This window comes from Neoaquamicrobium sediminum, from assembly GCF_040970315.1.
Classification (GTDB): Bacteria; Pseudomonadota; Alphaproteobacteria; order Rhizobiales; family Rhizobiaceae; genus Aerobium; species Aerobium sediminum.
Genome location: NZ_JAZHFV010000006.1, coordinates 536,533 through 593,433 on the forward strand (window position 1 = coordinate 536,533; position 56,901 = coordinate 593,433).

Annotated in this window: 53 protein-coding genes and 1 other RNA gene (2 of these 54 cut by a window edge); 41 read left to right on the forward strand and 13 right to left on the reverse strand. The window is 64.2% G+C overall.

Going from position 1 to position 56,901, the window contains the following annotated elements; all coding sequences use genetic code 11:
* Positions 1–602 carry the 5' portion of a DMT family transporter gene (locus V1479_RS19310; protein ID WP_368804381.1) on the reverse strand. 322 nt of this gene lie to the left of the window's left edge, so only the first 602 of its 924 coding nucleotides appear in the window; its start codon is at positions 600–602; its stop codon lies off the left edge, out of view.
* Between the two features lie 172 nt (positions 603–774).
* Here V1479_RS19310 and V1479_RS19315 point away from each other — a divergent pair, with 172 nt between their 5' ends.
* Complete coding sequence (locus tag V1479_RS19315) at positions 775–1,995, forward strand: alanine racemase (RefSeq protein ID WP_368804382.1); 1,221 nt, start codon at positions 775–777, stop codon at positions 1,993–1,995.
* 37 nt (positions 1,996–2,032) lie between these two features.
* On the opposite strand, the gene V1479_RS19320 is transcribed toward V1479_RS19315, so the two are convergent.
* Entirely contained in the window at positions 2,033–3,205 is a 1,173-nt protein-coding gene (locus V1479_RS19320) for a lytic murein transglycosylase (protein ID WP_368804383.1), read from the reverse strand.
* A 70-nt stretch (positions 3,206–3,275) separates the two neighbouring features.
* Positions 3,276–4,127, reverse strand: coding sequence for a glycoside hydrolase family 25 protein (locus tag V1479_RS19325; RefSeq protein WP_368804384.1), 852 nt, complete (start codon positions 4,125–4,127; stop codon positions 3,276–3,278).
* Positions 4,128–4,316: 189 nt separating this feature from the next.
* Between V1479_RS19325 and V1479_RS19330 the strand changes: the two genes are divergently transcribed.
* The 4 genes from V1479_RS19330 (at position 4,317) to V1479_RS19345 (ending at position 7,084) form a co-directional block, all read left to right on the forward strand.
* Positions 4,317–5,690 carry a serine hydrolase domain-containing protein gene (locus V1479_RS19330; protein ID WP_368804385.1) on the forward strand — a complete coding sequence of 458 codons (1,374 nt, stop codon included), beginning with the start codon at positions 4,317–4,319 and terminating at the stop codon, positions 5,688–5,690.
* A gap of 121 nt (positions 5,691–5,811) precedes the next feature.
* Positions 5,812–6,150: an ArsR/SmtB family transcription factor gene (locus tag V1479_RS19335; protein WP_368804386.1), complete on the forward strand. Its 339-nt coding sequence runs from the start codon at positions 5,812–5,814 to the stop codon at positions 6,148–6,150.
* Positions 6,147–6,632, forward strand: a complete 486-nt coding sequence (locus tag V1479_RS19340) for an SRPBCC domain-containing protein (protein ID WP_368804387.1) — start codon at positions 6,147–6,149, stop codon at positions 6,630–6,632. The genes V1479_RS19335 and V1479_RS19340 overlap by 4 nt, the downstream gene beginning before the upstream one ends.
* A gap of 62 nt (positions 6,633–6,694) precedes the next feature.
* Positions 6,695–7,084, forward strand: coding sequence for a cupin domain-containing protein (locus V1479_RS19345; protein ID WP_368804388.1), 390 nt, complete (start codon positions 6,695–6,697; stop codon positions 7,082–7,084).
* A 10-nt stretch (positions 7,085–7,094) separates the two neighbouring features.
* Here the strand turns inward: V1479_RS19345 and V1479_RS19350 are convergent, their stop codons facing one another.
* On the reverse strand, positions 7,095–10,730 hold the full coding sequence (locus V1479_RS19350) for a hydantoinase B/oxoprolinase family protein (RefSeq protein ID WP_368804389.1): 3,636 nt from the start codon (positions 10,728–10,730) through the stop codon (positions 7,095–7,097).
* Between the two features lie 110 nt (positions 10,731–10,840).
* Between V1479_RS19350 and V1479_RS19355 the strand changes: the two genes are divergently transcribed.
* The 10 genes from V1479_RS19355 to rnpB all read left to right on the forward strand — a co-directional run bounded on the left by V1479_RS19355 (position 10,841) and on the right by rnpB (position 18,361).
* Positions 10,841–11,869 (forward strand): TRAP transporter substrate-binding protein, encoded by a 1,029-nt coding sequence (locus V1479_RS19355; protein WP_368804390.1) that lies wholly within the window; start codon positions 10,841–10,843, stop codon positions 11,867–11,869.
* 75 nt (positions 11,870–11,944) lie between these two features.
* Positions 11,945–12,478 (forward strand): TRAP transporter small permease, encoded by a 534-nt coding sequence (locus tag V1479_RS19360; RefSeq protein WP_368804391.1) that lies wholly within the window; start codon positions 11,945–11,947, stop codon positions 12,476–12,478.
* 3 nt (positions 12,479–12,481) lie between these two features.
* Positions 12,482–13,786: a TRAP transporter large permease gene (locus tag V1479_RS19365; protein WP_368804392.1), complete on the forward strand. Its 1,305-nt coding sequence runs from the start codon at positions 12,482–12,484 to the stop codon at positions 13,784–13,786.
* A 23-nt stretch (positions 13,787–13,809) separates the two neighbouring features.
* Entirely contained in the window at positions 13,810–14,328 is a 519-nt protein-coding gene (locus V1479_RS19370) for a winged helix DNA-binding protein (protein ID WP_368804393.1), read from the forward strand.
* A 13-nt stretch (positions 14,329–14,341) separates the two neighbouring features.
* Positions 14,342–15,265 carry a hypothetical protein gene (locus V1479_RS19375; protein ID WP_368804394.1) on the forward strand — a complete coding sequence of 308 codons (924 nt, stop codon included), beginning with the start codon at positions 14,342–14,344 and terminating at the stop codon, positions 15,263–15,265.
* 114 nt (positions 15,266–15,379) lie between these two features.
* Complete coding sequence (locus V1479_RS19380) at positions 15,380–15,550, forward strand: hypothetical protein (protein ID WP_368804395.1); 171 nt, start codon at positions 15,380–15,382, stop codon at positions 15,548–15,550.
* Positions 15,551–15,671: 121 nt separating this feature from the next.
* Positions 15,672–16,382 carry a TerB family tellurite resistance protein gene (locus V1479_RS19385; protein WP_368804396.1) on the forward strand — a complete coding sequence of 237 codons (711 nt, stop codon included), beginning with the start codon at positions 15,672–15,674 and terminating at the stop codon, positions 16,380–16,382.
* Entirely contained in the window at positions 16,379–17,143 is a 765-nt protein-coding gene (locus V1479_RS19390; protein ID WP_368804397.1) for an N-acetylmuramoyl-L-alanine amidase, read from the forward strand. Before V1479_RS19385 ends, V1479_RS19390 begins: the two co-directional genes overlap by 4 nt.
* A 184-nt stretch (positions 17,144–17,327) precedes the next feature.
* Positions 17,328–17,906, forward strand: coding sequence for a lytic transglycosylase domain-containing protein (locus V1479_RS19395; protein ID WP_368804398.1), 579 nt, complete (start codon positions 17,328–17,330; stop codon positions 17,904–17,906).
* Between the two features lie 59 nt (positions 17,907–17,965).
* An RNA gene (gene rnpB / locus V1479_RS19400) (RNase P RNA component class A) lies at positions 17,966–18,361 on the forward strand.
* A gap of 54 nt (positions 18,362–18,415) precedes the next feature.
* On the opposite strand, the gene V1479_RS19405 is transcribed toward rnpB, so the two are convergent.
* On the reverse strand, positions 18,416–19,522 hold the full coding sequence (locus V1479_RS19405; RefSeq protein WP_368804399.1) for a cystathionine gamma-lyase: 1,107 nt from the start codon (positions 19,520–19,522) through the stop codon (positions 18,416–18,418).
* 399 nt (positions 19,523–19,921) lie between these two features.
* On the opposite strand from V1479_RS19405, the gene mraZ reads away from it, so the two are divergent.
* The 22 genes from mraZ to V1479_RS19515 all read left to right on the forward strand — a co-directional run bounded on the left by mraZ (position 19,922) and on the right by V1479_RS19515 (position 46,252).
* On the forward strand, positions 19,922–20,389 hold the full coding sequence (gene mraZ, locus V1479_RS19410) for a division/cell wall cluster transcriptional repressor MraZ (protein WP_368804400.1): 468 nt from the start codon (positions 19,922–19,924) through the stop codon (positions 20,387–20,389).
* Positions 20,386–21,402: a 16S rRNA (cytosine(1402)-N(4))-methyltransferase RsmH gene (gene rsmH, locus V1479_RS19415; RefSeq protein ID WP_368804401.1), complete on the forward strand. Its 1,017-nt coding sequence runs from the start codon at positions 20,386–20,388 to the stop codon at positions 21,400–21,402. The genes mraZ and rsmH overlap by 4 nt, the downstream gene beginning before the upstream one ends.
* A gap of 5 nt (positions 21,403–21,407) precedes the next feature.
* A complete protein-coding gene (ftsL, locus tag V1479_RS19420) occupies positions 21,408–21,782 on the forward strand; it encodes a cell division protein FtsL (RefSeq protein ID WP_368804402.1) in 375 nt (124 codons plus the stop codon).
* Positions 21,779–23,497: a peptidoglycan D,D-transpeptidase FtsI family protein gene (locus tag V1479_RS19425; protein ID WP_173192179.1), complete on the forward strand. Its 1,719-nt coding sequence runs from the start codon at positions 21,779–21,781 to the stop codon at positions 23,495–23,497. The genes ftsL and V1479_RS19425 overlap by 4 nt, the downstream gene beginning before the upstream one ends.
* 48 nt (positions 23,498–23,545) lie before the next feature.
* On the forward strand, positions 23,546–24,997 hold the full coding sequence (locus V1479_RS19430; RefSeq protein ID WP_368804403.1) for a UDP-N-acetylmuramoyl-L-alanyl-D-glutamate--2,6-diaminopimelate ligase: 1,452 nt from the start codon (positions 23,546–23,548) through the stop codon (positions 24,995–24,997).
* Positions 24,994–26,439, forward strand: a complete 1,446-nt coding sequence (locus V1479_RS19435) for a UDP-N-acetylmuramoylalanyl-D-glutamyl-2,6-diaminopimelate--D-alanyl-D-alanine ligase (protein WP_368804404.1) — start codon at positions 24,994–24,996, stop codon at positions 26,437–26,439. The genes V1479_RS19430 and V1479_RS19435 overlap by 4 nt, the downstream gene beginning before the upstream one ends.
* A gap of 22 nt (positions 26,440–26,461) precedes the next feature.
* Positions 26,462–27,544 (forward strand): phospho-N-acetylmuramoyl-pentapeptide-transferase, encoded by a 1,083-nt coding sequence (gene mraY / locus V1479_RS19440; RefSeq protein WP_368804405.1) that lies wholly within the window; start codon positions 26,462–26,464, stop codon positions 27,542–27,544.
* A 3-nt stretch (positions 27,545–27,547) separates the two neighbouring features.
* Entirely contained in the window at positions 27,548–28,948 is a 1,401-nt protein-coding gene (murD, locus tag V1479_RS19445; RefSeq protein ID WP_368804406.1) for a UDP-N-acetylmuramoyl-L-alanine--D-glutamate ligase, read from the forward strand.
* Positions 28,948–30,102, forward strand: coding sequence for a putative lipid II flippase FtsW (ftsW, locus tag V1479_RS19450; protein ID WP_368804407.1), 1,155 nt, complete (start codon positions 28,948–28,950; stop codon positions 30,100–30,102). The genes murD and ftsW overlap by 1 nt, the downstream gene beginning before the upstream one ends.
* Positions 30,103–31,227: an undecaprenyldiphospho-muramoylpentapeptide beta-N-acetylglucosaminyltransferase gene (murG, locus tag V1479_RS19455; protein WP_368804408.1), complete on the forward strand. Its 1,125-nt coding sequence runs from the start codon at positions 30,103–30,105 to the stop codon at positions 31,225–31,227.
* A complete protein-coding gene (murC, locus tag V1479_RS19460; RefSeq protein WP_173192170.1) occupies positions 31,224–32,627 on the forward strand; it encodes a UDP-N-acetylmuramate--L-alanine ligase in 1,404 nt (467 codons plus the stop codon). Before murG ends, murC begins: the two co-directional genes overlap by 4 nt.
* A complete protein-coding gene (gene murB, locus V1479_RS19465) occupies positions 32,624–33,589 on the forward strand; it encodes a UDP-N-acetylmuramate dehydrogenase (RefSeq protein WP_173192168.1) in 966 nt (321 codons plus the stop codon). The genes murC and murB overlap by 4 nt, the downstream gene beginning before the upstream one ends.
* 224 nt (positions 33,590–33,813) lie before the next feature.
* Positions 33,814–34,740, forward strand: coding sequence for a D-alanine--D-alanine ligase (locus tag V1479_RS19470; RefSeq protein WP_368804584.1), 927 nt, complete (start codon positions 33,814–33,816; stop codon positions 34,738–34,740).
* Complete coding sequence (locus tag V1479_RS19475; protein ID WP_368804409.1) at positions 34,728–35,663, forward strand: cell division protein FtsQ/DivIB; 936 nt, start codon at positions 34,728–34,730, stop codon at positions 35,661–35,663. The genes V1479_RS19470 and V1479_RS19475 overlap by 13 nt, the downstream gene beginning before the upstream one ends.
* Positions 35,660–36,973, forward strand: a complete 1,314-nt coding sequence (gene ftsA / locus V1479_RS19480; RefSeq protein WP_368804410.1) for a cell division protein FtsA — start codon at positions 35,660–35,662, stop codon at positions 36,971–36,973. Before V1479_RS19475 ends, ftsA begins: the two co-directional genes overlap by 4 nt.
* A 65-nt stretch (positions 36,974–37,038) precedes the next feature.
* Positions 37,039–38,706 (forward strand): cell division protein FtsZ, encoded by a 1,668-nt coding sequence (gene ftsZ, locus V1479_RS19485; RefSeq protein WP_173192166.1) that lies wholly within the window; start codon positions 37,039–37,041, stop codon positions 38,704–38,706.
* Positions 38,707–39,022: 316 nt separating this feature from the next.
* The gene (gene lpxC, locus V1479_RS19490; RefSeq protein WP_173192164.1) at positions 39,023–39,973 is read left to right on the forward strand and encodes a UDP-3-O-acyl-N-acetylglucosamine deacetylase; all 951 of its coding nucleotides are present in this window, start codon (positions 39,023–39,025) and stop codon (positions 39,971–39,973) included.
* A 260-nt stretch (positions 39,974–40,233) separates the two neighbouring features.
* Positions 40,234–41,067 (forward strand): outer membrane protein assembly factor BamD, encoded by an 834-nt coding sequence (locus V1479_RS19495; protein ID WP_173192162.1) that lies wholly within the window; start codon positions 40,234–40,236, stop codon positions 41,065–41,067.
* A gap of 22 nt (positions 41,068–41,089) precedes the next feature.
* Complete coding sequence (recN, locus tag V1479_RS19500) at positions 41,090–42,763, forward strand: DNA repair protein RecN (protein WP_368804411.1); 1,674 nt, start codon at positions 41,090–41,092, stop codon at positions 42,761–42,763.
* 68 nt (positions 42,764–42,831) lie between these two features.
* Positions 42,832–44,985 carry an NAD-dependent DNA ligase LigA gene (gene ligA / locus V1479_RS19505; protein WP_368804412.1) on the forward strand — a complete coding sequence of 718 codons (2,154 nt, stop codon included), beginning with the start codon at positions 42,832–42,834 and terminating at the stop codon, positions 44,983–44,985.
* A gap of 251 nt (positions 44,986–45,236) precedes the next feature.
* Positions 45,237–45,962: an AzlC family ABC transporter permease gene (locus tag V1479_RS19510; protein ID WP_368804413.1), complete on the forward strand. Its 726-nt coding sequence runs from the start codon at positions 45,237–45,239 to the stop codon at positions 45,960–45,962.
* Positions 45,959–46,252 carry an AzlD family protein gene (locus V1479_RS19515; RefSeq protein WP_173192156.1) on the forward strand — a complete coding sequence of 98 codons (294 nt, stop codon included), beginning with the start codon at positions 45,959–45,961 and terminating at the stop codon, positions 46,250–46,252. The genes V1479_RS19510 and V1479_RS19515 overlap by 4 nt, the downstream gene beginning before the upstream one ends.
* Here V1479_RS19515 and V1479_RS19520 read toward each other — a convergent pair.
* Positions 46,247–48,073 (reverse strand): aminopeptidase P family protein, encoded by a 1,827-nt coding sequence (locus V1479_RS19520; protein ID WP_368804414.1) that lies wholly within the window; start codon positions 48,071–48,073, stop codon positions 46,247–46,249. The genes V1479_RS19515 and V1479_RS19520 overlap by 6 nt on opposite strands.
* A gap of 225 nt (positions 48,074–48,298) precedes the next feature.
* Here V1479_RS19520 and V1479_RS19525 point away from each other — a divergent pair, with 225 nt between their 5' ends.
* Positions 48,299–48,487 (forward strand): hypothetical protein, encoded by a 189-nt coding sequence (locus tag V1479_RS19525; RefSeq protein WP_368804415.1) that lies wholly within the window; start codon positions 48,299–48,301, stop codon positions 48,485–48,487.
* Positions 48,488–48,557: 70 nt separating this feature from the next.
* Here the strand turns inward: V1479_RS19525 and V1479_RS19530 are convergent, their stop codons facing one another.
* Genes V1479_RS19530 through V1479_RS19540 form a run of 3 tightly spaced genes read right to left on the reverse strand, consistent with a single transcriptional unit; the run spans position 48,558 to position 50,221 of the window.
* A complete protein-coding gene (locus V1479_RS19530) occupies positions 48,558–49,433 on the reverse strand; it encodes a 50S ribosomal protein L11 methyltransferase (RefSeq protein ID WP_368804416.1) in 876 nt (291 codons plus the stop codon).
* An 11-nt stretch (positions 49,434–49,444) separates the two neighbouring features.
* Positions 49,445–50,020 (reverse strand): SCO family protein, encoded by a 576-nt coding sequence (locus V1479_RS19535; protein WP_368804417.1) that lies wholly within the window; start codon positions 50,018–50,020, stop codon positions 49,445–49,447.
* Positions 50,021–50,062: 42 nt separating this feature from the next.
* Positions 50,063–50,221, reverse strand: coding sequence for a hypothetical protein (locus tag V1479_RS19540; RefSeq protein ID WP_368804418.1), 159 nt, complete (start codon positions 50,219–50,221; stop codon positions 50,063–50,065).
* A 141-nt stretch (positions 50,222–50,362) separates the two neighbouring features.
* Between V1479_RS19540 and V1479_RS19545 the strand changes: the two genes are divergently transcribed.
* Together V1479_RS19545 and V1479_RS19550 are read left to right on the forward strand one after the other, a co-directional pair.
* Positions 50,363–50,986, forward strand: a complete 624-nt coding sequence (locus tag V1479_RS19545) for a DapH/DapD/GlmU-related protein (protein WP_368804419.1) — start codon at positions 50,363–50,365, stop codon at positions 50,984–50,986.
* A 198-nt stretch (positions 50,987–51,184) separates the two neighbouring features.
* Positions 51,185–51,481, forward strand: a complete 297-nt coding sequence (locus tag V1479_RS19550; RefSeq protein ID WP_368804420.1) for a hypothetical protein — start codon at positions 51,185–51,187, stop codon at positions 51,479–51,481.
* Positions 51,482–51,538: 57 nt separating this feature from the next.
* Here V1479_RS19550 and V1479_RS19555 read toward each other — a convergent pair whose 3' ends face one another.
* Both V1479_RS19555 and V1479_RS19560 read right to left on the reverse strand, forming a co-directional pair.
* The gene (locus tag V1479_RS19555; RefSeq protein ID WP_368804421.1) at positions 51,539–52,711 is read right to left on the reverse strand and encodes a hypothetical protein; all 1,173 of its coding nucleotides are present in this window, start codon (positions 52,709–52,711) and stop codon (positions 51,539–51,541) included.
* Positions 52,712–52,907: 196 nt separating this feature from the next.
* Positions 52,908–55,532, reverse strand: coding sequence for an ATP-dependent helicase (locus V1479_RS19560; protein ID WP_368804422.1), 2,625 nt, complete (start codon positions 55,530–55,532; stop codon positions 52,908–52,910).
* A gap of 256 nt (positions 55,533–55,788) precedes the next feature.
* Between V1479_RS19560 and V1479_RS19565 the strand changes: the two genes are divergently transcribed.
* Entirely contained in the window at positions 55,789–56,331 is a 543-nt protein-coding gene (locus V1479_RS19565; RefSeq protein WP_368804423.1) for a glyoxalase superfamily protein, read from the forward strand.
* A gap of 46 nt (positions 56,332–56,377) precedes the next feature.
* Here the strand turns inward: V1479_RS19565 and V1479_RS19570 are convergent, their stop codons facing one another.
* Together V1479_RS19570 and V1479_RS19575 are read right to left on the reverse strand one after the other, a co-directional pair.
* Positions 56,378–56,608: a hypothetical protein gene (locus V1479_RS19570; protein ID WP_368804424.1), complete on the reverse strand. Its 231-nt coding sequence runs from the start codon at positions 56,606–56,608 to the stop codon at positions 56,378–56,380.
* 170 nt (positions 56,609–56,778) lie between these two features.
* Positions 56,779–56,901, reverse strand: the final stretch of a protein-coding gene (locus V1479_RS19575; protein ID WP_368804425.1) for a thioesterase family protein. The gene runs 363 nt beyond the window's last position; 123 of the gene's 486 nt are visible here — the last part of the coding sequence; the start codon falls outside the window, past its right edge; the stop codon is at positions 56,779–56,781.

Genomic DNA, 56,901 nt, shown 5'->3' on the forward strand with positions numbered 1-56,901 from the left:
GTCAACTGACCGGTTGCGACCACCTGCGGCGGCAGGGCGCGGAACCGGCGCGCATAGATGACGGCCAGCGCGTAGGAGAGCGCCATGCCCACGAGCGCAAGCTTGGCCCAGACGGGCGCGCCGGCATCTGTGATCACGCCCGGACCGATCATGACCGCGGTGCCTGCCATGCCGAAGCCGATGCCAATAACCTTGTTCCAGGACAGTTTCTCGTCAGCGGTGAGCATGTTGGCGAGGATCATCGTCCAGAACGGCGTGGTCGCGTTGAGGATCGAGGCCGCACCCGCGCCGAGTTCCGTCTGGCCCGCGAACATCAGCGTGAAGGGTATGATATTGTTGAGGATTGCAAGCAGAAAGAAGCTGGCAGCCATCGGGAAGGCGAGCCGGAACGACGGTCCGGCAACGGCGAGATAAAGATGGAGCGCCAGAGCGGCGATGCCGACGCGAAACACCACCAGGGTGAGCGGCGGAATCTCGGTGACGGCGATGCGCGCGAAGAAAAACGAACCGCCCCAGATCGCGCCGAGCAGCACGAGCATGCCCCAGTCCCGGCCGCTCATCGCGCGGCGGGAAGGTAGGGACACGGCGGCGGCTTCACTCATGTCGGCAGGCTCCTCGGTGTTCGGCGGACAATAGGGCTTGCGCAGAGCGTTTCACCACCCGTTTCGTGATTTGGTCCATATGTTGGCGCGAGGTGGCCGGCATCGATAGACATCGTCTTTTTTGCGGCATCGCAGCCTGTTAGGCTCGCCCCAAATATCGAGGAGGCCGCCCTTGCAGCGATTCGACAATGCCCGCGAAGCAGCGCTCGCGCTTCGTCCCGACGATCCCGTCTATTGCTTTCGCCCCGAGGTGCTGAAGCAGGATTGCCGGGAATTCATGTCGATGTTTCCCGGCAAGACGGCTTACGCGGTCAAGACCAACGGCGAGAAGATGGTGCTCAAGGCGCTGGCGGAAGCGGGCGTGACGGCTTTCGACGTCGCCTCGCCGCAGGAGATCGCCGACGTTCGCGCGATCGCGCCGCAGGCCGAGATGCTCTATATGCACCCGATCAAGGCACAGTCGCACATCCGCCTGGCGCTTGAGGAATACGGCATCCGCGTGATCGCGATCGATCACGAGGACGAGGTCGTGAAGCTGACGCGTGTCGTCAAGGCGCTCGACATCGATCCGGCCAGCATCACTGTATTCGTGCGCATCCAGACCAAGGGCAGCGCCGCCTACGAGCTTTCGAAAAAGTTTGGGGCAGGTCCCGCGACCGCCGTCGAGCTCGCTGACCGGCTGGCGCGCGGCGGCTTCAAGGTCGGTTTGTGCTTTCACGTCGGCAGCCAGATCGAGGATCCGGATACCTATGAGCGCGCACTCGCCTCGGCCGACTGGGTGCGCAACCGTGCGGAAGCCGAGATCGTGGCGCTGGATGTCGGCGGCGGCTTTCCGGCCGAATATGGCCATGATCCCAACCGCAAGAAGCCGGAAATGCCCTCGCTCGGGCAGATCATGTCGCGGCTGCGTGGCGACATCACGGAATGGGGGTTCGGCGAGACACCGCTGGTCGCCGAGCCCGGCCGGGTGATCGTCGCGCGCGCCTTCTCGCTGATCGTACGAGTGCTGCTGCGCAAGGGCAGGCGGCTCTACATCAATGACGGCATCTGGGCGTCGCTGTCGGATTCATGGACCGGCAAGATCACGCTGCCGGCCCGCTTCATTCCGGACCCTGCGATCCGGCATCGCAACGGCGACAAGCAGAAGGTCGTGCCGTTCCGGGTTTGCGGGGCGACTTGCGATTCCGTAGACATTCTTTCGCGGCCGTTCTGGCTGCCGGAAACTGTCGACACGGGCGACTGGATAGAGATCGGCCATATCGGAGCCTATTCGCTATCGCTGCGCACGCGCTTCAACGGCTTCTATCCCGACACCTTCGTCGAGATCGCGACGCCGTTCGATGCCGGCGCGGCGCCGGAAGGCTTTGCCAGCCTGGAAACGATGGCGGATTAAGGGAGTAGGGCAGCAGGGTGCCTTACTTCCTTCACCCTCACAGGTTCGTCAGCAGTGCCGGCGTTGGCCAGCCGTCGACCGGCAGGCCGAGGCGCTGCTGCTCCACGCGCACCGCCTCGCGGGTCATTGCACCGAGAATGCCATCAATACCGCCCACGTCGTGGCCACGATCGAGCAGCTTCTGCTGTAGGAGCTTCATGGCGTCGCCGGTGAGGCCCTGCTCGGGGCTGCGCGCGTCCAAACGCGGTGCGCCGGCCAGCCGGGTCGCCAGATTGGCGGCGGTCAGCGTGTAGGTGAACGACTGGTTCCACTCGAGGTAGACGTCGAAGTTCGGGTAGACGAGAAAGGCGGGGCCCTTGTGGCCCATCGGCAAAGCAAGGCCTGCGTCCGGTGCGCCTGCATCGAGCGGGCTGCCGTCGCGCTTTGTAACGCCCCATGCCGTCCACTGCGAAATGGGCAGGCGATTGACGCGGCCGGTTTCGGCCCACGGCAGGGTGTCGGGAACCTGCACCTCCTGCATCCATGGCTCGCCGGCGCGCCAGCCGCGCGACTGGATCTTGCGGCCGGTGGTCAGGATCACGTCGGGTACGCTCCTGCGCATGTCGACCACGCCGTCGCCATCACCGTCGACGCCGAGCTTGAGGATGTCGGAGGGCAGCATCTGGGTCTGGCCGATCTCGCCTGCCCAGGCACCCTGGCTGTCGGCCGGCAGCGTGCCGTTGTCGATCAGGGTCAGCATCGGCACGAGCTGCGGGCGGAAAAGTTCCGGGCGGCGGCAGTCGTGGGCCAGCGTGACCAGCGCGTTCAGCGTGTTGAAATCGCCCTGTACGGCGCCGAAGTCGGTTTCAAGTGCCCAGAAGGCGGCAATCACTGGCCCCGGCACCCCGTAGTCGCGCTCTGCCTTGGCGAACAGGTCCGCGTGGCGGCGCAGCAGGCTGGCGCCCTGTTCCAGCCGGTAGCTGTTGATCATCCGGCCGGCAAACTCTGTGAAGGTCTGCGTGAAAACGCCCTGCGCCCGGTCGCGGCTGAGAACGCGTTCGTCGAGCCGCGCATTGTCGAGCGCTGCGAGCCCCCGCTGGCCGACGCCTGCCGCCTGCGCCTCTTGCGCGACGCCGGCACGCCAGGCGGAAAAGTCGCCGCCGCATTGCTGCGCCAGCGCTGGCCCGGCTGTCGCGAGCGTCAAGGTGAGGGCGGCCAGCGTCGTTTTCATCTGTAGGTCTCCGGGAGGCAGGGCTTCGAGTCCTAGCCTTCAAACGCCCGAACACGGCGTAAATTCGGCGTTACCGGGCATTTTTCTGCAACCAGGCATACCATTGCGCCTCGCTGCCGTTGAAGACGTTGATGTCGGCGTCGCCGCTCATGCCCGGAACTTCGCCGGTGCCGGTATATTGCCAGAACAGGAAGCGCTCGCGGTTGTAGCGCTCGTCGGGGTGGGCTGAGACCGAACGCAGCCAGAAATCATAGCCTTCGAAGCCCTCGAGCTTGTTGTCGTGGTAGAAATCGACAGAGGTGTAGATGATCGGCCGCTTGCCATAATGCCGTTCCAGCATGTCGAGGAACACGCGCATCTCGCGCTGTACGGTTGCCGCTGGCGGGCGCAGGCGGCAGGTCGGCGACAGGTGGTTCCATTCCATGTCGAGCACGTGGGGCAGCGTGCCCGCCTCACGCGGCACGTTGCGGATGAACCAGGCGGCCTGTTCGCGCGCCGGCCGGCAGAAATAGTAGAAATGGTAGGCTGAGCGGGGAATGCCGGCGGCTTTCGTGCCGCGCCAATGTTCGTGAAAATAGTCGTCGAGCCGGTCACCACCCTCGGTCGCCTTTATGAAAGCGAAGGAAATGCCAGCGGCCCTGGCGGCCTTCCAGTCGACCGGGCCCTGATATTTGGACGCGTCGGTGCCGTGGACGGCATAAGTCCAGGGCGCGCGATCCGCCCAGGGATGCGGCTTGCGGTCTCCGAAACGCGGATTGCGCACGGCCACACGAAAGGCCGATGCGTTGCGTGCACCGGAAGCGAGCGGCGCCGATGCACGGGTCGCGCCTGACGATTCGGGCGCAAGGTCGCCGAAGTCGTAGCTGACGCTGGTGCAGGCGGCGACAAAAGCGGTCAATACAAGGGCCGCGATCCGCAGCATCAAATCCCCCTGAGGTCCATTGCGGCAGCGTTCGAATCGCCTGCGCACCAAGGTCAGCAATAATCGATGCCTGCCGGTCCGTCATCCGCGCCGCCGGCGCGCGCTGCTGCCTCATCACCGAAAGCATTGATTTTCCGTCGCTTCCTGCCAAGAGTTCACGACAAAGTCATGAGGGCGAGCGGGGGAAAGATGCGAATCGTTGGCAAGATACTGAAGGGGCTGCTGCTTCTCGTCGTACTCTTGGTGGTGGGAGCCGCGGGCTGGCTCTACTTCGCGCCGCCTGCGCTGATCCGGGTGGGGACCGCCTATTCTGCGAAGATCGTGTGTTCCAACCATTTCCTGGCCGGGCGCGACGCTCAGGCCGTGCTGGCGCTCGACGTGCAGGCGCCTGGGCACCCGCTGCTCAAATACATCTACGTCGATGTGGACGAGGCGGCCGGCAGCGTTTCGGCCAAGCTGCTCGGGCTGTTCGGGGAAGGGCGTGCCGTTTACCGCGAGGGTGCGGGCTGTGCGACCCTGCCGGCCGGCGCGGAACTTGCGGCGTTGGGGCCGATTCCGGCAGCCGGGACGCCGAACCCGAATGCACTGTGGCCGTTCGGCGAGCGTGTCGAGGTATCGCAGGACCCCGCGCTTGCCGCCGTGCTGGACGATGCGGCGTTGACCGGTCCCGGCATGCGCGCCGTCGTCGTGGTTCACAATGGGCGCATCGTCGGCGAACGCTACGGCGACGGCTCGGGGCCGGACACGCCGCTGCTGGGCTGGTCGATGACCAAGAGCGTGACCGCCGCCATCATCGGCACGCTGGTCGGCGAGGGCAGGCTGTCGCTCGACCAGGACGGGCTGTTCGAGGAATGGGACGTCGACGAGCGCGGAACGATCACCATCGCCGACCTTATGGCGATGTCGAGCGGTCTGGAGTTCAACGAGGACTATGGCGACGTCACCGATGTGACCCGCATGCTCTACCTGCAGCCGGACATGGCGACATTCGCGGCCGACAAGCCGCTGGCAGGGCCGATCGGCGAGACCTTCAGCTATTCCAGCGGCACGACCGTTCTCCTTTCGCGCATCTGGCAGAATGCCTTCGAGGACCCGGCCGAAGCGTTCGCCTTTCCGCGCGAAGCGCTCTTTGCGCCCATCGGCATGACCAGCGCGGTGCTGGAGCCCGATGCGAGCGGCACCTTCGTCGGCTCGTCCTACCTCTACGCGACCGGGCGCGATTGGGCCCGGTTCGGGCAGTTCCTGCTCGAGGAAGGCGAGTGGCGAGGGCAGCAGGTTCTTCCGGAAGGGTTTGTCTCATGGATGCGCGAGGAAGCGCCTGCCTCCGCCGGCAAATACGGGCGCGGGCAAGTCTGGCTGGAAGGATCGGACGCCGGAGCCTCGGCGCCGGGGCTTCTCGAAGATACGTTCTGGCTGCGCGGGCATGACGGGCAGACCGTGGCCGTCGTGCCTTCGCAAAGGCTGGTGGTGGTCAGGCTCGGCCTGACGCCGTCGAAGCTCGGCCATCGGCCGGAGCCGCTTGTCGCCGCGCTCGCGGCGTTGCTGCCTGCCGAAAACGACTAGGCGAAGGCTTCCGATTTTCTGACGACAGGGATGCGCCGGGCGGTCGGCGCATGCAAACGGATTTTTCCCATTGACATAACTTATGTGTTATATAACATTGAAGTTATATGAGTGATTGGAGATGAACACTCTCGATGCCGCGTTTGCGGCTTTGTCGGACCCGACCCGGCGCGCGATCCTTTCAAGGCTCGCAACCGGCGAGGCGACGGTGATGGAACTGGCGGAGCCGTTCGCGATGTCGCAGCCCGCAATCTCCCGGCATCTCAAGGTGCTGGAAGGTGCGGGGCTGATCACGCGGAGGGTTGAGGGCGCAAAACGGCCATGCCGTCTCGCGCCGCAGGCGATCAAGGAAATCGACCGCTGGCTCGACTGGCTGAGGAAGGCGATGGAAGCCAATTACGACCGGCTCGACGCAGTCCTTGCAGAACTGGAACAGAACGAAGGAAAGGAAGACCAATGAGCAAGCTGAAGCTCGTCACCGAGGGCGAAACCCATGTCGTCGTCACCCGCCATTTCGCAGCGCGGCCCGAGACCGTCTACCGCGCCCATACCGAGCCGGAGCTGATCCGCAAGTGGATGCTAGGCCCGGACGGCTGGACAATGACCGAATGCATAAACGAGGCGAAGCCGGGTGGTAATGTCCGCTACGCATGGTCGGACGGCAACGGCAACGGGTTCCATCTTACCGGCGAATATATCGCGCTGGAGCCTTTCAGCCGGATCGAGCATGTCGAGCGCATGCACCTGCCCGACCCCACGCCGGACAATCATATCGAGACGCGTTTCGCGGCGGACGGCGACGGCACGCTGATGACCATGCGCATGACGCTGCCCGACAGCGCGACGCGCGAGGCGATGCTTGCCACCGGTATGGACCAGGGCATGGAGGCGAGCTACGCGCGGATGGAAGAGCTCATCGCGGCGGGCAAGCTCGCGGCCTGAGGCCCCATCTTGCCTCCAGGCATCGCGTCGATCATCCTCCACGTTCCATTCGAGGAGGCCACATGACACGACGCGACTTCGACCCTGCGACCGTCACACCCGACGGTCGCCCAGCCGCCAAGGCGCGGCTTTTCGATGCCACGATTGACGGGCCATACCGTGGCTCGATCAACGGCGAGACCCTTGCAACGCAGATTACGGTGCTGACCTACGGCAACGACGAGCCGGGGGTCGGGCCGGTGCTGCATATCCATCCTTACGACGAGGTGTTCGTCGTCCAGAAAGGCCGCGCGCGCTTCTTTGTGGGCGACCATACGATCGACGCCGAGGCGGGCGACACGGTGATGGCCCCCGCCGCGGTGCCGCACAAGTTCATCAACCTCGGTCCCGGACGCCTCCAGACGCTCGACATTCACCTGTCACCGCGCTGGATCCAGACCAATCTGGAATAGGGGGCGCGGCTCAGCCGCGCCCGAAGCCTCCCGCCGTCGGCGTGGTGAGGATGACGGCCTCGCCAGCCTCCAGCATCGTCTGGTCGCAGGCCTTGAGCAACTCGACCGAGCCGTCGAGCCGGCGCACCTCGGTGGAGCCGGTCTCGCCATCGCCGCCGCCGGCCACGCCGCGCGGCGGATGCTGTCGGTGCGACGACAGGATCGCGCATTCCATCCGCTCCAGGAAGCGGATCGAGCGCATGGTGCCGTCGCCCGCATTCCACTTGCCCTTGCCACCCGATCCTTCCCGGATGTGGAAATCCTCGAGAAGCACGGGGAAGCGCAGTTCCAGGATTTCCGGATCGGTCAGCCGTGAATTAGTCATGTGGACGTGGACGCCCGACGTTCCCGCAAACCCCTTGCCGTCATTGGTCTGGCCGGCCGGGGAGCCGGAGCAGATCGTCTCGTAGTACTGGTACGTCTGGTTGCCGAAGGTGAGGTTGTTCATCGTGCCTTGCGAGTTGGCGATGGCACCCATCGCGCCGAAGATCGCGTTGGTGACGTGCTGCGAGGTCTCGACATTGCCGGCCACCACGGCGGCCGGATAGGACGGCCGCAGCATGCAGCCTTCGGGAATGACGATGTTGATCGGCCGTAGGCAGCCGGCATTCATCGGGATGTTGTTTTCGACCATCACCCGGAACGCGTAGAGCACCGCCGCGCGCGCGACCGGCTCGGGCGCGTTGAAGTTGTTCTTCTGCACCGGAGACGTGCCGGTGAAATCGACGGTGGCCTCACGCTTTGAGCGGTCGACCGTGATCTTCACCTTGATGACCTGCCCGGTGTCGGTCGGGTATTCGTATTCCGAGCTGTCCGGCAGCCGCTCCAGCACCCGGCGCACGCTTTCAGCGGCGTTGTCCTGCACATGGCTCATATAGGCCTGCACCGTCTCCAGCCCGAAATGCGTGACCATCTTGCGCAACTCCGCCACGCCCTTCTCGTTGGCGGCGATCTGCGCCTTCAGGTCGGCGATGTTCTGGTGCGGGTTGCGCGCGGGGTAGGGATGGTCGGTCAGAAGCGTGTGAAGCTCAGCCTCGCGGAAGCGCCCGCGCTCGACAAGGTGGAAATTGTCGAACAGCACGCCTTCCTCGTCCACGGTGGTCGCGAGCGGCGTCATCGAGCCGGGCGCGGTGCCGCCCACGTCGGCGTGGTGGCCGCGCGATGCAGCATAGAACAGGATTTCCTTGCCCGCGTCGTCGAAGACGGGCGTGACCACGGTGATGTCGGGCAGGTGGGTGCCGCCATTGTAAGGCGCGTTGAGCGCGAAGACGTCGCCCGGATGAATGTCGCCCTCGTTGAGGCGGATGATCGTTTCCACCGACCGGTCCATGGAGCCCAGATGCACAGGCATGTGCGGGGCGTTGGCGACCAGTGCTCCGGTGCGGTCGAAGACGGCGCAGGAGAAGTCCAGCCGTTCCTTGATGTTGACGGAGTAGGCTGTGTTCTGCAGCGTGACGCCCATCTGCTCGGCGATCGACATGAAAAGGTTGTTGAACACCTCGAGCATGACCGGATCGGCGGCCGTGCCAAGGGCTGCCGAACGGCGCTTCTTTTCGACACGGCGCAGCAGCACATGGTTCTTGGCCGTCACTTCCGCCTGCCAGCCCGGTTCGATCACGATGGTCTGGTGACTTTCGATCAGCAAAGCTGGACCGGCGAGGCGGTTGCCCGGCTTGAGGTTTTCCCGCCGGTGGACGGCGGTGTCGTGCCATTCGCCTTCGAAGAAGACCCTGCGCGTGTCGCCGGCTTTCAGGTCGATGTCGCGGGTTTCGGCGTCGCGCTCGTCGCGGCCGGTGCCGCGGGTATCCACCCCTTCGAGGCTCACCGATTCAACAACCGCCGGCTTGTCGTCGTAGATGAAGCCGAACTGGGCCTTGTGGGCGGCCTCGAATGCCGCGCGGGCATCGGCGATCGAACCGCTGTCGAAGGTGACGGGCAGGGCGGTGTCAGTGCCGTCGTAGCGCACCTGCAACACCGGCTTCCAGCCGATGCGATCGGCCGGCACGCCCTGCGCGGAAAGCTCCTCGGCCACGGCCTCGCGCAGATGGGCGATGGTCGCCTCGATTTCCGTAAGTGAACTGTCTGCCAGCGGCGCCAGCAAGGCCTGCTGGCGCGAGGCAAAGATGGCCGAGAGACCGATGCCATAGGCCGAGAGCAGGCCGGAAAACGGGTGGATCAGCACGCCTTCCATGCCGAGTGCGTCGGCGACGAGGCAGGCGTGCTGGCCGCCCGCGCCGCCGAAGCAGTTGAGCAGATATTCGGTGACGTCGTAGCCGCGCTGCACGGAGATTTTCTTGATGGCGTTGGCCATATTCTCGACGGCGATCGTCACGAAGCCTTCGGCAACCGCTTCCGGCGCGCGGCCATCGCCTATTTCGGCTGCCATCGCTGCGAATTTCGCGCGCACGGTCTCGGTGTCCAGCGGCTGGTCCTGTTCGGGGCCGAAAATCGCCGGGAAGAAATCGGGCTGGAGCTTGCCAAGCATGACGTTGGCGTCGGTGACGGCCAGCGGGCCGCCGCGCCGGTAGCATGCCGGTCCGGGATTGGCGCCCGCCGAATCCGGACCCGTCTGAAAGCGCCCCGCCTCGTAATGCAGCACCGAGCCGCCGCCGGCGGCCACGGTGTGGATGCGCATCATCGGCGCGCGGACGCGCACGCCCGCCACTTCCGTGTCGAACGCGCGCTCATATTCGCCATCATAGTGGGCAACGTCGGTCGAGGTTCCGCCCATGTCGAAGCCGATGACCTTGCCGAAGCCGGCAAGGCGCGCGGTTTCCACCATGCCGACGACGCCGCCGGCCGGTCCCGACAGCAGCGCATCCTTGCCCTGGAACATGTCTGCGGCGGTCAGGCCGCCAGACGACATCATGAACATGAGGCGAGGGGAGGCTGTGCCGGTCTTATTGCTGGAGATGCCCAGTTCGCCAGCGACCTGCCGAACGTAGCGCGACAGGATCGGCGAGAGATAGGCATCTACTACGGCAGTGTCGCCACGGCCGACCAGCTTGACCAGCGGCGAGACGCGGTTGGAGACCGAGATTTGCGAGAAACCGGATTCTTCGCAGAGGCTTGCCGCCATTTCCTCATGCTGTGGATATTTCCATGCATGCATGAAGACGATGGCAACCGCATCGATGCCGTCGGCCTTGGCTTTGCTCACCGCATCGCGGATATGCTCGGCATCGAACGCCATTTCGACTGTGCCGTCGGCGCGCACGCGCTCATCGACCTCCACCACGCGCTCGTAGAGCTGCTCGGGAAGGATGATTTCCTTGGCAAAGATGTCCGGGCGGGCCTGGTAGGCGATGCGCAGCGCATCTCGGAATCCCTTGGTGATAAGCAGCAGCACACGATCGCCCTTGCGCTCCAGGAGCGCGTTGGTGGCCACCGTCGTGCCCATCTTGATGTCGCCGATCGCATCGGAGGGAACCGGCGCATCGGCTGCGACACCAAGCAGCCTCCGGATGCCGGCGATTGCGGCGTCCTTGTAGGCTTCGGGGTTTTCCGAGAGGAGTTTAAGCGGATGGAGCTCGCCTTCGGGGTCCCTGCCGATGATGTCGGTGAAGGTGCCGCCGCGGTCGATCCAGAAGTCCCATTTGCCGGCCATTTTTCTTGTCTCCCTCTGGCGGGGTCCGACGTCCGGATACCCCAACGTCAAAACTTATTGACGATTTCTCGATAAACTGTCAACGTTGGCATCTGCCGGAGAAACGCGGCATGCTCCGGACACAGAAGTCGAAGCATTACGATGAAAAGGGGAACGACATGAAATACCGTGCACCGCTCGCGGCTGGCCTTCTCGCCGGCGGCCTCTTCGTCACCAGCGCGGCCTTCGCGCAGACCGCCTGGGATCTGCCGACGCCTTATCCTGACGGCAATTTCCATACCCGCAACGTCATGCAGTTTGCAGAAGACGTTGGCGAAAAGACCGGCGGCGAACTCAAGATCACCGTTCATTCGAACCAGTCACTGATCGCCCATCCGGAGATCAAGACCTCAGTTCGCGACGGCATCGTGCCTGCCGGTGAACTGCTGGTATCGCGCCTTGAAAACGAAAGCCCGATTTTCGGCGTCGACTCCGTACCGTTCCTCGCGTCGAGCTACGAACTGTCGAAGAAGCTCTATGACGCGCAGCGGCCATACCTCGAAAAGCTGCTCGGCGAGCAGGGCCTGCAGCTCCTGTTCTCGGTGCCGTGGCCGCCGCAGGGCATCTTTGCCAAGAAGGAAGTGACGTCGCTGTCCGAGCTCGAGGGGCTGAAGTTCCGCGCCTACAATCTCGGGACCGAGCGCGTCGCCGAACTCGCCGGCATGGTGCCGACGCAGATCGAGGCCTCCGACATTCCGACCGCGTTTGCTACCGGCCGTGTTGAAGCGATGATCACGTCGCCGTCCACTGGCGTCGATTCCAAGGCCTGGGACTTCCTGACCCACTACCACGACACGCAGGCATGGCTGCCGCGTAACATGGTGATCGTCAACAAGGCGGCCTTCGATGCGCTGGGCGACGACGTCAAGAGCGCGGTGCTCGAGGCTGCGGCGGAAGCCGAGACGCGCGGCTGGGAGATGTCGCAGACGGAAACCCAGGAAAAGACGAAGGCGCTCGCCGACAACGGTGTCACCGTCGTCAATCCCTCCGACGAGCTGAAGGCCGATTTCGCCAAGATTGGCGAGACCATCACCGAGGAGTGGAAAGAGCGGGCTGGCGCCGACGGCGAAGCTCTGTTGCAGACCTACCGCGGCAACTAAGCGCTGCAATGCGGACAGCCGTCCGGGTGACGACGACCGTCGCCCGGACACCCGCCTCTCTCAAGGGAAAGTCCCATGCGGCGTTTTCTCGACGCACTCTATCGCGTCGCCGGCTGGGCGGCCGCGATTGCGATCTTCATAATCTTCGCCCTGGTGGCGATCCAGGTATCCGCGCGACTGCTTGATGTCGGCTTGCGACTTGTGGGCCTGCAGCCGCTGGGGATCAGGGTCCCGTCCATTGCGGAAATCTGTGGCTTCCTGCTCGGCGCCGCGAGCTTTCTGGCGTTGGCCCATACGCTCGTGACCGGAGGTCATATCCGCGTCGGCGTGCTGGTCAACCGGCTGGGCGGCGGTGCCCGCCACGTGGTCGAGACCTTGCTCGGCATGGCGGGGGCCGCGTTGTCGCTCTACGCGACCGTGGCGCTGGCACGGCTGACGATCAGAAGCTGGAACTTTAATGACGTGTCCTATGGCATCGTGCCGGTGCCGCTGGCGCTGCCGCAGGGCCTGATGACGGTTGGCCTTGCCGTGCTCACGATTGCGCTCGTCGATGTGACGGTGCAGGCATGGACCCGCAGGGTCTACATCCAGAGCCGGACGGAGGCCTGAGCGATGGGCGTTTTCGAACTGTCGCTGCTGCTCATCGTCATGATGTTCGCGGCGCTGGCGCTCGGTCTGTGGATCGCGTTTTCACTGTCGCTCGTAGCCCTGGTGGCGCTGGCCTCAAAGCCTGCCATCCCGGCAGCGCAGGTAATGGCGACCTCCTTGTGGAGTTCGTCCATATCCTGGGACCTGACGGCGCTGCCGATGTTTATCTGGATGGGCGAAATATTGTTCCGCTCGCGCCTCTCGGAGAACATGTTCGCCGGCATTTCACCCTTCGTGCGCCGCATTCCCGGCAGGCTGGCACATGTCAACGTGCTTGGCTGCGCGGTGTTCGCGGCCGTATCGGGCTCGTCGGCGGCGACCACCGCCACCGTCGGCAAGATCTCGCTGCCGGAGCTGCAGAAGCGGGGGTACGACGACCGTCTGGCCATCGGCAGTCTTGCCGGCTCCGGTACGCTGGGGCTGCTGATCCCGCCGTCGATCATCCTGATCGTCTATGGCGCGGCAGTCGAGGAATCGATTGCACGGCTGTTCGTCGCCGGCGTCATACCGGGCCTGGTGCTAGCAACGCTGTTCATGGGTTATGTCGCTCTATGGGCGCTTCTCAACCCTAGCAAGATGCCGCCGCCGGACGAGCGGACCTCTTGGTCGCACAAGCTTTCGGCGGTGCGCGAGCTGCTGCCCGTGGCGATGCTCATCCTCGGAGTGATCGGCTCCATCTATGGCGGGATCGCATCGCCGACCGAGGCTGCGGTTGTCGGCGTGGCGCTCAGCCTGGTGCTGGCGCGCGCGCAGGGCGCTCTCGACTGGACGCGCTTCAAGGACGGCCTGATGGCGGCGACCGTCACCTCCTGCATGATCGCGTTCATTCTGGCTGGGGCCGACATTCTGACGACCGCGATGGGCTTTACCGGCCTGCCGCGACAGCTTGCGACCTGGATCGGGGAACTCGGCCTTTCGCCGATGATGCTGCTGGCCGCGCTGACGCTGCTGTTCATCATGCTGGGCTGTTTCCTAGACGGCATCTCCATGGTTGTGCTGACCACCGCCGTCATCATGCCGCTGGTTTCGGCGGCAGGCTTCGACCTTGTGTGGTTCGGCATCTACCTCGTCATCGTCGTCGAGATGGCGCAGATCACCCCGCCGGTCGGCTTCAACCTGTTCGTGATACAGGGGCTGACGGGCAGGGACCTGTTCGAGATCGCCCGGGCGACGCTGCCGTTCTTCCTGCTGATGGCGATCATGGTGATCATTCTCGCCATCTTCCCGGACGTGGCGCTGTGGTTGCCAAGGACCATGTTCGCAGGCTGATTCATAATGGTTGGAGGAGAGCCATGACGGAGAAAACCGATTTCGGACCGATCGTCTCGTCGGCACATCTCGCCGATGGGGCGCTGCCGGCGCTCTCCGAACTCGAATTCGGCATGACGCTGGCGGGCAACGCCTTCGAGCGCTGGATGGTGCGCTGTATGACGGCGGCGGGCGAGCCGGGCCTGACCTCGATAGACGTTCAGGTGCTGCATTCGGCCAACCATCGCGGCCGGCCGAAGCGGCTCTCCGACCTCTGCATCATGCTCGGCATCGAAGACACGCACGTCGTCATCTACGCCATCAAGAAGCTGGAAAAACGCGGACTGGTCAAAAGCACGCGCTCGGGCAAGGAAAAGCTTGTCGGCGCCACGGCCAAGGGCGTGGAAGCCTGCATTCGCTATCGCTCCGTGCGGGAGGCGTTGCTGGTCGAATCCGTCAAGGGCCTGGGCCTCGATCCCAAGGCGATCTCGAACGTGGCCGCCACGCTGCGCGCGCTTTCGGGCCACTACGATCAGGCGGCGCGTACCGCCGCATCGCTTTGAGAGTGTAGCGGCCGTGCACGCATTTCTTGCCGCCGCGGCGCGTCACGGCCGGCTGGTGCTGGTGCTGGGTCTGGCAGCCGGCATTGCCTTACCCGACCTTGCGCTTGCAATGCGGCCATGGATCGCCGGCATGATTGCCAGCCTGCTGTTTCTGGCGGCGCTGCGTGTCGGGCATCGGCAGGCGGTCGGGGCGCTGGGCGATCTCGGTGCCTCGGTCGGACTTGCAACCGTGCTTCAGGTGGTATTGCCCATCTCGGCAATTCTGCTTTTTGCAGTTCTCGGCCTGTCGGGCGCTGCGCTGGCTACATTTTTCGTTCTGATGCTGGCGGCTGCGCCGGTGACCGGCAGTCCGAACCTCGCGATCATGACCGGAAACGATCCGGCGCCGGCGCTGCGCCAGATCGTGGTGGGTACTGCCCTTCTGCCGCTCACCGTGCTTCCAGTCTTCTGGCTGTCGCCGGCCTTCGGAGAGGCGCGCGCCGTGCTGACGGCTGCAGGCGGCCTGATGGCGCTGATCGTCGCGGCCACCGGCTCAGCGTTCCTGCTTCGCGCGTACTGGCTGCGCAACCCAAGCGAGAGAACCATACAGTCCATCGACGGGTTGTCGGCGATCGCGATGGCCGTGGTGGTGATCGGTCTGATGTCGGCGGTCGGGCCGGCGATCCGCCAGACGCCGCTAACCTTCGCGGGCGTCCTCGCGCTGGTGTGTGCGGTGAACTTTCTGCTGCAGGTCATTGCGGCCACCCTGGCGCGTCGCGCGGGTTTCGCAAGTCGCGCAGCGGCCATCGGAATCGTGGCGGGCAACCGCAACGTCGCGTTGTTCCTGACGGTGCTGCCGCAGGAGACGATCGATCCGATCCTGCTTTTCATCGGCTGCTATCAGATACCGATGTATCTGACGCCCGCCATTCTCGGCCGCTTCTACCGCCGCCAATAGCCTTACAGAGAGTCACACAACGTTACGAAACCGGACGGCGGCTCACGCATTTTTGTGTCGAGTGCCCGGTCTGATTTGAGAGGGGCGAGCGCTCGATGAAGAAGGAGATTTGAAATGAAAAAGCTGATCCTCGCTTCCGCTTCCGCCATCGCTCTGATGGGTCTTGCTGCCTGCAGCGACACGGACAACACCACCACGCAGGGCCTGCCCGAGCAGGAACAGGCGCCGATGGCGCAGCCTGAGCAGCCGGCAGAACCCGCTCCCGCGCCGGCTCCCACCGAATAAGTCGAAGCGCGCAGTCTCGAAGAAGGCCGGTTTCCAGACCGGCCTTTTTCTTGTCCAACCGGTCCAACTTCGACCACCTGCCATCTCGTCAACGGCGGCGATTCACCTTAAGAAGGCCCGGATGTCGATCTGGGCCAGGATAAGCGAATTTCTCTCGACCGTTCCGGCGAACGCGCTGTCGAACTTGATCGAGGCCGTACGGACCGTCTTCGAGGGCGATCCCGAACTGCGCCGGCGTGTGGCCTTTTCGATCGCGATGATCGCGCTTTCGGCGAAGATGGCCAAGGCCGACGGCGTTGTCACGCAGGCCGAAGTCCGTGCTTTCCAGCAGATTTTTGAAGTGCCGCGGGAACAGGCGCGCAACGTGGCGCGGCTCTTCGACCTTGCCAAGCAGGATGTGGCCGGCTTCGAACTCTATGCGGAGCGGATGGCGCGCTTGTGCGGGTCCGGCCAGCCCAATTGCGCGATGCTAGAGGACATACTCGACGGTCTCTTCCACATCGCCAAGGCTGATGGGTTCGTCCATGAGCGCGAGGTGGCGTTTCTTCAGCGCGTGGCGGAAATTTTCGAGATCGACGAGCAGCATTTCGAGCGCATCCTGTCGCGGCACGCGATCCTCGGGGAAAAGGATCCGTGGCTCGTGCTGGGACTGGAGCGCGGGGCGCCTTTCGAGGAGGTGCGCGCCAGATATCGGCGCATGGTGGCGGACAACCATCCCGACAGGCTGATCGCGCGCGGGGTTCCTGAGGAATTTTTGGCAATCGCCAACAGCCGGCTTGCGGCAATCAACGGCGCCTACGAGACGATAGAGCGGAGCATGCAGCGCACATGAGCGGCTTCGCACCCGACCATGCCGGTTCCGAGGTGCGGGTTTCGCCCAATTTCGGGCCGCGTGCTGAAGGGCGCAAGCCGGACTGCATCATCATGCACTATACTGGCATGGCGACAGGGCCCGCCGCCGAAGCATGGCTTTGCGCGCCGGAAAGCGAGGTCTCGTCGCACTATCTCGTCCACGAAGACGGGCGGGTCGTGCAGATGGTGCGGGAGGCGGACCGCGCCTGGCATGCCGGCAAGGGCTCTTGGCGCGGCGTGTCGGATGTGAACTCGTTTTCCATCGGGATCGAGATCGTCAATCCAGGCCCGCTGGAGGGGTTTCCGCCGTTTCCTGACGCTCAGGTTGAGGCGGTTGCAGCGCTCGCCCGCGACATTTGCGCGCGATGGTCGGTTCCTCCCGAACGAATTCTGGCACATTCGGACGTTGCGCCGGGCCGCAAAATCGACCCCGGCGAGCGGTTCCCCTGGGCGTGGCTCGCTGAGAGCGGGATCGGCCATTACGTCCAGCCGTCGCCCGTGCGCGGCGGGCGGTTTCTGGCGATGGGCGATTCCGGAGAGCCGGTCGAGGCCTTCCAGTCGATGCTGTCGCTCTACGGTTATGGCTTGGAAATCAACGGTTTGTTCGACGAGCAGACGCGACTCGCCGTCGAAGCGTTTCAGCGCCACTTTCGTCCCGCGCGGGTAGACGGCGTCGCAGATCAGTCGACCATCGAGACGCTGCACAGGCTGCTGAAGGCGCTGCCGGCCAGCCCGATCTGACGCAGGGTAATTAAGACTTTGCTGTAACATACTGTCACGCAAAGTGAATCGTGCGGCCATTTTTGACTCGAAGTTGGCCTGCAAATCCCCGGCTCTCCCCCGCGGCCGGTGGCGCTCGATCCCGGCCGTTGATTGTAAACAGCCGCGAGCGCCCAGAAGCGGCATTTCGGAAGAACTGGAACGTATGAAGAAGATGATCTTTGCGGCGGCTGCGCTTGCAGCCGGCCTTACGACTATTGCCGCGCATGCGGAAAACCGCGACACATATCAGGAAATCATGAAGCGCGAGCAGGCGATCCGCAACGTCGACAAGACAACGACTGCTTCGATCCCCGCAGACAAGGCCCCGCGCAGCACCAAGGCCACGGTGGCGGCGAAAGCCGGGAAGGGTGGCAGCTATTCAGCGATCATCTCGAAATATGCGTCACAGCATGGCGTGCCGGTGGCGCTTGCCAATGCGGTGGTCCGCATCGAGAGCAACTATCGCCCGAACGCCCGCGGTCGCGCTGGCGAAATCGGCCTGATGCAGATAAAGCCCGCGACGGCCCGCATGATGGGCTATTCGGGCAGCGCCAAGGGTCTCTACGATCCCGAGACCAATATCCGCTACGGCATGAAGTATCTGGCCAAGGCCCATCAGCTCGGCGGCGGCGACACCTGCGGCACCATCCTGCGCTACAATGCCGGCCATGGCGCCAAGCGCATGAACAAGATTTCCGCAGCCTATTGCGCCAAGGTCAAGCGGCAGCTCGGCGGCGCGTAATCGAACCGGCCACGCCTTTCGGCTTGCGTTTTGGGCAGCGGCACCTTTTATACGCTCTGCCAGCCGGCCGGGCGGCCGCACCGGCAGGGACCGAAAGGTCGCAGGTGAGGAAAGTCCGGGCTCCAGGGAAACACGGTGCCGGCTAACGGCCGGCGGGGGCGACCCCAGGGAAAGTGCCACAGAAAGCAAACCGCCCCGCTCGCGGGGTAAGGGTGAAAGGGTGGGGTAAGAGCCCACCGCGCGACTGGCAACAGGAGCGGCACGGTAAACCCCACCGGGAGCAAGACCGAATAGGGACGACGCGAAGGGCAACCTTCGGGCAGTTTCCGGCCCAGTCGTCCGGGTAGGTTGCATGAGGCGGGCGGCAACGTCCGCCCAAGACGAATGGTCGCCACGTCGCGGCGCCCTCGGGCGGCGCGGCCATACAGAACCCGGCTTACAGGCCGGCTGGCATTTCACTTCGACGCTTCGCCCTACCGGGCGGGGCGTCGAGTTGCTTCAGGTAGTCGCTATTCGGCGAGCGCGGCATCGATCGCCGCCCAGAGATCTTCCGTCGGCTCGCAGCCGATGGACAACCGGACGAAGCCCGGCTCGACCGCATCGCCCCAGCGCGCACGGCGTTCGGCAGAGGTGTGAACGCCGCCGAACGAGGTCGCGGGCTGGATCAGGGCGCATCCGTCGATAAAGCGTTCCGCCTGCCCCTGCGATCCCAGCGTCAGCCCGATCAGGAAACCGAAACGCTCCATCTGCGCGCGGGCCAGATTATGTGTGGGGTCGTCGGCAAGGCCGGGGAAGCGGACAGCCTTTACGGCCTTGTGATCCAAAAGACGGGAGGCGACCGCCTCCGCAGTGTTGCACATGCGCTCGAAACGCACATGCAGCGTTTCAAGGCCGCGATGCACCAGCCAGGCCTCGAACGGGCCGGGTATGCCTCCAGCAAGTTTTCTCCAGTCGGAAATGGCCGCCATGATATCGGCATCGCGGCTCGCCACATGCCCGAACAGCACGTCCGAATGGCCATTGGGCGCCTTTGTGTCGGCGGCCACGATTATATCTGCGCCGAGTTCCAGCGGGCGTTGGCCGTATGGCGTCATCGTCGTGTTGTCCGCCACCACCAGCGCGCCGGCTGCATGAGCGGCTTTCGCAACGGCCGCTATGTCGCAGATATCGAGGCTGGGATTGGCGGGCGTTTCCACGAACACCAGCCGGTAGCCCTCGAACCCGCCATCGAGGAATGTCGCGGTGGGTCGTGTGTCGTAGGTGACGCCGAGCCGTGTGAGGAAACGCTCGGTCAGAACGCGCGTCGTGTAGTAGCCGTCGGAAGGCAGAAGGATCCGATCGCCGCTTTGCAGGAGCGCGAAGAAGACTGCTGCGTTGGCCGCCATGCCGGAGGGAAAGCCGAGCGCGGGCGCGTCTTCCAGGTGAGACAGCATTTTTTCGACCGCATCCCACGTCGGGTTGGAGAAGCGGCCGTACTGCGCGAAGCCGGCCGGATCGCCCGGCAGGTGAAACATGCTCGCCATGGTCAATGGAAGTGCGACGGGATCGCCCTTTGCCAGTTCGGCACGGCGAAGATGGGCGAGCTGCGCGGCGCGCGCGGAGGAGCTGTCGTTCATGTCAAAGGTTTCCAGCGGCGAGATAGGCGACCACGCTAGAGACGCGCGATGCATGACGCAAGCCACCGAAAGCCGGCGGCGAAAAGGCTCCTAACCGTTCGTTAAGCCTAACAGAGCATAAATGGCAGGTCGCATCTGCATGACTGCCGGTACATGCCCGAAAGGTGGTTTGTGCAGGCTGTTCCCGTTGACGCCCATATTGGCCCATGGTATCCCTTAAGCATAATCACGACTTCGGTTCAGTTCCGGGTGAAGTGTCCCCCAAACCGGCAGCCAGTGCGGCCCGCCGGGGTGGTTCGGCATTGCCCGGAATTGGTGGCGGGATGGGGTCAGGGAAAGCAATTCAGCGCATGCGCGAGGATACGCAGGCGGGCGCGGCAGGGACGGTAGTTTCGGGTCATGGACCGTTTTCTTTCCAGTGCCGTAAACAGGATCGACGCCAAGGGGCGGGTATCGGTGCCGGCGCACTTTCGCGCCGTGGTGCAGCGCCGCGGGTACCAGGAACTCTACGCGCTGAAGGCGCTGGATCGCCCGGCGCTGGATGTGGGCGGGCTCGATCTGCTCGATCGCTACGAGGAACGTATCGCGATGGAGGATCCGTTTCTCCAGACGGCGGACGACATGTCCTACTTCGTGCATGGCGACAGCGATTTCCTGAAGCTCGATCAGGATGGGCGCATTACGGTGACCGATTTCATTCGCGACCATACGGGCATCACCACGGAGGTGGCATTCGTGGGGCGCGGGACCTTTTTTCAGATGTGGGAGCCGTCGCAGCTTGCGGACTACGGCGCGCAGGTGCGGGAGCGGCTGATGAAATTGCGCCAGGCGGGAACGACGGGCGCAACGGGCGGGGGCCCGGAGTGATGGCGGGCCACGGCGAGGGGATTGCCGTTGGCGGACCGGCCCGCCACATTCCGGTCATGCTCGCGGAAGTGCTGGAAGCGCTTCGACCTGCTGCCGGCGAGACTTTCGTCGACGGCACTTTCGGCGCAGGCGGCTACACAAACGCGATCCTGCGGGCCGGCGCCAACGTGGTTGCGATCGATCGCGATCCCGATGCCATCAAGGCCGGCAAGGCGCTCGTGGATGAGTTTTCAGGCCGCCTGCGACTTGTGCATGACCGTTTCTCGGAGCTCGACGCGGTGGCAGGCGAGCCGGTCGACGGCGTGGTGCTCGACATCGGCGTTTCCTCCATGCAGCTCGACGAGGCCGAGCGGGGATTTTCCTTCCGGGGTGACGGGCCGCTCGACATGCGCATGGCGCAGGACGGGCCGAGTGCCGCCGACGTGGTCAATCGCTTCAAGGTGGGCGACCTGGCGCGCATCATCGGAATGCTTGGCGAGGAACGTCATGCGGGCCGCGTCGCGCGCATGATCGAAAAGCGCCGCGCCGTTCGTCCCTTCGAGCGCACCCGGGACCTTGCCGATGCCATCGAGGGTACGCTCGGCAACAATCCGAAGGACAAGATCCACCCTGCGACGCGCACGTTCCAGGGCCTGCGCATCTTCGTAAACGACGAACTGGGCGAACTCGCCCGCGCACTCTTTGCAGCCGAGCGCGCGCTGAAGCCCGGCGGGCGGCTGGTCGTTGTCACCTTTCATTCTCTTGAAGACCGGATCGTGAAGAAGTTCATCACCGACCGTGCAGGTCAGGCCGCAGGGTCGCGACACATGCCGGCCGTCGAAATCAAGGCGGCGACGTTCGACAAGGCGGGTAAGGTGGTTGCCGCCAGCGATGCCGAGGCGCGCGAAAATCCACGTGCCCGTTCCGCCAAACTTCGGGCCGCCGTGCGCACCGATGCGCCGGCCCGCGCCGCCGATCTGTCGCTTTTCGGGCTGCCTGCGCTGCCCGCACTCGCTCCCGCCGTGGAAAGGTAATCGCCATGTTCAGAACCACCGACCTAGTGCTGATCGCGGTGATGGTCTCGGCCGCGGCGTTCACCTACACGACCAAGCACGCAGCCGAAGCCGAGCTTTCCAAGCTGCGCAAGCTCGAGGCGGCGATCCGCTTCGAGGAGGAAACGATCGACGTGCTCAAGGCCGACTGGAGCCTGCTGACGCAGCCGTCTCGCCTGCAGAGACTTGCCGAGACCTATCAATCGGAGCTGGAGCTCGTGCCTGTCGAGCCTTACCAGATTGCCGATATCGACGACCTGCCGATACGGCCGGTCGAGATCGAGGACTTCATCAACGAAAACCTTGGCGGCATGGCCGATAACGGCATCGATGCAACCACCACCGGCGGGGTCGTGCAATGATCGGCCGCTGGCGCGCAAAAAAGGAAGCCGAAGAGCAGGATAGCGGCTCGGGTCGGATCGTCGTCGACGGTATCGGCAAGTCGACGGGCGGGCGGGCCCGGACTCGTATCCTGATCACCATGGCGGTCTTCTTCGCCGTCTACGGCGTGATTGCCGGCCGTCTCACCTATCTCGGGTTCCAGGATCTGGAAGAGGGTGGTCCCGGCCCGTCACGCGTCACGGCATCGCGCCCGGACATTGTCGACCGCAATGGCGAGGTCCTGGCGACCGACATCAACACTGCATCGCTCTACGCCGAGCCGCGCCGCATCGTCGACGCAGACGAGGCGCTCGAGAAGCTGCTGACCGTGCTTCCCGACCTTAACATCGAGCAGACCTACAACCGTCTGCAGAGCGACGCCGGGTTCATCTGGCTGCGCCGCCAGCTTTCGCCCCGCCAGCAGCAGGCGATCATGCAGCTTGGCATACCGGGCATCGGCTTCCGGACCGAGAAGCGCCGCTTCTATCCCGGCGGCGCCACCGCATCCCACATCGTCGGCCTCGTGAATGTCGACAACAAGGGCATTGCGGGCATGGAGAAATATATCGACGACCAGGGGCTCGCGGATTTGCAGGCGACTGGTCTGGCCGTTGCCAAGGACCTTGAGCCGGTCCGGCTGTCCATCGACCTGCGCGTCCAGCATGTCGTGCGCGATGAAATCGTTCGGGCGATGGAAAGCTACCGCGCTCTTTCGGCCGGTGCCGTCGTCATGGATGTGCGTACTGGCGAAGTCCTTGCAATGGCGTCGGTGCCGGATTTCGACCCAAACAATCCATACAATGCGCATGACAAGGACAGGCTCAATCGCATGTCCGCTGGCGTCTACGAGATGGGTTCGACGATCAAGAGCTTCACGACCGCCATGGCGCTGGATTCCGGCAAAGTGACGATGGAAAGCAGGTTCGACGCCACCAGGCCGATCGTCGTCGGCGGACGCAGGATTCGCGATTTCCACGGCAAGGGCCGCGTGCTGACGGTTCCGGAGGTGTTTATCTACTCTTCCAATATCGGTTCGGCCAAGGAAGCCGACGTTGTCGGCATCGAAGGGCATCGCGAATTTCTCTATCGCCTCGGTCTGCTCAGCCGCATGGATACCGAGCTGCCCGAGGTCGCCCGGCCAACCGAACCGAAGGTCTGGAAGAAAGTACACTCCATCACCGCAGCCTTTGGGCACGGCTTCTCGACCACGCCGTTGCAAACGGCGGTCGGTGTTTCCGCGCTGGTCAATGGCGGCTATCTGATGCCGCCGACATTTCTGATACGCAATCAGGACCAGGCGATGGCGTCGGCTACCAAGGTTGTTAGTGATTATACGGTCGACGGGATGCGCTACCTATATAATCTGAATGCCGAGAAGGGCTCCGGCAAGCGCGGCACCGTTCCCGGTTACCGGGTCGGTGGGAAGACCGGGACCGCCGAGAAGGTGGTCAACGGCCGCTATTCCAACGAAAAGAATTTCAACGCTTTCGTGGCCGTTTTCCCGATGGACAACCCGCAATACATCGTGCTGACCGTCATTGACGAGCCGAAGCGAGAGAACTCGACGCGCTCTGCGACCGCCGGTGTTACCGCCGCGCCGCTCGCGTCGAACATCATCCGCCGCTCTGCCGCCATGCTTGGCGTAAAGCCTGATTTCGGCCATGAAAGTAGCGCCCTTTTGGTGTCCTCACAGTGATTCTCGGGGATTGCGGGGGCGTCCACGTATTCGGACCAATGGAATTTGATGAAGCTCAGCCAGTTTTCCGGTTTCCTGCCCGTCCCCGGCGCCTTGGGCGAGATCGAGGTTGCGGGGATATCGTCGGATTCGCGCCGGGTTGAACCCGGCTTTCTGTTTGCCGCCCTGCAAGGGACGCGGGCGGACGGCGCATCCTTCGTGGCCGACGCGGTGAAGCGCGGCGCAGCCGCTGTCATTGCGGCGCGCGGTTCGCTGACCACCGATCCCGGCGTGCCGGTGATTGCGATCGATGATCCGCGCCACGCGCTGGCGCTTGCCGCGGCCGTTTTCCACGGCCTGCAGCCTGAAACGATGGTGGCCGTGACGGGTACCAGCGGCAAGACCTCCGTGGCGTCCTTCACCCGGCAGATATGGGAACAGGCCGGTTTGGCGGCCGCGTCCATCGGCACGACCGGCGTCGTTGCGCCGGGCCGCGAGGAGTACGGCTCGCTGACGACGCCCGATCCTGTGACGCTGCATTTGCTGCTGGCGGAACTCGCCGGTGCCGGCGTGACGCATGCCGCGATGGAAGCGTCGAGCCACGGCCTCGACCAGCGACGGCTGGACGGGGTGCGTCTGGCCGCGGGCGGGTTCACCAATCTCGGTCGCGACCACATGGATTATCATCCGACGGTCGAGGAATATCATGCCGCCAAGATGCGGCTCTTTACCGAGTTGCTGCCAAAAGGCGCGCCGGCAGTCGTCTTTGCCGACGATACATGGTCACAGCCGACGATCGACGCCGCGCGCGGTGCCGGCCTGGAGGTGCTGACCGTTGGCCGCAAGGGCGATTTCCTGCAACTCAAGCGGGTTGAACACGAACGGTTCCGCCAGCGGGCGGAGATCGCCACAGGTGGTGAGATTTACGAAATCGATCTGCCGTTGGCCGGGGATTTCCAGATTGCCAACGCATTGGTGGCAGCGGGACTCGCCATCTCGACCGGGCTTGAGGCGGGCAAGGCGCTGATGGCTCTGGAAGGATTGAAAGGCGCGTCGGGCAGGCTGGAACACGTCGGCACAACGCCGGAAGGCGCGCCGGTCTATGTCGACTACGCCCACAAACCGGATGCGCTTGAGAACGTGCTGAAGGCGGTGAGGCCTTTCACGACCGGGCGTGTTCTGGTCGTCTTTGGTTGCGGCGGCGATCGTGACAGGGGCAAGCGCCCGATCATGGGCGAGATCGCAACGCGGCTGGCGGACGTCTCCATCGTCACCGACGACAATCCGCGCTCCGAGGAGCCGGCGGCGATCCGTGCGGCGATCATGGAGGCGGCACCCGGCGCCATCGAGATCGGCGATCGCCGTCAGGCGATCCGCGAGGCGATCACGATGCTGCATGCGGGCGACACACTGGTGGTTGCGGGCAAGGGGCACGAGGAAGGCCAGACCGTCGGCGACGTGACGCTTCCGTTCTCGGATCACGCCGAGGTGCGGGCCGCTCTTGCGGAGCGCGCAGCATGAGCCTCCTATGGCGCAGCCAGGCACTTGCAGGGGCGATGAACGGCAGGCCCGTGGGCGCGATGCCCGAGGGTGTGACCGGCATCTCGATCGACACGCGCACGTTGAAGCCGGGCGACGCCTTTTTCGCGATCAAGGGTGAGCGGTTCGACGGGCACGACTTCGCGACCGCCGCGCTCAAGGCCGGGGCAGGGTTGCTCGTTGTTGCCGAAAGCAGGCTGCCGGCGCTGGGCCGCATCACTGCCCCGATGATCGTGGTGCCGGACGTCATGGTGGCACTCGAGGCCGTCGGAGTGGCGGCGCGCGCGCGCGCCAAGGCAAAGATCATCGGCGTCACCGGTTCGGTCGGCAAGACGACGACGAAGGAAGCGCTGCGCTGCGCGCTCGAGGCCGTCGGCACCGTCCATGCGTCGCCTCAATCCTTCAACAACCACTGGGGCGTGCCGCTTACGCTGGCGAGAATGCCGGAAGATTGCGACTACGCGGTCTTCGAGATCGGCATGAGCAATCCCGGCGAAATCCGCCAGCTCGTGAAATATGTGCGGCCGCACATCGCTTTGATAACGGCCATCGCGCCGGCCCATCTCGGGGCGTTCAAGAGCATTGAGGATATCGCACGAGCCAAGGCCGAGATTTTCGAGGGTCTGGAGCCCGGCGGCCACGCGCTCATCAATCGTGACGATCGCCAATGGAAGCTGCTCGACAAGGCCGCGCGCGATCTCGGCGTCGAGCATATCTGGAGCTTCGGCGAGCATGCCCGCGCGACATTCCGGCTTGCGGGTTGCCAACTCGGCGGCGAAAGCTCGCGCATCGTTGTGAAGATGGCCGGACAGGAACTATCGCTGACGGTTGGCGCGCCGGGCCGCCATATGGTTCAGAACGTGCTTGCCGTGCTCGGGGCCGCCTATCTGGCCGGTGTCGATGTCACAAAGGCAGCACCGGCGCTGGCGCAGTTCGAGGCCGAACGCGGCCGTGGCCGGCGTTATGCGCTCGGGCATCCGGCCGGCGGCGAGATCATCGTCATCGACGAAAGCTACAACGCCAATCCGGTGTCCATGAAGGCAGCGCTCGACCTGTTGGGTACTGCATCCGTGCCGCCCGGGGGCCGCCGGATAGCGGTTCTGGGCGACATGCTGGAGCTCGGCGTGCATTCGAGAAAGCTGCATGAGGCGCTTGCGGGACCGATCGCAAAGTCCGGAGCCGACATCATCCTGCTGGGCGGCTCCGAGATCGGGGCACTCGCCGCTTCGTTGCCCGATGAGGCCGCGGCGCAGCATCGGCCCAGCGCCGACGAGTTGAAGCCGCTGCTGATGGAGACGGTTCGGCCCGGCGACGTGATCATGGTCAAGTCTTCCAAGAGCGCCGGGTTCTCGAAGCTCGTGGAGGCGCTGCTAGAGAAATTTCCCGCGGCGGCTCCGGCCGGCCGCGTTGCCAGAGAAGCCTGAGAGACGTCGGGGGACGCCGCCAATGCTGTTGCTGCTCGTTGGACTTGCCGATCATTTCTCGGCCTTCAACGTTTTTCGATACATCACCTTCCGCACCGGCGGGGCGTTGATCACGTCAGCGCTGATCGTTTTCATGTTCGGGCCTGCGATCATCAACTCCCTACGCATCCGCCAAGGCAGGGGCCAGCCGATCCGCGCCGATGGCCCGCAGACGCATTTCAAGAAGGCCGGAACGCCCACGATGGGCGGTCTCATGATGCTCACAGGCATCATCGGTTCGGTACTGCTGTGGGGCAATCTGTCGAGCCCGCTCGTCTGGGTCGTGATGCTGGTGACGCTGGGCTTCGGCGCGATCGGCTTCTATGACGACTATCTGAAGGTCACGAAGCAGTCGCATCTGGGCTTCTCCGGCAAAATCCGGTTGCTGATCGAGTTCATCATCGCCGGCATCGCCGCATACGTCATCATGCGGACCGGGACCGAGCCTTTCTCATCTTCGCTGACCTTTCCCTTCGTCAAAGATTTTGTCCTGCACCTTGGCATCTTCTTTGTGCCTTTCGCTGCCTTCGTGATGGTCGGTGCCGGCAATGCGGTGAACATGACCGACGGGCTGGACGGCCTCGCCATCGTGCCGGTGATGGTCGCGGCCGCCTCTTTCGGTGTGATCGCATACCTTGCGGGTAACGCGGTCTTTGCTGATTATCTGCAAATCCACTTCACACCGGGCACCGGTGAGCTTTCAGTCGTGCTTGGCGCCGTCATCGGCGCCGGCCTCGGCTTCCTGTGGTTCAATGCGCCACCCGCTGCGATCTTCATGGGCGATACCGGCTCTCTAGCGCTGGGCGGGCTCATCGGCGCGGTCGCCGTGGCCGCGAAGCACGAGATCGTTCTGGCCATCATCGGCGGGCTTTTCGTCGTCGAGATCATGTCGGTGATCATCCAGGTCGCCTGGTTCAAGCTGACCGGCAAGCGGGTCTTCCTGATGGCGCCGATCCACCATCATTTCGAGAAGCTTGGCTGGACGGAGAGCCAGGTGGTTATCCGGTTCTGGATCATCGCCGTCATCCTGGCCCTCATCGGCCTTTCGACGCTCAAGCTGAGGTAGTCGATGATTCCGGCCACCACACTCAGCGGACGCAAGGTCGCCCTTTTCGGTCTTGGCGGATCGGGGATCGCGACCGCGCGCGCCCTTACCGAGGGTGGCGCTGCCGTCACCGCGTGGGACGACAATCCCGAAAGCGTGGCGCGTGCCGAGCGCGAAGGCATAGCAGTCGCCAATCTGCGCGAGGTCGACTGGTCGGAATTTGCATCGTTCGTGCTGTCACCCGGCGTGCCGCTGACGCATCCCAAGCCGCACTGGACCGTCGAGCTGGCGCGTGGGGCAAGTGTCGAGATCATCGGCGACATCGAACTGTTTTCACGCGAGCGTGCCGCGCGCTGCCCCGATGCACCCTTCATCGCCGTGACAGGCACCAACGGCAAGTCGACGACCACCGCGCTTATCGCCCACATTCTCGCCGCCGCTGGCCGTGACGCCCAGATGGGTGGCAATATCGGTCGCGCGGTGATGACGCTCGACCCGCCTGCTCGCAACCGGTTTCACGTCGTCGAGTGCTCCTCCTACCAGATCGAACTCGCGCCATCGCTGAACCCCAGCGCGGGTATCCTGCTCAACCTGACGCCCGACCATCTCGACCGGCACGGCACGATGCAGCGCTATGCCGAGATCAAGGAGCGGTTGGTCGCGGGGAGCGACACCGCCATAATCGGTGTGGACGATTCATATTGCGCGCAGATCGCCGACCGCCTCGAGCGGGTGGGCAAGGAGGTGATCCGGATCTCCAAGCGCCTGCCGCTGACGGACGGCTATTTCGCCGATGGGACCGATCTGATGGAGGCCGTGCGCGGGCAATACAGCCGCATTGGCTTCCTCGAAGGCATCGGCTCGCTGCGTGGCCTGCACAATGCGCAGAACGCACTGGCGGCGGTTGCCGCCTGCCTGAAGGTCGGGCTCGACCTCGGTGAAATCCAGTCGGGGCTCGAAAGCTTCCCCGGGCTGGCGCATCGCATGGAGCAGGTCGGCCGCCGCGGCCGCGTGATCTTCGTAAACGACTCCAAGGCGACGAATGCCGACGCGGCGGCCCCAGCGCTTTCGAGCTTCCAGCGCATCTACTGGATTGCCGGCGGCCTGCCCAAGGAGGGCGGAATCGACAGCCTGCGCTCCTTCTTCCCGCGTGTCGCGAAGGCCTACCTGATCGGCGAGGCCGCGCCGCAGTTTTCGGCAACGCTCGGTGATGCGGCGCCCTATGAAATATCCGGCACGCTCGACGCCGCGCTTCAGCATGCCGCCGAGGATGCGGCGCGTGACGAGGCCGCCGAGGCGGTGGTGCTGCTTTCGCCCGCCTGCGCCAGCTTCGATCAATACCGCAACTTTGAAATCAGGGGCGATGCCTTCCGCGAGGCGGTGCTCGCGCTCGATGGAATCGTGCCTTTTGGAGGGAAACGCTGATGGTCAGTCGTATCGACAGAGGTCCCGTCGCGAACTGGTGGTGGACGGTCGACCGATGGTTCTTCGCCGCGTTCCTGACCCTTATGGGCCTCGGTATCGTCCTGTCCTTCGCGGCCAGCCCTGCGGTGGCCGAGCGGATCGGTCTCGACAGCTATCACTTCGTGACGCGACAGATGATGTTCATGCTGCCGGCCGTCGTGATCATGATCGGCGTCTCGTTCCTCAACGCACGACAGGTGCGGCGGCTGGCGCTTGTCATGCTGGCCGGCTCGCTGGTGCTGATGGTTGCTGCGCTCTACTTCGGTATCGAGATCAAGGGATCGCGACGCTGGATTCATATCCTGGGCATCTCGGTGCAGCCCTCCGAATACATGAAACCGGGCTTTGTCATCATCTGCGCATGGCTCTTTTCCGAGCATGCAAGGCGGCCCGACGTTCCGGGCAATCTCTTCGCCATAATCCTTCTCGGCCTCGTGCTGGCGCTGCTGGTGGCGCAACCCGACCTCGGGCAATCACTGCTGGTGCTGGCGACATGGGGTGTCATGTTCTTCATGGCGGGCATGCCGTGGTTCTGGATTGCTGTTTTGGGCGGTGCGGCGATGGGAATCGGTGTTGCGGCTTACACGACCTTTCCGCATGTGGCCGCGCGTATCGACCGTTTCGTCACCGGCGAGGGCGACACCTTCCAGGTCGACATGGGACGCGAGGCGCTGGTGCGCGGCGGCTGGCTCGGGCAGGGTCCGGGCGAGGGCAGCGTCAAGCGCATCCTGCCGGATAGCCACACCGACTTCGTCTTCTCAGTCGCAGGTGAGGAATTCGGGCTGATCGTCTGTTTGCTGATTGCCATGCTTTTTGCATTCGTGGTCCTGCGCGGCCTGTCGCACTCGATGAAGGAGAGTGACGAGTTCTCGCGCTACGCGGTTTCGGGCCTCGTCGTGCTGTTCGGGCTCCAGTCGATCATCAACATGGGCGTCAACCTGCAGCTTCTTCCGGCCAAGGGCATGACGCTGCCGTTCATCTCCTACGGCGGTTCGTCGCTCGTTGCGGTGGCGATCTCCATGGGCATGGTGCTTGCGCTCACCCGCAAGGATCCGCAGAAACGGATGCGCATCGGTTCGCACACACTGATCCGCACCGTGCAACCGGCGGAATAGATGGCGAAGGGCGTTATTCTGCTGTCGGCCGGCGGCACGGGCGGACATTTGTTTCCGGCCGAAGCGCTGGCGCATGAGTTGATCGCGCGCGGCTGGACGGTGCATCTGGCCACCGACGGCCGTGCCGAACGCTACGCCGGTTCGTTTCCGGCTACGGAAATCCACACCATCCCGTCGGCCACGATCGGCTCCCGAAACCCGATCGCACTAGCCAAGGCTTTCTGGACTATATGGCAGGGCGCGCGCGAGGCCGGACGGATCATGGCGCGCATTTCGCCCAACGCGGTGATCGGCTTTGGCGGCTATCCGACGCTGCCACCGCTGTGGACGGCCACGCGGCGCGGACTGCCGACTATCGTCCACGAGCAGAACGCTGTGATGGGACGTGCCAACAAGGCTCTGGCCGGACGGGTGACCGCTATCGCCGGCGGTTTCCTGAAACCCGAGGGGGCTTATGCGGGCAAGATCGTGCCCGTGGGCAACCCGGTCCGCTCCGCTGTGCTGGAAGCAGCGCGCGAGCCGTTTGCGGCGCCAGCGGGAGACGAGCCCATCCGGTTGCTCGTCTTTGGCGGTAGCCAGGGCGCGCGCTTCTTTTCCGATACGGTTCCCGAAGCAGTGGCCAAATTGCCCGAGGCGCTACGTGCCCGATTGCGCATCGTCCAGCAGGCGCGGCCGGAGGACGAGGTGCGGGTCCGCGACGCCTATGCAGAGCTCGGCGTGCAGGCCGAGGTGTCGCCGTTCTTCGCCGATCTGCCGGCCCATATGGCCGCTGCCCATCTGGTGGTCGCGCGCGGCGGGGCCTCGACCGTGCTGGAACTTTCGGTTCTCGGGCGGCCTTCCATTCTCGTGCCGCTGCCGCACGCCCTGGACGACGACCAGGGCCATAATGCGCGCATACTGGTCGAGGCCGGCGGTGCGCTGATGCGGCGCCAGAACGAGATCGACGCGGCAAGCTTGGCAAGCGACATGGCCGGGCTGCTCAACGATCCGGGAAAGCTTTCGAAGATGGCTGCAGACGCGCGGTCGGTGGGCCGAACGGACGCCACGCGGTTGCTTGCGGACCTTGCAGAGGCTATTGCCTCGGGCGAATCCGTCGAAGCGTTCAAGGGAAGGATGCAGGCATGAAGATGCCGCAGACAATCGGCGTCGTGCATTTCATTGGCATCGGCGGTATCGGCATGAGCGGCATAGCCGAGGTGCTGCACAATCTCGGCTACTCTGTGCAGGGCTCCGACCAGGCAGACAGCGCCAATGTGCAGCGCCTGCGCGACAAGGGAATCGCCTGCTTCGTCGGCCATGCGGCGGAAAATCTCGGCGCGGCCGAGGTCGTGGTCGTCTCCACCGCGGTGAAGAAGAACAATCCCGAACTCGTCGCCGCTCGCGAAAAACTGCTGCCGATCGTGCGGCGCGCGGAGATGCTTGCCGAACTGATGCGCTTCCGCAATGCGATCGCCATCGGCGGCACCCATGGCAAGACGACGACGACATCCATGGTGGCAACGCTGCTCGATGCCGGCGGGCTCGATCCGACCGTCGTCAATGGCGGCATCATCAATGCCTACGGCACCAATGCCCGCATGGGTGCGGGCGACTGGATGGTGGTGGAAGCCGACGAGAGCGACGGCACGTTCCTCAAGCTGCCTGCCGACATCGCGGTTGTCACAAACATCGATCCAGAGCATCTCGACCACTACGGCTCGTTCGACAAGGTGCGCGAGGCGTTCGCCAGCTTCGTCGAGAACGTGCCGTTCTACGGCTTCGGCGTCATGTGCATCGACCATCCCGAGGTGCAGGCGCTGGTGAGCCGCATCGAGGACCGCCGCGTCGTGACCTACGGCGAAAACAAGCAGGCCGACATTCGTTTTTCCAACATGCACATGGACGGCGCGACATCCGTGTTCGACGTGACCATCCGCGACCGCAAGACGGGCGGTGTTGAGGACATCACCGGCCTGCGGCTGCCGATGCCTGGCCGTCACAACGTTTCCAATGCCACGGCCGCGATTGCTGTCGCCCACGAGCTCGGACTTTCGGCGGATGACATCCGGCGCGGCCTGTCATCCTTCGGCGGCGTCAAGCGACGCTTCACGCATACCGGGTCGTGGAATGGCGTCGAGATATTCGACGACTACGGGCACCATCCGGTCGAGATCAAGGCGGTGCTGAGGGCGGCCCGCGAGGCGTGCAAGGGGCGTGTGATCGCGGTGGCCCAGCCGCACCGGTTCACCCGGCTGCGCGACCTTTTCGACGATTTCGCAGCCTGCTTCAACGATGCTGACACGGTCCTCCTCGCGCCGGTCTATGCAGCGGGCGAAGATGCCATAGAGGGTGTCAGCTCGGAGGCGCTGGTTTCGCGCATTCGTGCCGGCGGTCATCGCGATGCCCGTCATATCGACGGCCCTGAGGCGATCGCGCCACTGGTGCGTGAGCTGGCGCGCGAAGGCGATTTCGTCGTGCTCCTGGGAGCCGGCAACATCACGCAGTGGGCATACGCGCTTCCGAAGGAACTGGAAGGGGCGTCATGACGACCGGCGCAGCTCTTCTCGAGCGGCTTGGCGATCTGGCCGGCACCGTGCGCGGCCGGCTGACGCCGGATGCGCCGATGGACGCCATCACTTGGTTTCGCGCCGGTGGTGCTGCGGACCTGCTGTTCCAGCCGGCCGACGAGGAGGACCTGTCGGCCTTTCTGAAGGGGCTCCCGCTGGACGTTCCCGTCACCGTGGTTGGAATCGGCTCCAACCTGCTCGTCCGCGAAGGCGGGATCCGCGGGGTCGTGGTTCGCCTTTCCGCAAAGGGATTCGGCAGTGTCGAGGCGATCGGCGCGAATCGGCTTCGTGCCGGCGCAGCGACGCCCGACAAACGTGTGGCGGCTGCAGCACTGGAGGCGGGGCTCGGCGGCTTTCATTTCTATCACGGCATACCTGGCGCGATCGGCGGTGCGCTGCGGATGAATGCCGGCGCCAACGGCGTCGAGACCCGCGAGCGCGTTGTATCCGTGCGCGCGCTCGACCGGCAGGGCAATGCGCATGAGTTCAGCAATGCGGATATGGGCTACGCCTATCGGCATTCGTCTGCGGCACCGGACCTGATTTTCGTCGGAGCAGAGTTCGAGGGCTACCCGGAGGATCGCGAGGCGGTCAAGGCGGCGATGGATGCGGTGCAGACCCATCGCGAGACGGTGCAGCCGATTCGCGAGAAGACCGGCGGTTCCACCTTCAAGAACCCCGAAGGCACCTCGGCCTGGAAGGAAGTCGACAAGGCTGGATGCCGCGGGCTGATGATCGGCGGGGCACAGATGTCGCCGATGCACTGCAATTTCATGATCAACACAGGTTCTGCGACGGGCTACGACCTGGAGTTCCTCGGCGAGACCGTGCGTGCCCGTGTGCTCGAAAATTCAGGCATCCGCCTCGAATGGGAAATCAAGCGTATCGGCGATTTCAAACCCGGTCGCGAAGTGCAGCCTTACCTCGGTCAGCTGCTTTAGCGCGCACTATTTTCGACCCCGTAGAAGCGGTTCTGTTTCAAAAAGTGAATCGCTTCGAATCTCAAGGGCTTGTCACGGAATCAATCCTCTGATTCCTTGGGGTCAGAATCGTTTCCTGATTTGAGTCGAGCGTGCGGACGCTGGCGAACCCTTGTCGCCGGAAGACTCGGACTCAAACTTGGCGAAACACGAATGCGGCCCGGCTCAAGAGGGGATCTGCGGGCATGGCAAAGAAGCATGTGGCCGTTCTGTTAGGCGGGTTTTCGGCCGAGCGGCCGGTTTCGCTCTCTTCAGGCAATGCGTGCGCAGATGCGCTTGAGGGTGAGGGGTACAAGGTTACCCGCATCGACGTGACGCGGGACGTTTCCAGCGTTCTGGCTGAACTTCGGCCAGACGTGGTCTTCAATGCGCTTCATGGTCCTTTTGGTGAGGACGGCACCATCCAGGGCATCCTCGAATATCTCGAAATTCCCTACACCCATTCCGGCGTGCTCGCGTCTGCTCTTGCCATGGACAAGGAGCGGGCGAAGCGGGTTGCCAAGGCGGCGGGCATCCCGGTGGCAGAGGCCAGGGTCATGAACCGCTTCGACATCGGCAACAAGCATCCGATGAAGCCGCCCTATGTCGTCAAGCCGGTCAAGGAGGGGTCCAGCTTCGGTGTGGTCATCGTCCAGGAGGATCAGTCGCATCCGCCACAGGTGATCGGCTCTTCGGACTGGCGTTACGGCGATACGGTGATGGTCGAGCGATACATCCACGGACGCGAGCTGACCTGCGCGGTGATGGGCGATGTGGCGCTCGGCGTCACCGAGATCATACCCGTCGGCCACACCTTTTACGATTACGACGCAAAATATGTCGCCGGCGGCTCAAAACACGAATGCCCCGCAAAAGTTTCACCAATTATTTACCAAAAAATACAGACACTGGCGTTGAAGGCACATCAAGCGATTGGCTGCCGTGGCGTCTCTCGATCGGACTTCCGTTACGACGATCGTCATTCGGAAAATGGCGAACTGATCTGGCTGGAAGTGAACACGCAGCCGGGAATGACGCCGACGTCGCTGGTGCCTGAAATTGCCGCTGAGGCGGGTCATGGGTTTGGTGAGCTTCTGAGTTGGATGGTGGAGGACGCTTCTTGTTTGCGTTGACGTCAGGACACGGTAGGACGGCCATCGCTGGAGTGCGCGGGCGGCTTGCGCCTGCATCCGGCGGGTATGTCCTTCCGCGCTGGCTGCGCAAGCCTGCGCGCGCGTTCTCGCGTTTCGTCTCCGGCGAGATCGAGGCGCCACCCTACACCATGACCATGCTTGCAGCCGCCGTCGTCGGCTCGTTTTCACTCTACGGTGCCGTGCTCGGCGGTCACATGCCGACCGTTATCCAGGCGGTTACCGCGCGTACCGGCTTTGCGATCGACGAGATTCGCGTGAGCGGAAATCGCGAGACCTCCGAAATCGATATCTTCGACCGCGTCGGACTGGATGGCTGGACCTCGCTGGTCGGGTTCGATGTGCAGGACGCGCGGGATCGGATCGCCAGCCTGCCGTGGGTCGATGAGGCGTCGGTTCGCAAGATTTACCCGTCGACGCTCGAGGTGAAGATCGTTGAGCGCGAGCCGTTCGCGATCTGGCAGCAGGGCAGCCGCCTTTCGCTGATTGAAACGGACGGCCGGACGATCGCACCGCTTTCGGGTGCGCGCTATCGCGCGTTGCCGCTGGTTGTCGGTGTCGGCGCCGAGGAGCCTGCGGCCGGTTTCGTCGCCAAGGTGGCGGCCTATCCCGATCTCGCGGCGCGTGTGCGTGGCTATGTGCGTGTTTCGGAGCGGCGCTGGGATCTGCGCCTCGAAAACGGCATGACCGTCAAGCTTCCGGAGCGCGGCGAGGACGATGCGCTGCGCGACCTTCTGGCACTCGACCATCGCTATGGTCTGCTGTCGCGGGACATCGAAACGGTCGATATGCGCTTTGCGGACCGGCTCGTGGTCAAGCTGACGCCGGATGCGGCGACAGCGCGGGAAGCGGCGCTCAAGGAACGCCTCGGCAAAAACTACCGTCCTGCGGAGCGACGCATATGAGCTGGCTCGGTGGACAAAAGGATTCGACGGCCGGTCGCTCCGGCATCGTCACCGTATTGGATGTCGGCTCCACGAAGGTGTGCTGCGTCATCGGTCGGCTTAAGCCTTGCGAAGAAAGTGAGCGCCTGCCCGGTCGCACCCACAAGGTGAAGGTCATCGGCATCGGCCACCAGAAATCGCAGGGTGTGAAGTCCGGCACGATCATCGACCTGGATCGCGCCGAGCAGTCGATCCGGCTGGCGGTGGATGCGGCCGAGCGCATGGCCGGGCTGACGGTCGAGTCGCTGTTCGTGAACATGTCTGCCGGGCGGATGAAGAGCACGATCTTCTCGTCCTCGGTCAATCTTGGCGGCCATGAAGCGGGCGAGGGCGACATCCGGCGTGTCCTGACCGCAGGCGCCAAGCAAGCGCTGCGCGCGGAGCGCGAGGTCGTGCATTCGCTGCCCGTCGGCTTCTCGCTGGACGCCGAGCGCGGGATTCGCGATCCGCGTGGCATGATCGGTGACGTGCTGGGCGTCGACATGCATGTGCTGACCGCCGACTCCGCGCCGCTGCGCAATCTCGAGCTTTGCGTCAATCGCTCGCACCTGTCGGTCGAGCGCATGGTCGCCACGCCTTATGCAAGCGGCCTGTCGGCGTTGGTCGACGACGAGGCCGAAATGGGTGCCGCCTGCATCGATATGGGCGGCGGCACGACAACCATCTCGATTTTCGCCGAGGGCAAGTTCGTTCATGCCGAAGTGCTGCCGATCGGCGGCGGGCACGTCACCATGGATCTGGCGCGCGGCCTTTCGACGGGGCGCGAACATGCCGAGCGGCTGAAGGTGATGCACGGTTCGGCCCTGCCGGCGGTCGACGACGACCGCGACATGGTGACGATCCAGCCGATCGGCCCTGACGATGGCGACATGCCGCAGCACGCGCCGCGCTCCGTGATGAACAAGATCATCCGCGCGCGGATCGAGGAGACACTCGAGATCGTGCGGGACCGGCTGAACAAGTCCGGTTTCGGCGGCGTGGTCGGCAAACGCGTGGTGCTTACAGGCGGTGCCAGTCAGCTTTCGGGTCTCCCGGAAGCGGCGCGGCGCATTCTCGCGCGCAACGTGAGGCTGGGGCGCCCGCTGGGCGTCACCGGTCTGCCGGAAGCGGCCAAGGGGCCGGCATTCGCGACGACGGTAGGCCTGCTGATTTATCCGCAGGTCGCGGAAGCCGAGAGCCGGTACGGAAAGGGGGGTGTCCTGCGTTTCAAGGGCACCGGTACCGGTGGCAGGCTCCATCGTGTCAGTCAGTGGTTCAAAGATAGTTTCTAACAGCGGGGATAGCCCCACGCAGCCGCGGCGGCGAAGCGGCGGGAAAGGCGAAAAGGACGAGGAAAATGAGCATCAATCTGCAGAAGCCGGACATTACCGAACTCAAGCCGCGTATCACCGTGTTCGGTGTTGGTGGTGGTGGCGGCAATGCCGTCAACAACATGATCACCGCCGGTCTGCGTGGCGTCGACTTTGTCGTTGCCAACACTGATGCACAGGCGCTCACCCAGTCGAAGGCAGACCGGCTAATCCAGCTCGGCGCGCACGTGACCGAGGGTCTGGGCGCCGGCTCGCAGCCGGAAGTGGGGCGTGCAGCCGCTGAAGAGTGCATCGACGAGATCGTCGACCACCTCTCCAACACGCATATGTGCTTCGTCACTGCCGGCATGGGCGGCGGCACGGGTACGGGTGCAGCCCCGGTCGTCGCACGCGCTGCCCGCGAGAAGGGCATCCTGACGGTTGGCGTCGTGACCAAGCCGTTCCACTTCGAAGGCCAGCGCCGCATGAAGACGGCGGATATGGGCATCGAGGAATTGCAGAAGAGCGTCGATACGCTCATCGTCATTCCCAACCAGAACCTCTTCCGCATCGCCAACGACAAGACCACCTTCGCCGACGCCTTCGCGATGGCCGACCAGGTGCTCTATTCGGGCGTTGCCTGCATCACCGACCTGATGGTCAAGGAAGGCCTGATCAACCTCGACTTCGCCGATGTTCGCTCGGTGATGCGCGAGATGGGCAAGGCGATGATGGGCACCGGCGAAGCGTCCGGCGAAGGCCGCGCAATGGCAGCCGCCGAAGCGGCGATCGCCAACCCGCTGCTCGACGAAACGTCGATGAAGGGCGCGAAGGGCCTGCTGATCTCCATCACTGGTGGTCGTGACCTGACGCTGTTCGAGGTTGACGAAGCAGCAACCCGCATCCGCGAGGAAGTGGACCAGGATGCCAACATCATCCTCGGCGCCACGTTCGACGAGGAACTGGAAGGCGTCATCCGCGTCTCGGTCGTCGCCACGGGCATCGACAAGTCGGCTGCGGACATCAACATGCCGCCGATTGCCGTGCGCCAGCCGCAGAAGCCGGTCCAGCAGCAACAGCGTCCGGTCGAGGTTCGTCCGGCGCAGCCAGCGCCGGTCCAGTCCGAAGCGCCGCGTGCTGCCGATCCCGTCGCCGAAGCGATCCGCATCGCGGAAATGAACGCCGAAATGGCTGCAACGGCTCCCCGTGCCGCCGCCGAGCAGGAGTTCCGCCCGCAGAGCAAGCTGTTCGCGCAGCCGGCTCCCGAAGCTGCCGCTCCGCAGGTGGTGCAGCAGCCCGTACAGATGCGTCCGGCACCGGTGGCTGAGCATGCTCCCGCGCCGCAGATGGCTGCACCCGCCCAGCCGCGCATGCCGCGCGTCGAGGATTTTCCGCCGGTCGTGCGGGCGGAACTGGAAGCTCCGCATGCACATGACGGCGAAGAGCGCGGTCCGATGGGCTTGCTGAAGCGCCTGACCCAGGGGCTCTCGGCAGGTCGCCGCGAAGACGAGCCTGCACGCCTTCAGCCGGCACAGCCGCGAGAGCCGCGCCTGCGCCAGCCGGAGCAGCGCCGTCCGCAGATGAGCGACACGCAGGCCTATGCGCCGCGCCGTGGCCAGCTCGACGACCAGGGCCGGCTATCGGTTCAGCCGCGTGGACCGCAGGATGACGACCAGCTCGAAATCCCGGCATTCCTGCGCCGGCAGGCCAACTAGCAAAGGTTCCGGGCGGTTCGCCGCCCGGCCACCTTCAAGGCTTTTTCATTGCGGTAACGCAATGTTACAGGCGAGTGCTGACGCACTCGCCTTTTGCCGTCAAAGGCAAAATGATAACAAAGGGTTAAAGCTCAGAGTGAAATCGCGCTCTGGCGTAACAGAAGGTAAGAAACCGTGATTTGGACTCTCCGGTCCGGAACTTTATCTTCCCAACCAAGCGTTACGGTCAGGGGATTCGTGGGGATGAGAATCCGCCGACCGGTGAGAAGAGCCGCAATCGGAATGCCGATATAGCGGGCGTAACCGGGACGGGCCTATGGGGATCGACTTGCACGACTACCAGACCACGCTCAATTCGCGCGTGTCGTTATCCGGCACGGGTGTACACAGCGGAAAAACCGTTTCCATTCACTTCAGCCCGGCAGACCCTGACACCGGCATCGTATTCACGCGTGTTCTCGGCAATGGCGAGACAGTGGAGATGCGGGCACTGGTGGCGGAAGTGGGCGGTACGGATCTGAGCACGATCCTCGGCGATCCTGCCGGTGTTCATGTCGCGACTGTCGAGCATCTGCTGGCCGCGCTGTCTTCCCTGCGTATCGACAATCTGGCCATCGAGATAGATGGAAACGAGGTTCCCGTGCTCGACGGCAGCGCCGGTCCGTTCGTGGAGGCGTTCGATCAGGTCGGGATCAAGCAGCAGGCGGTCAAGCGCCGCTATATCCGCATCGTGAAGCCTGTTCGCATCGAGAGCGGCGCGTCCTGGGCCGAGTTTCGCCCTCACGACGGAACCCGCTTCGAGATCGAGATCGATTTCGACAGCCCCGCCATCGGCCGGCAGTTCTATGCGGCGAACGTCACGCCGGACCTGTTCCGCAAGGACATTGCGCGGGCACGCACCTTCGGCTTCATGAAAGATGTCGAGCGTCTTTGGGCCGCCGGCTACGCGCTGGGCTCGTCGCTCGAGAATTCCGTGGTGATCGGCGACGACGACCGTGTCATCAACATGGAAGGCCTGCGCTATTCCAACGAATTCGTGCGCCACAAGATGCTGGATGCGATGGGCGACCTGGCGCTGGCGGGTGCGCGTTTCATCGGCTGCTTCCGGTCCTACCGTGGCGGGCACCGGTTGAATGCGACCGCACTGCGGCGGCTGCTTTCGGATCGCTCGGCATTCGAGATCGTCGAGACAGGTCGCCGGGAAAGCGGCCGCAAGGCGGAGATGATTGCCGTCAACGCGCCGGTTTACGCTCCCTGGGCTATCTGACAGCTCACCGACGGGCCGTTATCCGGCTGTGCATTGCAGCGACGGTAACATCTGATCGCCACAAAAAAGTGCCATTGCAGGGCAAGAACGTTGCCGAGGGACGGTAGTTGAATTATGACTGCCGCGACATTCGAGCATCGGGCCGCGAGACGATTGCAATTTTCGCAGAGCGTCGATGCGTTGCCAGGTTACTGAACGCCAGAGGGGCGAACACCCGTATGAATGATTTCCGGAGAGCCGCTTGCGACAGGCGCCCCCGTATGGTCGGGCTGGTCGTGTCTGCCATTGCGCTGCCGCTGCTTGTCTCGGCCTGCGCCAGCGATCGCGACGTCGACCTCGCGGCATATGTCGAGAGTGTTGAACCGGCCGATACCCTTTACAACCAGGGTCTTGCGAACCTCGAGGCCGGTCGGCTGAGCGAAGCCGGAAAGAAGTTCGAGGCGGTAGATCGCCAGCACCCCTATTCGGAGCAGGCCCGCAAGGCGATGGTCATGAATGCCTTCGCCCAGTACCGCCAGGGCAACTACGAAGAGGCCGTGACCGCCGGTCAGCGCTACGTTTCGCTTTATCCGACCACCGACGATGCGGCGTACGCGCAGTACATCGTAGGCCTGTCCTATTTCCGGCAGATTCGCGACGTCACCCGCGACCAGAAGGAATCGCGCCGCGCGCTTGAAGCGATGCAGGAGGTGATCGACCGGTGGCCGGAGTCCGAATATGTCGAGGATGCCAAGGCCAAGATCCGGTTTGCCCGCGACCAGCTCGCCGGCAAGGAAATGCAGATCGGCCGTTACTACCTCGAGCGTCGTGAGTACATCGCCGCCGTCAAGCGGTTCCGCAATGTCGTCGAGGTCTATTCCGATACCCGCCACGTCGAGGAGTCGCTGGCACGTCTGACGGAGACCTATTACGCCATGGGCCTCGCTTCCGAGGCGCAGACGGCTGCCGCCGTTCTCGGCCACAACTATCCCGAGAGCCAGTGGTACAAGGATTCCTACGCGCTTCTGCAATCGGGTGGCCTCTCGCCGCGCGAGAATCAGGAGTCCTGGCTCAGCCGGGCCGGCTCGCTGCTCGGCGGGAACGCCAGAAGCTGATCCAGACTTCGCCAGAGGCTAGATGCTCGCCCACCTGTCGATCCGCGATATCGTACTGATCGAACGGCTCGACATTGATTTTTCGACCGGCCTCTCGGTGCTGACCGGCGAGACCGGCGCCGGCAAGTCGATCCTGCTCGATGCGCTGTCGCTCGCGCTTGGTGCGCGCGGCGATGCCTCGCTGGTCCGCAACGGGGCGGGGCAGGGCAATGTCATTGCGATCTTCGATGTTCCCCAAAATCATCCGGCGCGTGAACTCCTGCGCGAAAACGGGCTCGATGACGACGGCGATCTGATCCTGCGGCGAAGCCAGTCGGCGGACGGCCGCAGCCGGGTCTTCGTCAACGATCAACCCACAAGCGTCACGCTGCTGCGCCAGATCGGCCGCGCCCTGGTGGAGATTCATGGCCAGCATGACGACCGCGCGCTGGTGGATGCCGCGGCGCATCGCGACCTGCTGGACGCGTTCGGCGGGCATGTCGGCGCGGCGCAGTCGGTCGCCCGAGCGTGGCGCACATGGCGTGCAGCGGAGCAAGCGCTTGTCAGCCATCGCGCAAAGGTCGAGGCTGCCGCGCGCGAGGCGGACTATCTGCGCGCGTCGGTCGAAGAGCTTTCGCGTCTCGAGCCGCAGCCCGGCGAGGAGACCGAGCTCGCTGAGCGCCGCGCGGCCATGATGCACGCGGAGAAGATCGCCTCGGACATTTCGGACGCTCAGGACGTGCTGTCGGGGCCGAATTCATCGGTTCCGCAACTGGCAAGCCTGCTGCGACGGCTGCAGCGCAAGGCCGAGGCCGCGCCTGGCCTGCTGGACGAGATCATCAGGACGCTGGACGAAGCGCTGATTTCGCTCGATGCCACGCAGGAGGCGGTTGATGCCGCGCTGAGGGCAGCCGAGTTCGATCCCAAGGCGCTGGAAGATGCCGAGGAGCGGCTGTTCGCGCTGCGGGCCGTTGCCCGCAAGCATTCCGTTGCCGTCGACGATCTGGCGGCATTGCGCGACGCCATGGCAGCCGACCTGACCGATCTCGATGCGGGCGAGGAACGACTTGCCGGGCTGGAGAAGGACGCGGTTGCCGCCCGCGCGGCCTACGACGAGGCAGCGGCGCACCTGTCCGAACTGCGCAAGGGAACGGCTGAAGCGCTGGCGCGCTCGGTGATGAAGGAACTACCCGCGCTCAAACTGGAGCGCGCGGAATTTATCGTCGAAATCAATTCGGAGCCGGAGGACCGTACGGAAGCCGGCATAGACCAGATCGAGTTCTGGGTGCGCACCAATCCCGGCACGCGTGCGGGGCCGATCATGAAGGTCGCTTCCGGCGGTGAGCTTTCACGGTTCCTTCTGGCGCTGAAGGTCGCGCTGGCCGATCGCGGTTCGGCACCCACGCTCGTCTTCGACGAGATCGATACCGGCGTAGGCGGCGCGGTTGCCGATGCGATCGGACAGCGGCTCGCCCGGCTTGCAAGCCATATCCAGGTGCTCTCGGTCACCCATGCGCCGCAGGTCGCAGCACGCGCGGGCACGCACTACCTGATCTCCAAGTCGGGCGGGGCCGACAAGGTCGCGACTGGCGTCGCGGCGCTCGGGCGGCCCGACAGGCAGGAAGAGATCGCGCGCATGCTTGCCGGCGCGACCATCACCGATGAAGCACGGGCTGCCGCCGAGCGACTTCTGCGCGAAAACGCCGTGGTCTCCTGACACGGGGCTCTTGAGCGCCGCGTCGGCCACGCTAGTGTATCGCACCTGCCGCAGCCCGGATTCTCGTCATGCCCCGTTCCCCAAAGCCCGTCGAAGACCTTTCCGCCGAGGAGGCAGCGGAGGAACTGGCAGCACTTGCCGCCGAGATTGCCGAACATGACAGGCGCTATCACGGCGAGGACGCGCCGACGATCTCGGATGCCGAGTACGACGCCCTGCGCTTGCGCAATGCGGAGATAGAGGCTGCCTTTCCCGAGCTGATGCGCGAGGATTCGCCATCCGCCGCCGTTGGCGCAGCACCCTCTGGTGCGTTCGGGCAGGTCGTCCACGCAAAGCCGATGCTGTCGCTGGACAATGTCTTTTCCGATGAGGACGTGCGCGACTTCGTTGCTTCCGTGCGCCGGTTCTTGGCTCTGCCGGCGGAGGGCGAGCTGGCATTCACCGCCGAGCCGAAAATCGACGGCCTGTCGATGTCACTGCGCTACGAGAATCGCGAGCTGGTGACGGCGGCCACGCGTGGCGACGGCTCGACCGGCGAGAACGTCACCGCCAATATCCGCACGCTCGACGAGGTGCCGCAACGGTTGCCGGATGACGCGCCGGATGTGGTGGAGGTGCGCGGCGAGGTCTATATGCGCCGCGACGACTTTCTGGCGCTCAACGAACGCATGGCGGAAGAGACCGGCCGCGTCTTCGCCAATCCGCGCAATTTCGCCGCCGGCAGCCTGCGCCAGAAGGATCCGGAGAACACACGCAAGCGGCCGCTGAGGTTCTTCGCCTATGCGTGGGGCGAGACGAGTGCGCCGCTGGCGGAAACGCAGTTCGAAGCCGTGAAGCGGCTGGGCTCGTGGGGGTTCCGGATCAACGACCATATGGGCATCTGCCGATCGGTCGAGGAGATGCTGGCGCGCTATCGCACAATCGAGGCCGAGCGGGCGAGCCTGCCCTATGACATCGATGGCGTCGTCTACAAGGTCGACCGGCTCGACCTTCAGGAACGGCTCGGTTTCCGCTCGCGCAGCCCGCGCTGGGCGACCGCGCACAAGTTCCCCGCCGAGAAGGCGACGACTGTGCTGCGCGCGATCGAGATACAGGTCGGCCGCACCGGTGCGCTGACGCCCGTGGCGCGGCTCGAACCGGTGACAGTCGGCGGTGTCGTCGTAACCAACGCGACGCTGCATAACGAGGACTACATTCGCGGCATCGGCAATGACGGGCAGCCGATTCGCGAGGGCAGGGACATCCGCGTCGGCGACACCGTTCTGGTGCAGAGGGCCGGCGACGTCATCCCGCAAATCCTCGACATCGTGCCCGAGAAACGCCCGGCGGATGCGCAGCCTTACGTCTTTCCCGACCGTTGCCCGGCATGCGACAGCCATGCAGTGCGCGAGGAAGGGGAGGCCGTGCGCCGCTGCACGGGAGGGCTCGTCTGTCCGGCGCAGGCCGTTGAGCGCATCCGGCATTTCGTGTCGCGCAACGCGTTCGACATTGAAGGCCTGGGAGAGAAACAGATCGAGTTCTTCTTCAACCACGAAGACGCTTCACTGCGCATACGCACCCCGGCCGACATCTTTACGCTCAAGGCGCGGCAGGAAGGCTCGCTGACCAAGCTGGAGAATGTCGAAGGTTTCGGCGCCGTGTCCGTACGCAAGCTTTACGCTGCCATCGACGATCGGCGGCAGGTCGCGCTGTCGCGGTTCCTGTTCGCGCTCGGCGTGCGCCATATCGGCGAGACCAACGCCAAGCGGCTGGCGCGGCACTATCTGTCGTTTGAGGCCCTGCGCGCAGGCGCCAGCGAAGCGGTGATGCCCGAAGGCAAGGGCGACCCCGGCAATGCCGCCTGGCAGGAACTGGTCGGGATCAACGGCATCGGCTCCGTCGTGGCCGAGGCGCTGGTGGAGTTCTTTGCCGAGGCGCATAACAACGAAGCCGTGGATGCACTGCTTGCCGAGGTGACGCCATTGGACGAAGAACCTGTGGGCGATATCTCGTCTCCGGTGGCCGGCAAGACCGTCGTCTTTACCGGCGCGCTCGAGCGGATGTCGCGCGACGAAGCCAAGGCCATGGCCGAGCGGCTTGGGGCCAAGGTCGCCGGCTCAGTTTCCAAGAAGACCGATCTTGTCGTCGCCGGGCCCGGTGCGGGTTCCAAGCTGAAGCAGGCGACCGAGCTCGGCATCGAAGTGATCGACGAGGACGCCTGGTTCGAGCGTGTCGGGCAGTAGGCTGTTTCAGCGCGCGAGACAGGGACCGGTGACGCGAAAAAGTTTCGCCCGATTGCTCAGCTTCGTTGAAGAGTCATCCGCCAGATGAACCCTTCAGGAAAGTCGGCGCCGCGAACGCGATCCGGAAACCTTAAGCGGTGCGTTCGCCGGTGTTCGCGGAAGCTTCGTTTTTTGTGGCTGATTGGTTCAAGCGAATTCATGTGACAGGCCAGCGGTGCTGACCTAAATACGCGTCACCTGAGCGAGGCTACATGTCCATTGCCGAAACGACCGGGCAGAAATTCAGCCCCAGAAGCGATTTTCTCGACGGCGCCCGCCGGGGGCTGCCGGTGGTGCTCGCCTCTGCGCCTTTCGGCCTGCTGTTCGGCGCGCTTGCCATCCAGAACGGGATGACACTCGGCGAAGCGGTGCTGATGAGCGCTACCGTCTATGCCGGCGCCAGCCAGATGGTCGGGCTCGAACTGTTCGGGCAGACGATCGCGCCGTGGCTCATCGTGCTGTCGATCTTCGCGGTCAATTTCCGGCACGTGCTCTATTCGGCGGCCCTTGGCCGCAAGGTAACCCACTGGACGTCGGCGCAACGCGCGTTCGGCTTCTTCTTCCTCGTCGATCCGCAATATGCCGAGGGCGAGAAACAGAGCCTGAGGGGTCGGCTCTCGTTCGCCTGGTATATGGGCATGGCCACACCGATCTATGTCTGCTGGGTGATCGAAGCCGGGCTCGGCGCGGCGTTCGGCAGCCTGATACCCAATCCACATGCGCTCGGCCTCGATTTTCTGCTGCCGATCTATTTCCTCGGTCTGGTGATGGACTTTCGCAAGCGGCCGCTCTGGCTGCCCGTGGTCAGCGTCAGTGCCGCAGCCTCCATTGCCGCCTACTATTTCGTCGGCTCGCCCTGGCATGTGTCGATCGGTGCCGCTGCCGGCATCGCACTTGCGGCCATGATGCCGCCGAACGGGGAGGGCACGGGCGCATGAGCACCACGATCTGGATCATCCTGGCCGGCGCGCTCGCAACCTACATATCGCGCATTGGCGGCCATCTGGTGCTGTCGCGGTTCGATCGCGTTCACCCGCGTGTCGAGGCTGGATTGAACGCGGTGCCGGCTGCGGTGCTGACGACACTGGTTGCGCCGGTCGCCACCACCGGCGGTCCGGCGGAATGGGCCGCCCTCGTGGTTGCCGGGGTGGTTGCGTTGCGCGGCAGTCTGTCGGCGATGTTCGTCGCAGGCGCGGTCGTGCTGATCGTGCTGCGCAACACGCTATAGGGCAGCCGTAGCAGCCTCCAGCCACGCAAGCACCTCGCCATCCACCATGGGGCCGATCTCCTTCAACACGCGCCTATGATAGGCGTCGAGCCAGCTGCGCTCGGCAGGCGAGAGCATGTCGGTTGCGATCAGCCGGCGGTCGAAGGGCGCCAGCGTCAGCGTCTCGAAGCCGTGCATCGCGATGTCGCCGCCGGGGATCGGCTCCGGTTCCGTGACAACGATCAGGTTCTCGAGCCTGATGCCGTAGCCGCCTTCCTTGTAATAGCCGGGCTCGTTGGAAAGGATCATTCCGGCATGCAGCTTTTGCGCGCCGGTCTTGGCGATGCGCTGCGGCCCCTCGTGCACGGAGAGGAACGCGCCGACGCCGTGGCCGGTGCCGTGGGCGTAGTCGATGCCGGCATTCCAGTGTGCCTGACGCGCGATTGGGTCGACATCCATGCCGCGGGTGCCGGGCGGGAAGCGCAGCATCGACAGGGCGATCAGGCCTTTCAGCACGATCGTATAGCGTTCGCGCATCTCGTCGGTCGGAGCGCCGATTGCGATCGTGCGGGTGATGTCGGTGGTGCCGTCCTGATACTGGCCGCCGGAATCGACGAGGTAGAGTTCGCCGTCGCCAAGGGTGCGGTTGGTCTTCGTGGTCACGCGATAGTGGATGATGGCGCCGTTCGGCCCCGCGCCCGAGATTGTGTCGAACGATATGTCGCGCAGCGGCATCTGGACGTCCGCGCCGGTGGTTGTACGAAACCCTTCCAGTGCCTGGACTGCCTGGATTTCGTCGACAGAACCGGTCTTCTGCGCGTCCAGCCAGCACAGGAACTTCGCCATCGCCGCGCCGTCACGCCGGTGGGCGGCGCGACTGCCCTGCAGCTCGGCCGCATTCTTGATTGCGCGCGGTAGTCGCGCCGGGTCGGGCAGGGACAGAACCGTGCCACCGTTTTCTTCGACGATGAGGCGCAGGCGCTCCGCGGCGAGCGCCGGGTCGAGCGCGACCTTGCCGCCCGCCGCCGCGATCCGGGCGAGTTCGCCTTCCAGCATTTGCGGGTCCAGAATGTCGGCGAGCTGAGTCAGATAGGCCTCGGTTTCGATGGTCAGCTTTTCACGCGCGAGAAAGAGCTGTGGCAGACCCTCGGCGGCAATAATGGAAAATCCCAGCGCCAGCGGGGTGTGCGGCACGTCGCGCCCGCGGATATTGAATGCCCAGGCAAGCGACGACGGGTCCGTCAGCACGGCGTGGCTCGCGCCGTCCTTGCGCAGGGTTTCGGCTAGGCGGTCGATCTTGTCCTTCGCCAGTTCTCCGGCAAAGCCGATTGGCTGTATCTCGACCTTTTCGGCCGGCGGAGCCGGTCGATCCGACCAGATGGCATCGACGAGGTTGCCTTGCACAGGCACGAGCGTCGCGCCGGCCTTGTCCAGCGATTTGCGCAAGGCAGCAGCTTCGGCCATCGTGTGCAGCCAGGAGTCGAAGCCGATCTTCATGCCGGCGCGGGCATTCGCCTCAAGCCATTTGGCCGGTGGGTTCTCAACCAGGCTGTCGATGTCGAAGGTCGCGGCATCGACCTGCGCGCGCGCCTGAAGCGTGTAGCGACCGTCGACGAACAGGATCGCGCGTGAGGCGAGCACAAGCGCGGCGCCGGCGGAGCCGGTAAAGCCAGTCAACCATTGCAAACGCTCGGAAGAGGCAGCGACATACTCGCCCTGGTGCTCATCGGCGCGCGGCACAAGAAAACCGTCCAGCCCAGCGTCTGAGAGCCTTTCACGCAGTTGCGCGACCCTGGCGATGCCCTGGCTCGGATCGGTGCGCGGGTCAAATGACTGGAACATGGCTTTCCTCGCTTAGCTGTGCCGCTGCAAAGGTCTATCCGCGAGGCCGGGCGGTTGCAACGCGTTCGAGAGATGGGTCTCGTTAAGAGTGTGTGCGTTGCAGCAAATCTCTTCGCACTTGCAAAAACGCATGGTTCCCATGCGGAAACGTCTCTGGTTGTTTAGGTCAGTACTGCTTACCTTTCGAGGCGTGGAGGAACAACGTAACTGACAGGAGACGTGAAAATGGGACACAACCCTGCAAAGCGTGGTTTTTTCCGTAGTGCACTCGACGCGATGGTGGCTGCCCGTGAACAGCAGGCCAAGCGCTATGTCGCGAACGCGCTGCTAGCGCTGGACGACGACACGCTGAAGGCCAGCGGCTACAGCCGCGCCGAGCTCAAGCGCACCGGTGGAGTTTCTTATCTGTTCTGAGCCGCGTGGGGCGACGCCGCACGGAACATGAAGAAGGCGGTCCTGACGGGCCGCCTTTTTCGTTGAGGGATCATCGTTTCAGGTGGATCGTAACCCAGCCTTCGCGGTGGGTCGTTCGCACGTGGCGGAAGCGCTGGCCGGCATAGGCTGCGACCACCGCGTCGCGCTGGCGGTCCAGAATGCCGGACAGGACCAGCGAGCCGCCGGGCGTGACAAAGGTCGCCATCTGCGGTGCAAGCCGCATCAGCGGTCGCGCCAGAATGTTCGCCACGATTAGATCGAAAGGACCGCGCGCGGCGAAGATGGGGTCCTGAAAGCCGGCGGCAGTTACGGTTTCGACATAGGTTGAAACGCCGTTCAGCCGCACATTCTGCGCGGCCACTTTCGTGGCAACCGCGTCTATGTCGGTCGCGAGCACGGGAATACGTGACAGCTTCGCCAGTGCGATCGCCAGCACGGCGCTGCCCGTTCCAAGGTCCAGTGCATTGCGCGGAGCTTCACGACGCGCCACGCGATGAAGCATTTCGAGGCAGCCGGCGGTGGTGCCGTGGTGGCCGGTACCGAAGGCAAGACCAGCCTCGATTTCGATGCCCAAATCGCCGATGCGGCGTTTTTCGCGATCATGGGCGCCGTGGATGAGGAACCGGCCGGCACGGACCGGCTTCAGGCCTTCCAGCGACTTGGTGACCCAGTCGATGTCGGGCAGTTCTTCGTGGACGATCTCGAGCGATGCACCCGGCGCGCCGGCGGCGCTGCGGATGCGCTTCTCGATGTCGCTCGCGTTGGCGGCGTCCGTATAAACGGAGATTTCCTCCGTTCCCTCCGCTTCGTCGATCTCGAAGACGGCAAGCGCGAGGCCGTCATCCTCGAATTCGCGTTCCAGCAAGCTGAAAAGCGTGGTCGACTCCGGTCGAGTGGCGATGAAATGCAGGCGTGTCTGGACCACGGCGAGCAGTCTCAGCCCGCCGCCAGGCGCTTGAGCTTGGCGACCGCGGTTTCGGGGTTCTCGCCATAGGCGATGGTTCCGGCAAAGTCGCCGGCGCGATCGAGCAGCATCACGGACGCCGTGTGATCCATCGTGTAGTCACCGTTCTCCAAGTCGACCTTCTTCCAGTAGATGCCGAATGACTTCACCATCGCCAGCACCTTCTCGGGCTCTCCGGAGATGCCGGTGATGCGGTCCGAGACGTTCGTGACGTAGGAACCGATCACTTCAGGCGTGTCGCGCTCGGGGTCGACCGTCACGAAGAAGGCGTTGATGTCCTTGCCTTCGTCGCCGAGCTGCTTCAGCCAGCCGTCGAGCTCAAAAAGCGTCGTCGGGCAGACTTCCGGGCAGTGGGTGAAGCCGAAGAAGACGGCACTCGGCGTGCCGCGGAACGCTGCTTCGGTGATCTCTGCGCCGTCCTGGTCGACGAGGGTGAAGGGGGCGCCGTAGGCCTCCCCGGCATTCTGGCCGCGATACCAGTCGAAGGTCAGCCAGCCGACGCCGGCCACCATGATCAGGAGTATGCCGACGAGGATCGATCGCATCATGATGATTGAAGTCCCTGAGAGTTGGTCTGGCCGTGCGCCGGGTCAGAAACACCAGGCAAGGCCCGATTCGACCAATGCCATGAAGATTGCCGGGGCGTGCTCCAGCCAGCCCGCGAAAGCAAGGCCCATCGCCGCCGCGAGTGCGACAGCGGCCAGCGCGAGCGCCGCGGGGCGCACGAAGGGATGACTGAAACCAGACATGTGCGTGTGATACTCCCTCCGCCCGGTGCGCGAAAGATGTCAACTTGCCGCGAACGGATGGCTCACGGAACTATGATCTGAAGCGGTAAGGCTGCGTGTGAAGGATTGAGCCGCGCGAGGGCGCGCGCTAATGGCTTTGTCATGGCTCCAAGTCTTCCCAAGGATTCCGACCCGCGCATTCACACCACGGCAGAGCTGAAAGGGTGTCGGCTTGGCCGTTATGTTGCGGTCGCCGAACGCGTGATCCTGCGGGAGGTCTCCGTGGGCGACTATTCCTATTTCGAGCGCCACGGTGAGGCGATCTACACTACGGTCGGCAAGTTCTGCTCGATTGCGGCCAATGTGCGCCTCAACGCGCTCGAACATCCGCTGGAACGGATCACAACGCACAAGGTCACGTACCGGCCGAACGAGTATTTCAACTATCTCGGCGTCGATCAGGGCTTTCGCGAGCGCAGGCGGGCGCGGCCGGTGACGATCGGCAACGACGTCTGGATCGGCCACGGCGCGGTCGTCATGCCGGGCGTCACCATCGGCGATGGCGCCGTCATTGGCGCCAATGCGGTGGTTACCCGGGACGTGTCCGCGTACGAGATCGTTGCCGGGGTGCCGGCCAAGCGGATCAGGATGCGTTTCGAACCGGAGATCTCGGCCCGGCTGCAGGCCCTGGCCTGGTGGGACTGGCCCGCCGAGAAGCTGGCCGAGGCTGTGCCGGATATGCAGGCAATGGATGCCGAAGCTTTCCTTGCTCGGTGGGGCGGCTGATATTCTTTCGCCCATCAATATAAAATTTGATTTGTATTTTACGCAGTAACCATACCGGTTATCGATAACAGACCATTTGTGAGCATCGTTAAGGAATTTCTGCACTTACTGGTTGTATTTCTCGCGCATAAGTGGCTTTCTTGTTTTTGGAGATAGGCCGAAGGAAGCGGAGGGACTTCAAGACAAGGGAGAAGTGTCATGAAGAAGTTCACCGCATTTGCCACCGTTGCACTCGTTTGCTCGTTCGCCTCCGTCTCGGCTGAGGCCGGCGGTTGGGGCGGGAGCCGGGGCAACAATCAGTCGAGCGGGCTCATCAACGTTTCGCCGACGGTTCGCACCGGTGACCTCAACGTGCTGAGGGGCATCGGCATCCTCAACAACTCGCCGGTCCTGTCCGGCAACAATCTCGGACTGGGCATCCTCGGCAACGGCACCGGCCTGCTCAACAATGTCATTACGGCGCCCGAGCGCAATCGCCGCGGACATCGGCGCTAGGCCGTGCCTTTCGGGGCAGGGGACATCTCCTGCCCCTCTTTCGTGATATGAGGGGCGCTATAGCTTTCTGGTTGCGGCGAGCTGCACGTCGACCGTGCGCTTCTCAATGTCGTAGAGCGTTATCCGGTGGCGCTTCAGGTCGACGCGGAGCACCAGGTTCAGGTTTTCGTTGGCTTGCCATGCAGCCTCGCCGTAGAGGCCGTACAGCATTTCCCGGTTGCCGATGGCGAGATTGTCGCGGCGCTCGTCGAATATGCCCGTCGAGAACAAGATCGACGGTGTGGCCTGATAGCCCAGTTCTGCCTCGGCGCGACGCACCCATACCGCAACGGGATCGTCAGTCGACGTCGTGTCATAGCCAGCACGCAGCTTGCCGCGCAGCGAAAAACCGGCCGGCAGAGGGGTCGCACCGGTGACTTCGAGCGCGGGCCGGATCTCGCTGAAACCGTTGTCGGGCAGTTGCAGCATTTCGAAACCCAGGGCTGCCGACATGCTGGCCTTGTTTTCGAACGTATGTGTGGCGTGAAGCTTCACGCCATGCTCCGGCAAAAGCAATTCGGAAAGCGGCTCCAGCGCATGGGTCCGGCGAAGCCCCGTCGTCACCGACCCGCCGTAGCTGATTGAACCCGCTGTTCGGGTCAGCGTCGCGCCGAGACGCAGCCGGTCGCGTTCCGGGTCGAACGCTGCCGGAAGCAACAGGTCATCCTGAAAATGCGTTCTGCCTGCGAATTCCCGTGCGGCGGCGGCTTCAAGCACAAGCACGGTACCGGGAGCGACGAGCCGACCGGCCTGAACTGCCCCGGCCAGCACAGTCTTTCGCGTGCGCGTGCCAAGGATGAAATCCTCGACGGCGAAATCGTCGCCGTCAGAAAACATTCTTACCGACAGGCTGCCTCGAAGTTCGAGCGTGTCGGAGACCCGGGCGGTTGTCTCGGCACCGATGCCGAAGGTCGCGTCGTCTTCGAAATCGTAAGTATCGAAGCGACGGAGCTCCATATGGGCCGTGAGCTTGGTGGACCCAAGATCGTGGTCGACCGTGTGTTCAAGCGCGCCGCGCAGCTCCGTGTACCAGTCGGCGAGCGCCAGCGGCCCATCAAGTGCATTCGTCGTGTGGTGGCGCGCGAGCGTGAACGTGAGCTTCGGGGAAGCCGCGTTCTCGCCCGCGCTGGCGTCCACCGTCATGAGCCCCAATGCGGCAGACGCAATCGTGATCGACCGGATGAGACGCACCACAACCTCCCGAGCGCGAAGGCGCCCCTTCCGCCGCGGGGGTGGGTGTGACGGAAGGGGCCCGGAGGTAAACCGCCCGGAAGCGGAAGGTACAGGCACCATTGCCTGCAAGACGGAGATTACGTCGATGCTCGCAAAAGTTTAAGAAAAATCTTCTACACTTTTTGAGTGTATGTGGTTGTGCTCGTAACCCAGGTCAGGCCGCGCTTACGAAGCCGTCCAGCACACGCTTCTGGCCGGCCTTGTCGAAGTCGATGGTCAGCTTGTTGCCTTCGATAGCTGCGATGTTGCCGTTTCCGAACTTCTGGTGGAACACGCGGTCGCCCACTTTGAACGCGGAAGGGGAGTCCGAGACCGACTTGGCGACGAGTTCGCCTTCGATGGTGCGGCCCTTCACGCTGGTGCGGCCGGCTCCGTAGCCGGAATCCACCTCGCCATAGCCGATCCGCTCGACCGAGTGGCCCGAGCGCGAACCCCAGTTGCGGTCGGTCGCCTCGGTGCGGTTCTGCTGCGCGCGCTGCCAGCCCGGCGTTGCATAGGTATTGGAGAAGGAGCCGCTCTGGCCCACATTGTCGAAGCGCGACGCGCCGTAGGGGTTCTGTCGCCCCGCCTGCCGCTCGCCGAAGCTGCCTGTGCCGTAGCCGCCATAAGACGAGCCGGTTTCGGCCACCTCGACATGGGCTTCCGGCAGTTCGTCGAGGAACCGCGACGGGATGGTCGACTGCCAAAGGCCGTGAATGCGCCTGTTGGAGGTGAACCAGAGGTGCAGGTTCTTCTTGGCGCGGGTCAGGCCGACATAGGCGAGGCGCCGCTCTTCCTCCAACCCCGAGCGGCCCCCTTCATCCAGCGCGCGCTGATGCGGAAACAGGCCTTCCTCCCAGCCCGGCAGAAAGACGGTGTCGAATTCGAGCCCCTTGGCCGAATGCAGCGTCATGATGTTGACGGCATCCATCTCCTCGTTCTGCTCGGCATCCATGACCAGAGCGACATGCTCCAGGAACCCGCGCAGCGATTCATATTCCTCCATGGAGCGGATCAGCTCCTTGAGGTTTTCCAGTCGACCCGGCGCTTCTGCCGAGCGGTCGTTCTTCCACATTTCCGTGTAGCCGGACTCTTCGAGGATGGTTTCGGCGAGTTCGGTATGCGGTGTGTTGTCGAGCAGGCCCTGCCAGCGCGCGAAGTTGGCCGCGACCTCGCGGAGCGCCGCGCGGGGCTTGGGCTTCATCTCGTCGCTTTCGGCGAGCTTGGCGGCGGCCTCCAGCATCGGCACGCGCAAGGCCCGAGAGGTATCGTGAACCTGGCGGATGGCCGCTTCGCCCAGCCCGCGCTTGGGCACGTTGACGATGCGCTCGAAGGCGAGGTCGTCGGCACCCTGCGCCACTACGCGGAAATAGGCCATCGCGTCGCGGATTTCCTGCCGTTCGTAGAAGCGCGGACCGCCGATGACGCGGTAGTTCAGGCCGAGCGTGACGAAGCGGTCCTCGAATTCGCGCATCTGGAAGGATGCGCGGACCAGGATCGCCATGTCGTTGAGATTGTGTTGCCGGCGCTGAAGCGCCTCGATTTCCTCGCCGACCGCGCGGGCTTCTTCTTCCGAATCCCACGCCGCGTGAACCATCACCTTGGCGTCGTCGGCATCGGCCTTTTCGGTGAACAGCGTCTTGCCCAGCCGCCCTTCGTTGTGGGCGATCAGATGGGAGGCTGCGCCGAGGATGTGCGCGGTGGAGCGGTAGTTGCGTTCCAGCCGGATGACGGCCGCGCCCGGAAAGTCCTTTTCGAAACGCAGGATGTTGTCGACCTCGGCGCCGCGCCAACCGTAGATCGACTGGTCGTCGTCGCCTACGCAGCAGATGTTGACGCTCGCGGCCGAGCGCCCGCTGGCCTCCGCGGGGGCGGGCGAAAAGTCGCCCGCCGCCCGGTCGGGCTTGCGGCCTTCGGCCGGCACGGCAGCACCGCGTTTTGTCTCAGGCCGCTGGGCGAGCAGCCGCAGCCACATATACTGGGCGGTGTTGGTGTCCTGATACTCGTCGACCAGGATGTATTTGAATTTGGCGTGATATTCGCGCAGCACGTCGGGATGCTGGCGGAAAATGCGGATCGGGTGGCACAGCAGGTCGCCGAAATCGCAGGCGTTGAGCGTGTGGAGCCGGTCCTGGTAAGCCCTGTAAAGCTCGCGGCCCTTGCCATTTGCGAAGGCTCTGGCGTCGCCTTCGGCAATCTCCTCGGGCCCGAGGCCCTTGTTCTTCCAGCCGTCGATCATCTGCGCGAACTGGCGTGCCGGCCAGCGCTTGTCGTCCAGCCCCTCGGCCTGGATCAACTGCTTGATCAGGCGGATTACGTCGTCGGTGTCGAGGATCGTGAAGTCCGAGCGCAGCCCTGCCAGTTCGGCATGACGGCGCAGGAGCTTGACGCCGATGGAGTGGAACGTACCCAGCCACGGCATGCCTTCTACCGCTTCACCGACCAGCACGCCGATGCGCTGCTTCATCTCGCGCGCGGCCTTGTTGGTAAAGGTGACAGCGAGGATCTGGCTCGGCCAGGCGCGGCCGGTGGCGAGGATATGCGCGATGCGGGTGGTGAGCACGCGGGTCTTGCCGGTGCCGGCACCTGCCAGCACGAGGACCGGGCCTTCCGTGGTCTCGACCGCAAGACGCTGCTCTGGGTTCAGCCCGGTCAGATAGTCGGGCGCGCGATGGGCCGAGCGCGCGGCCATGGCACGCGCAGCGATGCCGCCGCCGGCAGGTTGCGCGGCAGGCTGACCCTTCGAGCGCGGCGTATCGTCCTCGTCGAAGAAAGGAATATCGTCGGGAAATCCGGACATCTCACCCGAATGTAGTGATTCGGGGGTGAAAGACCAGCGTTCCCGTAACGTTCATGCAAGATGAGGCTTTCGAACCCTTGGCGGGAATGCCGGGTCGCGCTATCGTTGTCGCGGGCTGGAGATGGCCCGCAGTCCGCGCCCGCAAGGGTCTGGCGAACATCTCTAAAAACCTTCCAATCCGGTTTTCCATCCGGCGAAGGCATCGGCAACGCGGACACTGATGAAGCCAGTCGCCGGCTGAAAAGGACCGGAAATCATGCGCACCTACCGCGATGCCAAGGCCATGGCGAAAGCCATGCGCGAGGCGCTTGCCGAGCGAAAGCTGGATATACAGCACAACGAGGCACTGGAAATCGTCGCCCGCCAGTTCGGGCTCGATACGTGGAATATCCTCTCGGCCAAAATTGCCGAAGAAGTCGGGACTACAGCAAGGCGCGACGATATAGCCTTTGAGCAGGCGGTTCCGATCGTGCGCATCTTCGACGTGGCCAAGGCGCACGAGTTCTATCTCGAATTCCTCGGCTTCTCGGTCGACTGGGAACACCGGTTCGGGGAGAATTTTCCGCTCTACACGCAGGTATCGCGCGGCGATCTGAAACTGCATCTTTCGGAACATGCCGGTGACGCGACACCGGGCGGCAACATGGTCGTCTACATGGAAGGCATCCGCAGTTTCCACGCCGAACTTCTTGCCAAGAACTACCGTTATATGAAGCCGGGTCTCGAGAAGCAGGATTGGGGCCTCGAAATGGCTGTGACCGATCCCTTCAACAACCGCATGCGGTTCATGGAGCGGTAGGACGGCTAGGCCACCTTGTGGCGGGCGCCGGACATCCCGACGCCCGTCAGTATGCGGTGTCGGGCTCGTCCCGCCTGGCGCGCAGATGGCGGGCCTCCATCAGAATTCGGCGGGCATAGATGACGTCGATGGGGATCGGCTGGCGCAGTCGCCGGATGTCTTGGAGTTCTTGCTCCACCAATCTTTGGGCGCGCCGCAGATCGTGATCGGTGTAGGCTTCATCCAGCGCCACCGCGCAAGCAAAGTGGGCGACGTCGCCGGTGATGCCGTCGTGCATGATTTCTCTTCTCCGACCATTCCCCGTCGGACTCGCGCCGTGGTGAGTCGCCCCTGCCTGCGATTGTGGAAGTGTCCGGCGCACGATCAAGGCGGGTGAGGGGATGAAGCTGTGCAAAGGCCGTCAGGGTTAATCGTTGCCTAACGGCGTCTCGGCGTGTTCCGGTGGCGTCAGCCGGCCTTGCGGCGGATGCCGATCGAGCGGCCCGCGCGCTCCGGGACCGGCAGGTTAGCATGTGCGGCTCGCATCGCCTCGATGTTGGCAAGAACATCTGGCGGGAAGGGGCAGACCTT

Bases quoted from the DNA above. Each gene is read 5' to 3' on its own strand.
- V1479_RS19550 (WP_368804420.1), top strand. From the start codon at position 51,185: ATGAAGAAGTTCACCGCATTTGCCACCGTTGCACTCGTTTGCTCGTTC.
- murG (WP_368804408.1), top strand. From the start codon at position 30,103: ATGGCGAAGGGCGTTATTCTGCTGTCGGCCGGCGGCACGGGCGGACAT.
- V1479_RS19335 (WP_368804386.1), top strand. From the start codon at position 5,812: ATGAACACTCTCGATGCCGCGTTTGCGGCTTTGTCGGACCCGACCCGG.
- V1479_RS19425 (WP_173192179.1), top strand. From the start codon at position 21,779: ATGATCGGCCGCTGGCGCGCAAAAAAGGAAGCCGAAGAGCAGGATAGC.
- V1479_RS19380 (WP_368804395.1), top strand. From the start codon at position 15,380: ATGAAAAAGCTGATCCTCGCTTCCGCTTCCGCCATCGCTCTGATGGGT.
- V1479_RS19535 (WP_368804417.1), bottom strand. From the start codon at position 50,020: ATGATGCGATCGATCCTCGTCGGCATACTCCTGATCATGGTGGCCGGC.
- murB (WP_173192168.1), top strand. From the start codon at position 32,624: ATGACGACCGGCGCAGCTCTTCTCGAGCGGCTTGGCGATCTGGCCGGC.
- mraZ (WP_368804400.1), top strand. From the start codon at position 19,922: ATGGACCGTTTTCTTTCCAGTGCCGTAAACAGGATCGACGCCAAGGGG.
- ftsZ (WP_173192166.1), top strand. From the start codon at position 37,039: ATGAGCATCAATCTGCAGAAGCCGGACATTACCGAACTCAAGCCGCGT.
- V1479_RS19540 (WP_368804418.1), bottom strand. From the start codon at position 50,221: ATGTCTGGTTTCAGTCATCCCTTCGTGCGCCCCGCGGCGCTCGCGCTG.
- V1479_RS19345 (WP_368804388.1), top strand. From the start codon at position 6,695: ATGACACGACGCGACTTCGACCCTGCGACCGTCACACCCGACGGTCGC.
- V1479_RS19385 (WP_368804396.1), top strand. From the start codon at position 15,672: ATGTCGATCTGGGCCAGGATAAGCGAATTTCTCTCGACCGTTCCGGCG.
- V1479_RS19395 (WP_368804398.1), top strand. From the start codon at position 17,328: ATGAAGAAGATGATCTTTGCGGCGGCTGCGCTTGCAGCCGGCCTTACG.
- V1479_RS19390 (WP_368804397.1), top strand. From the start codon at position 16,379: ATGAGCGGCTTCGCACCCGACCATGCCGGTTCCGAGGTGCGGGTTTCG.
- V1479_RS19470 (WP_368804584.1), top strand. From the start codon at position 33,814: ATGGCAAAGAAGCATGTGGCCGTTCTGTTAGGCGGGTTTTCGGCCGAG.
- V1479_RS19520 (WP_368804414.1), bottom strand. From the start codon at position 48,073: ATGTTCCAGTCATTTGACCCGCGCACCGATCCGAGCCAGGGCATCGCC.
- V1479_RS19340 (WP_368804387.1), top strand. From the start codon at position 6,147: ATGAGCAAGCTGAAGCTCGTCACCGAGGGCGAAACCCATGTCGTCGTC.
- V1479_RS19545 (WP_368804419.1), top strand. From the start codon at position 50,363: ATGGCTCCAAGTCTTCCCAAGGATTCCGACCCGCGCATTCACACCACG.
- murC (WP_173192170.1), top strand. From the start codon at position 31,224: ATGAAGATGCCGCAGACAATCGGCGTCGTGCATTTCATTGGCATCGGC.
- V1479_RS19370 (WP_368804393.1), top strand. From the start codon at position 13,810: ATGACGGAGAAAACCGATTTCGGACCGATCGTCTCGTCGGCACATCTC.
- V1479_RS19330 (WP_368804385.1), top strand. From the start codon at position 4,317: ATGCGAATCGTTGGCAAGATACTGAAGGGGCTGCTGCTTCTCGTCGTA.
- lpxC (WP_173192164.1), top strand. From the start codon at position 39,023: ATGGGGATCGACTTGCACGACTACCAGACCACGCTCAATTCGCGCGTG.
- murD (WP_368804406.1), top strand. From the start codon at position 27,548: ATGATTCCGGCCACCACACTCAGCGGACGCAAGGTCGCCCTTTTCGGT.
- mraY (WP_368804405.1), top strand. From the start codon at position 26,462: ATGCTGTTGCTGCTCGTTGGACTTGCCGATCATTTCTCGGCCTTCAAC.
- V1479_RS19355 (WP_368804390.1), top strand. From the start codon at position 10,841: ATGCTCCGGACACAGAAGTCGAAGCATTACGATGAAAAGGGGAACGAC.
- V1479_RS19495 (WP_173192162.1), top strand. From the start codon at position 40,234: ATGGTCGGGCTGGTCGTGTCTGCCATTGCGCTGCCGCTGCTTGTCTCG.
- V1479_RS19325 (WP_368804384.1), bottom strand. From the start codon at position 4,127: ATGCTGCGGATCGCGGCCCTTGTATTGACCGCTTTTGTCGCCGCCTGC.
- V1479_RS19430 (WP_368804403.1), top strand. From the start codon at position 23,546: ATGAAGCTCAGCCAGTTTTCCGGTTTCCTGCCCGTCCCCGGCGCCTTG.
- V1479_RS19510 (WP_368804413.1), top strand. From the start codon at position 45,237: ATGTCCATTGCCGAAACGACCGGGCAGAAATTCAGCCCCAGAAGCGAT.
- ftsL (WP_368804402.1), top strand. From the start codon at position 21,408: ATGTTCAGAACCACCGACCTAGTGCTGATCGCGGTGATGGTCTCGGCC.
- V1479_RS19435 (WP_368804404.1), top strand. From the start codon at position 24,994: ATGAGCCTCCTATGGCGCAGCCAGGCACTTGCAGGGGCGATGAACGGC.
- V1479_RS19350 (WP_368804389.1), bottom strand. From the start codon at position 10,730: ATGGCCGGCAAATGGGACTTCTGGATCGACCGCGGCGGCACCTTCACC.
- ftsA (WP_368804410.1), top strand. From the start codon at position 35,660: ATGAGCTGGCTCGGTGGACAAAAGGATTCGACGGCCGGTCGCTCCGGC.
- V1479_RS19360 (WP_368804391.1), top strand. From the start codon at position 11,945: ATGCGGCGTTTTCTCGACGCACTCTATCGCGTCGCCGGCTGGGCGGCC.
- ligA (WP_368804412.1), top strand. From the start codon at position 42,832: ATGCCCCGTTCCCCAAAGCCCGTCGAAGACCTTTCCGCCGAGGAGGCA.
- V1479_RS19515 (WP_173192156.1), top strand. From the start codon at position 45,959: ATGAGCACCACGATCTGGATCATCCTGGCCGGCGCGCTCGCAACCTAC.
- V1479_RS19320 (WP_368804383.1), bottom strand. From the start codon at position 3,205: ATGAAAACGACGCTGGCCGCCCTCACCTTGACGCTCGCGACAGCCGGG.
- V1479_RS19405 (WP_368804399.1), bottom strand. From the start codon at position 19,522: ATGAACGACAGCTCCTCCGCGCGCGCCGCGCAGCTCGCCCATCTTCGC.
- V1479_RS19525 (WP_368804415.1), top strand. From the start codon at position 48,299: ATGGGACACAACCCTGCAAAGCGTGGTTTTTTCCGTAGTGCACTCGAC.
- V1479_RS19565 (WP_368804423.1), top strand. From the start codon at position 55,789: ATGCGCACCTACCGCGATGCCAAGGCCATGGCGAAAGCCATGCGCGAG.
- recN (WP_368804411.1), top strand. From the start codon at position 41,090: ATGCTCGCCCACCTGTCGATCCGCGATATCGTACTGATCGAACGGCTC.
- V1479_RS19560 (WP_368804422.1), bottom strand. From the start codon at position 55,532: ATGTCCGGATTTCCCGACGATATTCCTTTCTTCGACGAGGACGATACG.
- V1479_RS19365 (WP_368804392.1), top strand. From the start codon at position 12,482: ATGGGCGTTTTCGAACTGTCGCTGCTGCTCATCGTCATGATGTTCGCG.
- ftsW (WP_368804407.1), top strand. From the start codon at position 28,948: ATGGTCAGTCGTATCGACAGAGGTCCCGTCGCGAACTGGTGGTGGACG.
- V1479_RS19570 (WP_368804424.1), bottom strand. From the start codon at position 56,608: ATGCACGACGGCATCACCGGCGACGTCGCCCACTTTGCTTGCGCGGTG.